General features: G+C 47.9%; 57 protein-coding genes and 1 riboswitch (2 of these 58 cut by a window edge). Of the genes, 36 read left to right on the top strand and 21 right to left on the bottom strand.

Annotation, left to right across the window (positions count from 1 at the left end):
* Together EKM92_RS06870 and EKM92_RS06865 are read left to right on the top strand one after the other, a co-directional pair.
* On the top strand, window positions 1–338 hold the end of the coding sequence (locus EKM92_RS06870; protein WP_125709193.1) for a KxYKxGKxW signal peptide domain-containing protein. The gene continues 7,411 nt to the left of window position 1, outside the view; the window shows 338 of its 7,749 coding nt (coding positions 7,412–7,749); its start codon lies off the left edge, out of view; its stop codon occupies window positions 336–338.
* Window positions 339–457: 119 nt separating this feature from the next.
* Window positions 458–724, top strand: a complete 267-nt coding sequence (locus EKM92_RS06865) for a hypothetical protein (RefSeq protein WP_125709191.1) — start codon at window positions 458–460, stop codon at window positions 722–724.
* A 42-nt stretch (window positions 725–766) separates the two neighbouring features.
* On the opposite strand, the gene EKM92_RS06860 is transcribed toward EKM92_RS06865, so the two are convergent.
* The 5 genes from EKM92_RS06860 to serC form a co-directional block, all read right to left on the bottom strand.
* Window positions 767–3,493 (bottom strand): YhgE/Pip domain-containing protein, encoded by a 2,727-nt coding sequence (locus EKM92_RS06860; RefSeq protein ID WP_125709189.1) that lies wholly within the window; start codon window positions 3,491–3,493, stop codon window positions 767–769.
* Between the two features lie 117 nt (window positions 3,494–3,610).
* The gene (locus EKM92_RS13590) at window positions 3,611–3,781 is read right to left on the bottom strand and encodes a hypothetical protein (protein ID WP_164509922.1); all 171 of its coding nucleotides are present in this window, start codon (window positions 3,779–3,781) and stop codon (window positions 3,611–3,613) included.
* 177 nt (window positions 3,782–3,958) lie between these two features.
* Window positions 3,959–4,150, bottom strand: a complete 192-nt coding sequence (locus tag EKM92_RS06855) for a hypothetical protein (protein ID WP_125709187.1) — start codon at window positions 4,148–4,150, stop codon at window positions 3,959–3,961.
* Between the two features lie 371 nt (window positions 4,151–4,521).
* Window positions 4,522–5,682 carry a phosphoglycerate dehydrogenase gene (locus EKM92_RS06850; RefSeq protein WP_125709185.1) on the bottom strand — a complete coding sequence of 387 codons (1,161 nt, stop codon included), beginning with the start codon at window positions 5,680–5,682 and terminating at the stop codon, window positions 4,522–4,524.
* Window positions 5,682–6,761 (bottom strand): 3-phosphoserine/phosphohydroxythreonine transaminase, encoded by a 1,080-nt coding sequence (gene serC, locus EKM92_RS06845; protein WP_125709183.1) that lies wholly within the window; start codon window positions 6,759–6,761, stop codon window positions 5,682–5,684. The genes EKM92_RS06850 and serC overlap by 1 nt, the downstream gene beginning before the upstream one ends.
* 274 nt (window positions 6,762–7,035) lie before the next feature.
* On the opposite strand from serC, the gene EKM92_RS06840 reads away from it, so the two are divergent.
* From EKM92_RS06840 to EKM92_RS06815, 6 genes are all read left to right on the top strand, one after another.
* Window positions 7,036–7,653 (top strand): histidine phosphatase family protein, encoded by a 618-nt coding sequence (locus EKM92_RS06840; RefSeq protein ID WP_125709181.1) that lies wholly within the window; start codon window positions 7,036–7,038, stop codon window positions 7,651–7,653.
* Window positions 7,654–8,179: 526 nt separating this feature from the next.
* Window positions 8,180–10,174: a transketolase gene (tkt, locus tag EKM92_RS06835; RefSeq protein ID WP_125709179.1), complete on the top strand. Its 1,995-nt coding sequence runs from the start codon at window positions 8,180–8,182 to the stop codon at window positions 10,172–10,174.
* Between the two features lie 199 nt (window positions 10,175–10,373).
* The gene (aroF, locus tag EKM92_RS06830; protein ID WP_125709177.1) at window positions 10,374–11,357 is read left to right on the top strand and encodes a 3-deoxy-7-phosphoheptulonate synthase; all 984 of its coding nucleotides are present in this window, start codon (window positions 10,374–10,376) and stop codon (window positions 11,355–11,357) included.
* Window positions 11,354–12,418, top strand: coding sequence for a 3-dehydroquinate synthase (gene aroB, locus EKM92_RS06825; RefSeq protein ID WP_125709175.1), 1,065 nt, complete (start codon window positions 11,354–11,356; stop codon window positions 12,416–12,418). Before aroF ends, aroB begins: the two co-directional genes overlap by 4 nt.
* Window positions 12,419–12,432: 14 nt before the next feature.
* On the top strand, window positions 12,433–13,179 hold the full coding sequence (gene aroD, locus EKM92_RS06820; RefSeq protein ID WP_164509921.1) for a type I 3-dehydroquinate dehydratase: 747 nt from the start codon (window positions 12,433–12,435) through the stop codon (window positions 13,177–13,179).
* Window positions 13,176–14,018: a shikimate dehydrogenase gene (locus EKM92_RS06815; RefSeq protein WP_125709171.1), complete on the top strand. Its 843-nt coding sequence runs from the start codon at window positions 13,176–13,178 to the stop codon at window positions 14,016–14,018. Before aroD ends, EKM92_RS06815 begins: the two co-directional genes overlap by 4 nt.
* 54 nt (window positions 14,019–14,072) lie before the next feature.
* Here EKM92_RS06815 and lepB read toward each other — a convergent pair whose 3' ends face one another.
* From lepB to EKM92_RS06800, 3 genes are read right to left on the bottom strand one after another with little or no spacing between them, the layout of a single operon-like run.
* Window positions 14,073–14,657, bottom strand: coding sequence for a signal peptidase I (gene lepB, locus EKM92_RS06810; protein ID WP_125709169.1), 585 nt, complete (start codon window positions 14,655–14,657; stop codon window positions 14,073–14,075).
* Window positions 14,657–15,022 (bottom strand): large-conductance mechanosensitive channel protein MscL, encoded by a 366-nt coding sequence (mscL, locus tag EKM92_RS06805; RefSeq protein ID WP_125709167.1) that lies wholly within the window; start codon window positions 15,020–15,022, stop codon window positions 14,657–14,659. The genes lepB and mscL overlap by 1 nt, the downstream gene beginning before the upstream one ends.
* A gap of 31 nt (window positions 15,023–15,053) precedes the next feature.
* A complete protein-coding gene (locus tag EKM92_RS06800; RefSeq protein ID WP_420812569.1) occupies window positions 15,054–16,094 on the bottom strand; it encodes a YdcF family protein in 1,041 nt (346 codons plus the stop codon).
* Window positions 16,095–16,176: 82 nt separating this feature from the next.
* On the opposite strand from EKM92_RS06800, the gene EKM92_RS06795 reads away from it, so the two are divergent.
* The gene (locus EKM92_RS06795; RefSeq protein ID WP_125709165.1) at window positions 16,177–16,626 is read left to right on the top strand and encodes an NUDIX hydrolase; all 450 of its coding nucleotides are present in this window, start codon (window positions 16,177–16,179) and stop codon (window positions 16,624–16,626) included.
* Window positions 16,627–17,214: 588 nt separating this feature from the next.
* Here EKM92_RS06795 and yidA read toward each other — a convergent pair.
* Together yidA and EKM92_RS06785 are read right to left on the bottom strand one after the other, a co-directional pair.
* A complete protein-coding gene (gene yidA, locus EKM92_RS06790) occupies window positions 17,215–18,024 on the bottom strand; it encodes a sugar-phosphatase (protein WP_125709163.1) in 810 nt (269 codons plus the stop codon).
* A 14-nt stretch (window positions 18,025–18,038) separates the two neighbouring features.
* On the bottom strand, window positions 18,039–19,349 hold the full coding sequence (locus EKM92_RS06785) for an HD domain-containing protein (protein WP_125709216.1): 1,311 nt from the start codon (window positions 19,347–19,349) through the stop codon (window positions 18,039–18,041).
* Between the two features lie 467 nt (window positions 19,350–19,816).
* On the opposite strand from EKM92_RS06785, the gene EKM92_RS06780 reads away from it, so the two are divergent.
* From EKM92_RS06780 to EKM92_RS06760, 5 genes are all read left to right on the top strand, one after another.
* Complete coding sequence (locus EKM92_RS06780; RefSeq protein ID WP_125709161.1) at window positions 19,817–20,263, top strand: YwiB family protein; 447 nt, start codon at window positions 19,817–19,819, stop codon at window positions 20,261–20,263.
* A gap of 43 nt (window positions 20,264–20,306) precedes the next feature.
* Complete coding sequence (gene rpoE, locus EKM92_RS06775) at window positions 20,307–20,897, top strand: DNA-directed RNA polymerase subunit delta (protein WP_125709159.1); 591 nt, start codon at window positions 20,307–20,309, stop codon at window positions 20,895–20,897.
* 261 nt (window positions 20,898–21,158) lie between these two features.
* On the top strand, window positions 21,159–22,760 hold the full coding sequence (locus tag EKM92_RS06770; protein ID WP_125709157.1) for a CTP synthase: 1,602 nt from the start codon (window positions 21,159–21,161) through the stop codon (window positions 22,758–22,760).
* Window positions 22,761–23,635: 875 nt separating this feature from the next.
* Window positions 23,636–24,925, top strand: a complete 1,290-nt coding sequence (locus EKM92_RS06765) for a UDP-N-acetylglucosamine 1-carboxyvinyltransferase (RefSeq protein ID WP_125709155.1) — start codon at window positions 23,636–23,638, stop codon at window positions 24,923–24,925.
* A gap of 103 nt (window positions 24,926–25,028) precedes the next feature.
* On the top strand, window positions 25,029–25,277 hold the full coding sequence (locus EKM92_RS06760; RefSeq protein ID WP_125709153.1) for a type B 50S ribosomal protein L31: 249 nt from the start codon (window positions 25,029–25,031) through the stop codon (window positions 25,275–25,277).
* A 60-nt stretch (window positions 25,278–25,337) separates the two neighbouring features.
* Here EKM92_RS06760 and EKM92_RS06755 read toward each other — a convergent pair whose 3' ends face one another.
* The 4 genes from EKM92_RS06755 to EKM92_RS06740 all read right to left on the bottom strand — a co-directional run bounded on the left by EKM92_RS06755 (window position 25,338) and on the right by EKM92_RS06740 (window position 29,107).
* Window positions 25,338–26,492: an MFS transporter gene (locus EKM92_RS06755; protein WP_125709151.1), complete on the bottom strand. Its 1,155-nt coding sequence runs from the start codon at window positions 26,490–26,492 to the stop codon at window positions 25,338–25,340.
* A 175-nt stretch (window positions 26,493–26,667) separates the two neighbouring features.
* Window positions 26,668–27,414, bottom strand: a complete 747-nt coding sequence (locus EKM92_RS06750; RefSeq protein ID WP_125709149.1) for an HAD hydrolase family protein — start codon at window positions 27,412–27,414, stop codon at window positions 26,668–26,670.
* 426 nt (window positions 27,415–27,840) lie between these two features.
* On the bottom strand, window positions 27,841–28,698 hold the full coding sequence (locus EKM92_RS06745) for a patatin-like phospholipase family protein (protein ID WP_125709147.1): 858 nt from the start codon (window positions 28,696–28,698) through the stop codon (window positions 27,841–27,843).
* Entirely contained in the window at window positions 28,688–29,107 is a 420-nt protein-coding gene (locus tag EKM92_RS06740) for a winged helix-turn-helix transcriptional regulator (protein WP_125709145.1), read from the bottom strand. The genes EKM92_RS06745 and EKM92_RS06740 overlap by 11 nt, the downstream gene beginning before the upstream one ends.
* A 95-nt stretch (window positions 29,108–29,202) precedes the next feature.
* Between EKM92_RS06740 and EKM92_RS06735 the strand changes: the two genes are divergently transcribed.
* The 4 genes from EKM92_RS06735 to EKM92_RS06720 all read left to right on the top strand — a co-directional run bounded on the left by EKM92_RS06735 (window position 29,203) and on the right by EKM92_RS06720 (window position 33,171).
* A complete protein-coding gene (locus EKM92_RS06735; protein WP_125709143.1) occupies window positions 29,203–30,180 on the top strand; it encodes an aldo/keto reductase in 978 nt (325 codons plus the stop codon).
* A 153-nt stretch (window positions 30,181–30,333) separates the two neighbouring features.
* A complete protein-coding gene (locus EKM92_RS06730) occupies window positions 30,334–31,221 on the top strand; it encodes a phosphate ABC transporter substrate-binding protein (RefSeq protein ID WP_125709141.1) in 888 nt (295 codons plus the stop codon).
* Window positions 31,222–31,438: 217 nt separating this feature from the next.
* Complete coding sequence (locus EKM92_RS06725) at window positions 31,439–31,897, top strand: universal stress protein (protein ID WP_125709139.1); 459 nt, start codon at window positions 31,439–31,441, stop codon at window positions 31,895–31,897.
* Between the two features lie 620 nt (window positions 31,898–32,517).
* The gene (locus tag EKM92_RS06720) at window positions 32,518–33,171 is read left to right on the top strand and encodes a DUF2238 domain-containing protein (RefSeq protein ID WP_125709137.1); all 654 of its coding nucleotides are present in this window, start codon (window positions 32,518–32,520) and stop codon (window positions 33,169–33,171) included.
* A 28-nt stretch (window positions 33,172–33,199) separates the two neighbouring features.
* Here EKM92_RS06720 and EKM92_RS06715 read toward each other — a convergent pair whose 3' ends face one another.
* Window positions 33,200–33,805, bottom strand: coding sequence for an SMI1/KNR4 family protein (locus tag EKM92_RS06715; protein WP_125709135.1), 606 nt, complete (start codon window positions 33,803–33,805; stop codon window positions 33,200–33,202).
* A gap of 112 nt (window positions 33,806–33,917) precedes the next feature.
* On the opposite strand from EKM92_RS06715, the gene EKM92_RS06710 reads away from it, so the two are divergent.
* The 10 genes from EKM92_RS06710 to EKM92_RS06665 all read left to right on the top strand — a co-directional run bounded on the left by EKM92_RS06710 (window position 33,918) and on the right by EKM92_RS06665 (window position 42,988).
* Window positions 33,918–34,658, top strand: a complete 741-nt coding sequence (locus EKM92_RS06710; protein ID WP_125709134.1) for a hypothetical protein — start codon at window positions 33,918–33,920, stop codon at window positions 34,656–34,658.
* Between the two features lie 95 nt (window positions 34,659–34,753).
* Complete coding sequence (locus EKM92_RS06705) at window positions 34,754–36,142, top strand: UDP-N-acetylmuramoyl-tripeptide--D-alanyl-D-alanine ligase (RefSeq protein WP_125709132.1); 1,389 nt, start codon at window positions 34,754–34,756, stop codon at window positions 36,140–36,142.
* A 635-nt stretch (window positions 36,143–36,777) separates the two neighbouring features.
* Window positions 36,778–38,316 (top strand): degradosome RNA helicase CshA, encoded by a 1,539-nt coding sequence (gene cshA, locus EKM92_RS06700; RefSeq protein WP_125709130.1) that lies wholly within the window; start codon window positions 36,778–36,780, stop codon window positions 38,314–38,316.
* 153 nt (window positions 38,317–38,469) lie between these two features.
* On the top strand, window positions 38,470–39,045 hold the full coding sequence (locus EKM92_RS06695) for a hypothetical protein (RefSeq protein WP_125709128.1): 576 nt from the start codon (window positions 38,470–38,472) through the stop codon (window positions 39,043–39,045).
* Window positions 39,045–39,332 (top strand): hypothetical protein, encoded by a 288-nt coding sequence (locus EKM92_RS06690; protein ID WP_125709126.1) that lies wholly within the window; start codon window positions 39,045–39,047, stop codon window positions 39,330–39,332. The genes EKM92_RS06695 and EKM92_RS06690 overlap by 1 nt, the downstream gene beginning before the upstream one ends.
* Window positions 39,333–39,487: 155 nt before the next feature.
* The gene (acpS, locus tag EKM92_RS06685; protein WP_125709124.1) at window positions 39,488–39,844 is read left to right on the top strand and encodes a holo-ACP synthase; all 357 of its coding nucleotides are present in this window, start codon (window positions 39,488–39,490) and stop codon (window positions 39,842–39,844) included.
* A 2-nt stretch (window positions 39,845–39,846) separates the two neighbouring features.
* Window positions 39,847–40,968, top strand: coding sequence for an alanine racemase (gene alr / locus EKM92_RS06680; protein ID WP_125709214.1), 1,122 nt, complete (start codon window positions 39,847–39,849; stop codon window positions 40,966–40,968).
* 81 nt (window positions 40,969–41,049) lie between these two features.
* Complete coding sequence (locus tag EKM92_RS06675; protein ID WP_125709123.1) at window positions 41,050–41,298, top strand: hypothetical protein; 249 nt, start codon at window positions 41,050–41,052, stop codon at window positions 41,296–41,298.
* Window positions 41,299–41,318: 20 nt separating this feature from the next.
* On the top strand, window positions 41,319–41,681 hold the full coding sequence (locus EKM92_RS06670; protein ID WP_125709121.1) for a type II toxin-antitoxin system PemK/MazF family toxin: 363 nt from the start codon (window positions 41,319–41,321) through the stop codon (window positions 41,679–41,681).
* A 739-nt stretch (window positions 41,682–42,420) separates the two neighbouring features.
* Window positions 42,421–42,466, top strand: a riboswitch (PreQ1 riboswitch).
* Window positions 42,467–42,472: 6 nt separating this feature from the next.
* Window positions 42,473–42,988 (top strand): QueT transporter family protein, encoded by a 516-nt coding sequence (locus EKM92_RS06665; RefSeq protein WP_125709119.1) that lies wholly within the window; start codon window positions 42,473–42,475, stop codon window positions 42,986–42,988.
* A gap of 41 nt (window positions 42,989–43,029) precedes the next feature.
* Here the strand turns inward: EKM92_RS06665 and EKM92_RS06660 are convergent, their stop codons facing one another.
* Window positions 43,030–43,884 (bottom strand): alpha/beta hydrolase, encoded by an 855-nt coding sequence (locus EKM92_RS06660; RefSeq protein ID WP_125709117.1) that lies wholly within the window; start codon window positions 43,882–43,884, stop codon window positions 43,030–43,032.
* Window positions 43,877–44,962 (bottom strand): PTS sugar transporter subunit IIC, encoded by a 1,086-nt coding sequence (locus tag EKM92_RS06655; RefSeq protein WP_164509919.1) that lies wholly within the window; start codon window positions 44,960–44,962, stop codon window positions 43,877–43,879. The genes EKM92_RS06660 and EKM92_RS06655 overlap by 8 nt, the downstream gene beginning before the upstream one ends.
* 166 nt (window positions 44,963–45,128) lie before the next feature.
* Here EKM92_RS06655 and EKM92_RS06650 point away from each other — a divergent pair, with 166 nt between their 5' ends.
* Complete coding sequence (locus EKM92_RS06650; RefSeq protein ID WP_125709113.1) at window positions 45,129–46,028, top strand: aldo/keto reductase; 900 nt, start codon at window positions 45,129–45,131, stop codon at window positions 46,026–46,028.
* 45 nt (window positions 46,029–46,073) lie between these two features.
* A complete protein-coding gene (locus EKM92_RS06645) occupies window positions 46,074–46,451 on the top strand; it encodes a nucleotide pyrophosphohydrolase (protein ID WP_225420734.1) in 378 nt (125 codons plus the stop codon).
* Window positions 46,452–46,488: 37 nt separating this feature from the next.
* On the opposite strand, the gene EKM92_RS06640 is transcribed toward EKM92_RS06645, so the two are convergent.
* Window positions 46,489–47,658, bottom strand: coding sequence for a hypothetical protein (locus tag EKM92_RS06640; protein WP_125709111.1), 1,170 nt, complete (start codon window positions 47,656–47,658; stop codon window positions 46,489–46,491).
* Window positions 47,659–47,893: 235 nt separating this feature from the next.
* On the opposite strand from EKM92_RS06640, the gene EKM92_RS06635 reads away from it, so the two are divergent.
* Entirely contained in the window at window positions 47,894–48,316 is a 423-nt protein-coding gene (locus EKM92_RS06635; RefSeq protein ID WP_125709109.1) for a hypothetical protein, read from the top strand.
* Between the two features lie 13 nt (window positions 48,317–48,329).
* Window positions 48,330–48,896: a hypothetical protein gene (locus EKM92_RS06630; protein WP_125709107.1), complete on the top strand. Its 567-nt coding sequence runs from the start codon at window positions 48,330–48,332 to the stop codon at window positions 48,894–48,896.
* Window positions 48,897–48,958: 62 nt separating this feature from the next.
* Here the strand turns inward: EKM92_RS06630 and fba are convergent, their stop codons facing one another.
* A complete protein-coding gene (gene fba / locus EKM92_RS06625; RefSeq protein WP_125709105.1) occupies window positions 48,959–49,840 on the bottom strand; it encodes a class II fructose-1,6-bisphosphate aldolase in 882 nt (293 codons plus the stop codon).
* Between the two features lie 219 nt (window positions 49,841–50,059).
* On the opposite strand from fba, the gene EKM92_RS06620 reads away from it, so the two are divergent.
* The gene (locus EKM92_RS06620; protein WP_125709103.1) at window positions 50,060–50,497 is read left to right on the top strand and encodes a CopY/TcrY family copper transport repressor; all 438 of its coding nucleotides are present in this window, start codon (window positions 50,060–50,062) and stop codon (window positions 50,495–50,497) included.
* Window positions 50,498–51,070: 573 nt separating this feature from the next.
* Here EKM92_RS06620 and EKM92_RS06615 read toward each other — a convergent pair.
* Entirely contained in the window at window positions 51,071–51,889 is an 819-nt protein-coding gene (locus EKM92_RS06615; RefSeq protein ID WP_125709101.1) for an alpha/beta hydrolase, read from the bottom strand.
* Window positions 51,890–52,440: 551 nt separating this feature from the next.
* On the opposite strand from EKM92_RS06615, the gene metE reads away from it, so the two are divergent.
* The gene (gene metE, locus EKM92_RS06610) at window positions 52,441–54,723 is read left to right on the top strand and encodes a 5-methyltetrahydropteroyltriglutamate--homocysteine S-methyltransferase (protein ID WP_125709099.1); all 2,283 of its coding nucleotides are present in this window, start codon (window positions 52,441–52,443) and stop codon (window positions 54,721–54,723) included.
* Complete coding sequence (gene metF, locus EKM92_RS06605; protein ID WP_125709096.1) at window positions 54,698–55,573, top strand: methylenetetrahydrofolate reductase [NAD(P)H]; 876 nt, start codon at window positions 54,698–54,700, stop codon at window positions 55,571–55,573. Before metE ends, metF begins: the two co-directional genes overlap by 26 nt.
* Before the next feature lie 562 nt (window positions 55,574–56,135).
* On the opposite strand, the gene EKM92_RS06600 is transcribed toward metF, so the two are convergent.
* Window positions 56,136–56,921: an alpha/beta hydrolase gene (locus EKM92_RS06600; RefSeq protein ID WP_125709094.1), complete on the bottom strand. Its 786-nt coding sequence runs from the start codon at window positions 56,919–56,921 to the stop codon at window positions 56,136–56,138.
* 108 nt (window positions 56,922–57,029) lie between these two features.
* Here EKM92_RS06600 and EKM92_RS06595 point away from each other — a divergent pair, with 108 nt between their 5' ends.
* Window positions 57,030–57,671: the 5' portion of a metallophosphoesterase family protein gene (locus tag EKM92_RS06595; protein WP_125709092.1), read on the top strand. The gene runs 198 nt beyond the window's last position; the window shows 642 of its 840 coding nt (coding positions 1–642); its start codon is at window positions 57,030–57,032; its stop codon lies beyond the right edge, outside the window.

The following is a 57,671-nucleotide window of genomic DNA, read 5'->3' as shown; positions in this document are numbered from 1 at the left end:
CCACGATCAAGAACAACGAACCTGATGGTGATGTGGTGTTGACGCATATCGGCACTGATGGTGGTGAGATCGCCACTATCGCGCCAAACGGTGAGGTGACGAGAGCGTTATTGCCAGATACCAACGGCGATGATGTTGCGACTGAAGATGATGCAGCCAATGCCATCGCGTCGACCGCGTTACCGCAAACTAGTGCGCGCACCGACGTTCCTAGCAAAAAGAGTGAATCACTGCCGCAAACTGGCGATAAGCAAAGTCCTTTAGGCTTGCTGGGCGCGATTTTGTTAGGGAGCTTCGCATTGTTAGGCAAACGCCGCCGTCGCGATGACGGCGACTAGTTGAAAGAAGTACCGCTTAGTTGGGCGGTACTTTTTAGTGGCGAAACCACTTTCATTTTAAGCGAATTAGGCTTATGGTGGTGAAGGTAAAACTTGTTGCGGAAAAAATGGAGGACGGTATGTTTCAATTTTTGACCTACCCGATGTTTGTTTCAGAAGATCCTGACGACGATCGGCATCGCTTCACCTTCACCAGTCCTGACTTTGCGGACTTTGAAGTGGTCGGCGAAACGATTGCCAGCACCACCCACTTGGCAGGCGCGACGATCGCGCGGATGATCGATGCCGGGGTGAAAGCACCAAAGCCAAGTACCGCCGACATGGTGCATGACCGCGGCCAACGCGTAGTGTATGTTTCCGTGGACCGGCGCGTGAATCACGACTAACTAAAAAACATCACCCAATTGAAAAATCGGGTGATGTTTTTTCTATTCCATAATCTGACTCTTTTTGGTGATGGTGTGCATTTTATCGATCAACGGGCGGATCGGCCCTTTCAGCAACAAACCGAATAAGAAGAAGCCGATGCCGAATGCTGCCAGATGCCATAGATCAGACCATAAGTTCGGCCAGTAGATCCCGCCGACAGGTTCGCGCAAGGCGTTGACGGCGTAGGTGAAAGGCAGCCAGGGATTGATCATTTGGAAGAATTTCCCTGATAACACCACTGGGAAGTTCCCGCCGGCACCAGAGATCGACAAAACTAAAATGATGATCCCCATGCCTTTGCCGATATTCCCAAATAATGCGATCAGCGAATAAAGAATCGACACGAACACTGCTGACAGCCCCATGGCAATGACGATGTATAGCGGTTTGTCCACGACGTAAGTGCCGATCAACACAATGTTGCCGACTGCGGCGATCAATGCTTGCATCATGCCTAGTCCCACGAAGGTCAACCACCGGGCGACGAATTGTTGTTTCACTGTGGTATGTTGAAGTTCTTCAGGTAAATGATATTCGGTGATCAAGATCGCCCCAAGCAACAAGGCACCGACCCAAATACATAATGCTAAGTAAAATGGTGCCGATTGCGAACCATAAGTCGGGATCGCGTAAAGGTCGGTTTCATTCAAGGTGACAGGGTTTGCTAAGAAGTTGGCTTCTTTGCCAGCGTCGCGGCGCAATAGTTTCATCAACGCCGACAAATCGACGTTTTGTTCGCCTTTTTTGATCGCGGCGGCGCCTTTTTGAATCGCGACTTTCAATGTCGGCCAATCTGATTGAATCAGGTCATGTGCTTGGTCGAGTCCAGCAACTAATACCGGCATTTTAGTATTGGCGAGGTTTAGCGCTTGGGTGAGTTCAGCTTCCATGCCAGGCAAGTCGTTTTGGACGAAAGCTGTTGCCGTGGCAAGCTTTGTTTTTAGGGTCGGGAAGTCGTTTTGATAAAGTTCAGCGACGGTGTTGATGCCGCCGGTGATTTGACTCATGTGACCATTCAACAAAGTATTAGCATCGGCGACTTCTTGTTTAACTGCAGGGAGTTGCGTTTGGACCTTTTTCAAAACGCTTTGGGCTTGTTGCAACAAATCTTTGGTGTTGGCCAACATGCTAGGCAGTTGCGGCAAAACTTGTTGGTTGATGTCTGCAAGGGTGGTGTCGGCGCTGGTTAATACTGATTTGAATTGGGTGATCAGCTGCGTCACGCTGGCATCAAGGCCTAAGTTTTGCAACGTGGTCGAAGCTTGCGTGAACGTAACCGCGGTGCTTTGCAGTTGCTTGAGTTGTGCTTGCAATTCAGCAGTCGTCGCAGTCGGAGCCGCGTCAGCTAATTGTTGGGCTTGCGTCGCAAGTTTAGTGGCGATGGTACTAGTCGCTTGTAGTTGCGCAATGGCTTGATTCAAAGTCGTTGAATCGGCACCATTGTTTAACGCATTGTAGCTTGCTTGCAATTGTTGAAGACTCGCAGCCAGTTTCGTCGCAACGCTGGCGGTATTTTGTTGCCGTTGGGCGATGCCTGACGCTAACGTCGCAATCGCTTGTTTGGCATCAGTATCACTGTCTAAGTCTGAGAGTTGTTGATCCAGCGTCGTTAAATCTTGACTCAAGCGGGTGTTAGCTGTGGCAATCAACGTTAAGCCTGCAGTCGCGGCGTTATGCACCACCGTTAAGCCAGATTCGATTTGTGGCAAGACTTGATCTTTGGTGGTAGCGACTGCCGCTTGGGCAGATTTCCCGAATTGAGTGATCGAAGGCAAGGCACCGTTGACACTGTTGATCACTGACAGGCCTTGTTGCGTAACCGTGACGGCTTTGCCAACGCTTGCGGTCAACGTGTCGAAGTTGTCGTTGACTTGTTGGAGCTGTGAACCCGCAGCTTTAACTTCTGGGAGTTTCGATTGGACTTGCAAAGCAAGTTGCCCGCCTTGATCGACTAACGGTAAATATTGTTGTGCCTTGACTAGCTTGTTGGCCATTTGGTTGACTTCAGGCAAGTAAGCGGCCATTTCATTGGCAGTTTTAAGTTTTTGTTGGAGCTCAGGGACTTGCGAACGAACGGTTTCCACTTCTTTGAGGTAACTTTCAATGGTCGGCAGTTGTTTGTTGGTGCTCGTCACCAAGCTAGCAAAACGCCGGATCATCGGCAAGTTGTCATCGAGTTGAATGCCTGCTTTGTTGAATTCCGTCATCAAGGTTTTGGCGACAGTGTCAACGAATTGTGTGGAAATCGTCGATTGCAAAGTCGATGCGCCACTAGCCGTGATCTTTGGGGCGATGGCGTTGATCTTCTCATTGACGTAATAATCGAGTTGCGGTTTTTTGACCTTGCCTTGGACGATGGTCAACAAGTCTTTGGAAAATGACTTCGGCACCACGATCCCAGCGTAGTACTTCCCAGATTTCACGCCTTCAGTCACCGCGTGTTTGGAATTGACGAAGCGCCAGCCGAGCTTTTTGTTTTGGTGAAGTTGATCGACGAGCTCTGAGCCGATGGCGATTTTTTTGTCGTTGAAGGTCGTTGCTTGATCTTGCGAGTACACTGCCACCGTCAACGCTTGGGTGTTGCTGTAAGGATCCCACAGCGCCCAAACGTTGAACCAGCAATAGAGACTGGGGATGACGACTAACGCCAGCACCAATAAAAAGGCTGGCGGGCTTTTGACTAAGCGTCGCCAGTCCAATGTAAACAATTTCCCAATATTTTTCATACTCACCCTCCGATATCTTAATAAATATATCATGAAAAATGAGCATAAAACAGCTGAATATCAATGAATTGATGATTGTAACATTCATAGTCGAGAATATACTTTAAGAAAGTGAATTTACAGCTCGTGATCCGTTTGAATCGCAACTTTCACTTTGCGGCACCAGCGTTTAAAGCGGATATAGGCGTTGACAGTACCATTCGCACCGTCAGCAATGAGACCTAGTCCTAACCGTAATAATGTGATCATCAGAAACGTCGTGGCAGTTGCTTTCAAGAATTCAATCATGGTAGTCCTCCAAGTGGTGGGGTTGTCTAGTCGGGGTCGATTTGTTATACTGAAGCCATAGAAAAAGACGTGGTGCGGCCAACACCACGCCGGGCCTAGACCCTAGCAGTCATCGTTTTAAACGGTGGCCAAGTAAATCTCACGCAATATCAACCGTGCAGACTTCTCGCAAAAGCGTCAGCGCGGTTTTTTTGTCCACTTGGCCCAGTAGTACTGGGTCGTCGTCACCGCTTTGTCGAGGATCGCTAACATTAAGATGTATTTCTTCACAAGTTTCTTGAATTTTGGCATCTTGAAGCGAGTCAACATGAGGACGAGGGTAAACGCAGGCGCATTCAACAACAAATGCACCAAATCGTTCACAGACATCAGGCACCTCCTTCCTACTAAGTGCGTGATGTTACGGGAATATCCCATAGCGCATCAGTCCCTTCGTTAGGTGTACCACCGCTCTTAACTTTTCCTGCGTGATGTTATTTTAACACAGTAAAATAAAAGTCGCGACAATCATGGCGTGACATTAATGGAAATGCCACAATATTTCTATCAGGTGCTTGTCGAACTCGCTAACATCAGTGCATCATCTGTGGTGTCACACGATTGCGCGAGCGAGAAACTTCGGCCAGAATGATAACGCGTATCGTTGGCTACTTATCTCAGTAGAACTCACAAGAAAAATAACGTTTATTTCATCGAGACCTCAATGAAATAAACGTTATTTTTATGGCGCAATATTAAATTTATTTCTTCAACAACCGCACGCGATACACCGCGTCGATGGCTTCAAGCTTCGCGACCACTTCATCAAAATCAAATTCGTTGTTGGTGTCGATGATCGAGTAAGCGACTTTATCGCGCGCCGCGTTGGACATTGATTCGATGTTGACGTTGGCCGTCGCCAGCAAGGTCGCGATCTGCCCGACCATGTTGGGGATATTTTGGTGCATGATCGTCAAGCGATACTTCCCGACAAAAGGCACCTCGATGCTGGGCAAGTTCACCGAATGCATCACATTCCCAGTTTCCAAAAAGGTCATGATGGTGTCAGCGCCTTGCACCGCGCCGTTCGCTTCTGCTTGCAGCGTCGAGCCGCCGATGTGAGGAGTGACTAACACATCTTTGCGATTGAGGATCTCAGGTTCCCCGAAGTCGGTCATGTAGCGTTTCAAGTGACCAGCATCTAACGCTTCAACAACAGCGTGATTGTCGACGATGCCACCGCGCGCAAAGTTTAACAAAACAGTCCCTTTAGGCATCAAGGCAATTTCTTTGGTCGAGATCATATTCGTCGTGTCAGCGTTCTTCGGCACATGCACCGACACGTAATCAGCATTCACCAAGGCTTCTTCCAAAGTCGCCGCACGCTTAGTGGTTGTGGGAATGTGCCAGGCGTCGTTGGCCGACAAGTAAGGATCATAGCCGATGACATGCATGCCTAATGCACCAGCGGCAGTGGCAACGCGGGCCCCAACATGTCCCACACCAATGACCGCAAGGGTCTTGCCAGTCAGCTCAGTGCCGTTGAATTGCGTTTTCTCCCGTTCTGTCCGGGTCGAAATGTCGGCGCCAGAGTTTTTAGCGGCATAGCGCGCAGCGGAGAACAAGTTGCGGCTAGCGATGATCAACATGGCGACCACCAGTTCTTTGACGGCATTGGCGTTAGAGCCTGGAGTGTTGAACACTGCGGTCCCGTTTTCTGTGGCAACATCCAGCGGAATGTTATTAAATCCGGCACCGCAGCGAACAATTGCTTTCAAATTTTCAGGGAAGTTGTAGCCGTGAAGATCCACCGACCGGATCAAAAAGGCATCAGCGTCATCGGTTTGGTTAAGTTGGTAGTTGTCGTGGAATTCATCAAGGCCTTGTTGGGCGATGGCATTAAAAGTTTTAACGTTGTACATCAGTTATGCTCCTTTTCAAATTGGGCGAGAAAATCGATCAACGCGTCGACGCCAGCAAGTGGCATCGCGTTATATAAGCTGGCACGCAAGCCGCCGACTGAGCGGTGACCTTTGAGGTTCATTAAACCGTGAGCTGCTGCAGCATCGACGACTTGTTGGTCGAGGTCAGCGTCGCCAGTGTTGAATACCACGTTAGTCAGAGAACGATCGGCTGGTGCGACATGATTGTGGAACATATTTGATTGATCTAAGAAGGCGTATAGCTTGCTAGATTTTTCAATGTTTCGTTGTTGCATCGCATCGATGCCGCCGAGGTCCTCCAACCAACCAAGCGTTAAGTTCAACGCGTAAATCGCAAACACAGGTGGGGTGTTGTACAACGAGTTTTTCTTGTCAAACAGCGTGTAATCCAATGCGCTCGGAACCGCTTCAACATCGCTTAACAATGACCGTTTGACGATCACCACTGTCACGCCGGCAGGGCCCAGGTTCTTCTGCGCTCCAGCAAAAATCATTCCGAAATCTGCGACGTTGTAGCGTTGAGCGCAAATGTTAGACGACATATCTGCGATCAATGGGGTGTCGCCGTGTTCAGGAAGCGTCGTGTAAGCTGTACCTTCAACGGTGTTATTTAAACACAAATGCAAGTAGTCGTAAGTGTTCACAGCTAACGCCTCAGGCAATTCAGGCAAATGGCGATAATGATCAGACTTAGTCGTCGCCAACACATCAGCATCGATGCCTAAGCGCTTGGCTTCTGCGGCGGCACGCGAGGCCCATTGTCCGGAATCTAGCACTGCGATGCGATGATGCTTGGTGGCAAGATTCAATGGTGCTGCAGCAAATTGTCCAGTGCCGCCGCCTTGCATGAACAATACCGCGTAATCATCAGGGATCGTCATCAAGTGCCGCAACCGCGCGTCGGCTTGTTGAATGATCGCATCAAATGCTGGTGAACGATGGGAGATCTCCATAATGCTCATGCCAGAGCCGTTAAGGGAAGGCAATTCTTGTTGAATGTGTTGGATCACAGGCTTTGGCATCACTGCCGGCCCAGCTGCGAAATTATAGACGACCATTATTTTCCTCCTAGAATAAAAAACACGCCTGACAGAATGATATTCTGTCAGGCGTGAATGATGTTTCATCACGGTCTCACAGAATATCTGCGAGACCACTTGGCGAAAAGCAAAAGTTGGTCTACACAGATAAGGTAGTAGACCAGGATGATGATTTGCGAATGTCGTTGAATTTTGTCATTGCAATTCTCCTTTGCTTCGTTGTTTACTAAGATAGCACGCACCGAATATTCCGTCAAGATTAAAAAACGATGAAAAGGAGATTTTCTTGATTATGACCACTTTTTATTTTGTTCGCCATGGCCAAACCACTGCGAATGCCACCGGCTTAAAACAAGGGACCATCAACGATGATCGCACCCATCTCACCGCACTTGGCCACGCCCAAGCGACGCATTTAGCTGATCAATTCGATGTATCCAACATGGATGCGTTATTTGTCAGTCCCTTAGATCGCACCCAAGAAACTGCTGCACATTTGCATACTGACCTTCAACCACAACTCGACAAACGGTTATTAGAAATTTCATACGGCAGTTGGGACGGTCAACAAAACGCCGACCTACAAGCCAAATACCCTGAAGTTTTCGATCAAACCCTTAACGATGTGTTGCCAACTTACACGACCGTCGCATCCGACGGTGAATCATTCGACCAAGTTCAAGCCCGCATCGCTGACTTCATGGCTGACGTCGAAACCCGCTATCCCAACGGTAACGTGGTGTGCGTGACCCACGGCTTCACCGTGAAGTCCGCGGCATTGGTTGCCTTGCAACCGCAAGATCCGATGAGTTTACCAGAACCTGACAATACCTCAGTTACCAAGATCGCTAAGTCAGGCGACCATTATTATTTGTGGTATTACAACCGCTTTGATGCACAAACTTATTAATCGACGCGGTTTAACTGCATCAATAATTAATGCCTGAATAAGTGGCGTAGGCGTGAATTGTGGTCGGGACGGAGGTTGGTCGGTGCTGCGTGGTGAGAGGACCCTCTCCACGCAGCGCCGACCAGCCGGAGTCTCGACCACAATTCACCCGAATCAGCCCTAGTTACTCACGCACAATTTTCATTGTGTTTTAAAGCTTTCTCACCAAATTTCAATTTAACTGTTGACAAGTCACATTTGCGGCGGTAAGCTCAATGCAACAAATTCAGAAAGGATTTCGATGATATGACTAACAACGTCTTTTATGCCTGGTATGCGTATTTTCTCTAGCGAGTAAGAGCACTCGAATGTGTCCTTACTCGCGAGGGATACATTCGTCTGCATACCAGGAATCATCGAATCACACGGTAAGCACACGGATGAAGCAATTTCAGCCGTGTGCTTTTATTTTTCCACCGGGAAAATGAACGCTATCGGCTGACCGATAGCGTTTTTTCGTGCCTTGCCCCCACATAGGAGGATAAAAATGAAATTTGATGCGATAGATCAACAAGCAGTCAATACGATCCGGATGCTCAGCGTAGCTCAAATCGAAAAAGCGAATTCTGGCCACCCAGGTTTGCCACTAGGCGCGTCACCGATGGCCTACGTCTTATACCGCAACCACTTGACGGTGACTCCGAAAGATTCCCATTGGTTCAACCGCGATCGCTTCATTTTGTCAGCAGGGCATGGTTCTGCAATGTTATACAGCTTGCAACACCTCGCCGGCTTTAACGTCACCCAAGACGACTTGAAGCACTTTCGGCAATTCGGCAGCCGCACGCCGGGACATCCAGAATACGGTGTCGTCGATGGGGTTGAAGCGACAACTGGGCCGCTGGGACAAGGCCTTGGGATGGCAGTCGGCATGGCGATGGCAGAACGTCACATGGCGGCGCGTTTTCCGAAAATGGTCGATCACTTCACTTATGTTTTATGCGGCGATGGCGATTTGATGGAAGGCATTTCCCATGAAGCAATGGGGTTGGCGGGGCATCAAGCACTCGGCAAGTTGATTGTGTTGTTTGATTCTAACGATGTGTCGCTAGATGGCAACAAATCTCGTGCTTTCGGTGAAAACATGCAACAACGCGCCGAAGCAGAAGGTTGGACTTACCAACGGGTCGAAGATGGCAATGATCTCAATGCCATCGACGTTGCCATCACCAAAGCTAAAGCTGACGTTGATCATCCGTCAATGATCGAAGTCCGCACCGTGATCGGCTTTGGGGCTAACGGTGCTGGCACCAACGCCGTGCATGGCAAGCCGCTAGCTAAAGAAGATTTCGCTGCGTTGAAAGTGACCTTAGGCTGGCATTTACCAGATTTTGAAGTCCCAAATGCCGTGCGTCAACGTTTTGCTGAAACTATTGGTCGCCGCGGCAACACTGCCCATGCCGCTTGGGTGGCGCAAACGCAAAGCTTACGGCCTGCAGAATCAGCGGCATTAGCCCGTGCGGCAGCGAACTTGTTGCCACAACTGCCGGAACAGCCTAACACCTTGATCCCAGAAATGTGTTCTGGTCGCGACGCTGGGAAAATCGCCATGAATGCTTTTGCCAAAGTCGCACCAGAAATGTGGGGCGGCGCCGCAGACTTAGCTTCTTCGACGAAAACAGTGATCGATAACTCCCCATTGTTCACACCAGAACATCCAGAAGGTCGCAACATTGCCTTTGGCGTTCGGGAATTTGCGATGGGGGCGGCGTTGAATGGTATGGCGTTACACGGCGGCTCCCGGGTCTTTGGCAGTACCTTCTTAGTGTTCTCTGACTACTTGAAGCCGGCGATTCGCTTAGCCGCGATGCAACATTTGCCAGTGACTTTCGTGTTCACCCATGATTCGATCGCCGTTGGTGAAGATGGTCCGACCCATGAACCGATCGAACAACTCACGATGTTGCGGTCGATCCCAAACACCGTGGTATTGCGGCCAGCAGATGGTCAAGAAACGGCAGCTGCTTGGCGTGTGGCCCTCACCCGTCAAAATGGCCCGACTGTGATCGTGTTGACGCGCCAAGATCTTCCGCAACTTTCCGTGAAAGTCCCACCAGTCAACCGCGGCGCGTACGTGGTATCTGCTGTTCCTGATGGCAAACGCCAAGACGGCATTTTAATGGCGAGTGGTTCAGAAGTGCATTTAGCGATGCAAGCTCAAACCGAATTAGCAAAATCTGGTCGCTTCGTTTCAGTGGTGTCCATGCCATCATTTGAATTATTCGCCCAACAATCGCGTTCTTACCAAGAAATGGTGTTACCGCGGGCAGTGACGCATCGTGTCGCAATTGAAATGGCGAGTCCTCTGAGCTGGGGCCGCTTCGTCGGCTTAGATGGCACCGTCGTCGGGATGGAGACGTTTGGTGCTTCTGGTGATCCTGATCGCGTGATGACGCATTTTGGCTTCACCCCACAACATGTGGCCGACATTTACTTGCAACTGGATTCAACTGTGCTTAAGCGCGTGGCATCACAGTTTTAACGTACGGCCTGCGATTTGAAATCGGGACTCCATGGCCTTCGCTACGTGGAGAGGGTCCTCGGTGGAACTAGTCTGGATGTTTCGCTACGCTCACCACGCAGCAGCGGTCAGCTTCCGTCCCAATTTCAAATCGCTGGGATACATAATCGTTTCAGTTCACGAATAAACAACTCACTCAACTTAAAGGAGAACACCTATTATGATCATTCAATTCAAAGAAAACTCACCACTCATTCAACAAGTCGCTGATAAGCTTCATGCCATTCCTGCTCATGTCGAAGTTGTCGGTACGCATTTAGCAGCCATCGGCGTCAAAGAATACACCCCAACGCCTGAAGAAGCGGCGGTGATCGATAGCATTACCACCAACGACAAATCTTTTGTTTTAGGTTCTTTAGAATTCCAACCAGAACCCACGATCGTTAAGTTGCCACACACCACTATCGGCGCTGGACATTTTGTGATGATGGCAGGGCCTTGTTCCGTTGAATCAGAAGATCATGTCCGTCGCATGGCCAAAGTCGCAAAACAAGGCGGCGCGACAGTCTTGCGTGGCGGGGCCTTCAAGCCGCGCACCGTGCCTTACTCATTCCAAGGCCTTGAAGAAGACGGTTTGCGCTTCTTGCGAGAAGCCGCTGACGCAGAAGGCATGGATGTGATCACGGAAGTCATGGATGTGCCGCATGTGGAAATGGTCGGCAAATACACCGACATTTTCCAAATTGGCGCCCGTAACATGCAGAACTTCTCGTTGTTAAAAGCCGTCGGGAAAACCAAAATTGCAGTCGGTTTGAAGCGTGGAATGTCAGCGACGATCGATGACTTGTTGAACGCTGCAGAATACATTCGCGCTAACGGTAACCCCAATGTTTTCTTGATCGAACGTGGGATCCGGACGTTTGACAACAAATACACCCGCAACACTTTCGACTTGGCGGCGATCCCAGTGTTGAAGAAGTTGACCCACTACCCAATTATCGCAGACCCAAGTCACGCAGTCGGCGTCACTGATCTGGTAACCCCAATGGCAGTCGCTGCCGCTGCGGCTGGTTGTGATGGTGAAATTGTCGAAATTCACGATGACCCAGCCCATGCCTTTTCTGATGGGCCACAAGCATTGACCCCAGACTTGTACTTGAACATGACGCAAAAGGTCAACGCTGTGCGGAAGGCCTTGCAATGAGTACGGTACATGTGGGACTAGCGGCACATCCTTATGACATTTTGATCGAAGCAGGTAGTGCCAAACGCTTAGGGACGTTGGTTGCCGACGTGTGGTCACCGCGGAAGATCATGGTGGTGTCTGATACGAACGTTGCGCCGTTATATTTAAACGACACTTGCGCCGCGCTTGAATCAGCAGGTTTCGCCACCGCAACGACAGTGATCAAAGCTGGTGAAACCAGCAAATCGTTAACTGGTGCCCAGCAAGTTTACACTGCGTTGATCGATGCCGGATTTTCACGTTCTGATGGGGTGTTGGCGTTAGGCGGCGGTGTGGTCGGCGACTTGGCGGGGTTTGTGGCGTCGACGTTTATGCGCGGCATCGCGTATATTCAAGTGCCGACGAGTTTGTTGTCGCAAGTCGATTCATCTGTCGGCGGCAAAACTGCCGTAGACTTTGGTTCTGGGAAGAATTTGATCGGGACCTTCTACCAACCAGACTTAGTAGTGATCGATCCTGAACATTTAACAACGTTATCGCGTCGCAACTTAGTCGAAGGTTATGGCGAAGTCGTGAAAATGGCAGCGATGTCTGAAATTCCTGAATTTTGGCAATTGATCAAAACTATCAACGCACCAGAAGATTTGTTATCACATGCAGCTAAGCTTTCCCAATTTGCGATTTCTGCAAAAGCGGCTTTAGTTGTCGATGATGAACGCGATACTGGGGCGCGGCGGTTGTTGAACTTCGGTCACACCTTAGGCCATGCGGTTGAATTGTTGCGGCCAGACACCTTACATGGGGAAGCCGTGGCCATGGGGATGATCGCGATCACTGAGTTATGTGAACGCCACGGTTTGACAGAGCCAGGCACTGCAGAGGCGATCCGCGACCGCCTTGAAGCTGTCGGTTTACCAACGACATTCCCAGATTATTCAATTGATCAGCTGGTTACCCAGATCCGCATGGATAAAAAAGTCAAAAACGACACAGTGGTGCTGGTCACCTTACCAAAACTAGGTGAAACTCGCCTTTATCCTGTGGCGTTAGCTGATCTACCAGCATTTTTAGCCAAGTGAAAGGAACGGATGTCGTGAAATTTGTTCAAGCATTGCAACAACCACAACCAGCCATCGCTGTGCCGATTTCTGCAAGCAATAGTGCTGGGCTTTTACAACAAGTTGATGCATTGTGTCAAAATGCGGCAGTACAAATTGCAGAGTGGCGCGTGGACACCACTGGTGATATTTCAGATGCCGTGATACAACAAGTGGCCGCGCGATTGCATCAAGCAGGCAAGTTATTGCTCGTGACCATACGCACGCAAGCAGAAGGCGGGACGTTTGATGGGGATGCGACCGCTTATCAAGCAGCATATACGCGGTTGTTAGACTTGATCACACCAGAGGCTTTAGATGTTGAAGCAAGGCTGCCGCAATCAGTCCGTGAGGCTTGCGTGCAACTCGCCCATATTCGCAATATCGCAGTCGTCGCCAGTGCGCATGACTTTCACCAAACCCCAAGTTTTGCTGACGCGCAGGCGCAACTGCAACAACAAAGTACATGGGCGGATGTCGTGAAGCTCGCCTGCATGCCGCAAGCTCCACAAGATACGCTGAACTTACTCGCGTTGTTAGCATGGGCGCGACAAACGTTGAAACAGCCGGCGATCGTCATCGGCATGGGGGCTTTGGGACAATTGACGCGCGTTGCCAGCGGTGATTTTGCCCCAGGGTTGACCTTTGCCACGTTAGGTCAAGCTTCAGAGTTAGGTCAAGCTTCAGCACCAGGGCAACTTAGCGTCCACATGATTCAAGCACTTCAGGAGGAATTTTCATGATCGATGGTCACACCCAACTTTTTGGCCTTTTAGCACATCCCGCAGCTCACTCATTGTCGCCGGCAATGCACAATCTTGCTTTTGATCACAACCAGATCAACGCGCGCTACCTCGCGTTTGACGTCACACCTGACACTTTGCCAACTGCCGTCAACGCGATCCGCGATTTACATCTCGGTGGCGTCAACTTGTCGATGCCATTGAAAAAAGCCGTGATCCCGCTACTTGATCATGTGTCTGATTTTGCCCAAAAAGCGCAGTCCGTCAACACCATCGTCAATCGCGACGGTGAGTTATATGGCTATTCAACCGATGGCGTCGGCGTCGTGCAAGCCTTGCAGCAACATGTTGATTTATCAAAAGCGCACGTGTTGTTGTTTGGTGCCGGCGGGGCCGCAGAGTCTGCGGCGTTAGCGTTAAGCGACGGTGGGGTCGGGCAATTGACCATTGCCAACCGCCATGTCGAAAAAGCCCAGAACTTAGCTGACCGGTTGACAGCGCCGACTCAGGTGATCGCCTTAGATGAAGAAGCGGCAGTGTGCGACGCTGTGCAACAAGCCATGGTGTTGATCAATGCGACGAGCTTAGGGATGCAACAGCAACGTGAATTATCACCGTTGCCTGCAAGTACACAGTTACGTACCGATCAAGTGGTATTAGATATGGTGTATGATCCGCTCGTCACGACGTTTTTGACCCAAGCCCAACAAGCAGGCGTTAAAACTTGTCTGAATGGGTTATCGCTGTTAGTTGCACAAGGGGCAGCGAGCTTTGAATTATGGACCCAAACACAAATGCCAGTTGCGCAAGTCGAACAACATTTAGCAACGTTACTATAAACAAAGAACTGCTGGGTCGGCACTTAATGTCGACCCAGCAGTTCTTTGTTTGATTTAGTAAGTTTTCATTTGGTTCAATGGCCAATACCGCCATACCACCACGGATTGAATCGAGGATTTCTTGATAAAACCAAAGGCCCGACCATCATGAGACACGAAGCGATTATCACCCATCACGAAGTACTCGCCTTTAGGCACGCGTGCTGAATGGGTCGCTTTGTTGGTTTTCAAGTTAAAGTCTGGGGTGAATTGAACGCCAGTGGTGTCCTTGCTGTAAGCTTTGCCCCAAGCAGTGATCTCGCTAGCCATAAAGCTTGATTTCAAGTAAGGTTGCGGGGTGTATTTGCCGTTGACATAAAGCTTTTCATTTTTGACAGCGACTGTGTCACCAGGCATGCCGATGACCCGTTTGATGTATAACTCGCCGGCAACATCAGGCGCATCAAGCACGACAATGTCATTGCGTTTGATGCTGTGGTGACGCACAGAGATCAAACGGTTTTTATCATTTAACGTCGGCTGCATCGAATCGCCGGAGACGGTATCGTTGGATAACACTTGTGTCATTAACAAGCGCGCGCCGGCAAAAGCCACCACCATGATCAATAACAGTTGGACGAACCACGGAATTTTTTTCATTACTTGTCCTTCAATAAGTCGCGGATCTCAGTCAACAACGCTTCTTCTTTCGTTGGACCGGCAGGCGCGGCGTCTTTTTTTGGTAACAGCTTATTGGCGCCTTTCACCATTAGAAATACTACGAACGCCACGATCAAGAAGTTGATCACATCATTCAAAAAGGCCCCATAAGTAAACTTAGCGCCGATCACGGTAAAACTCAAGCCTTCAAGGTTAGTGCTACGAGTAAATAAGGCGATGATCGGGTTGATCAAGTTTTTAGTCAAGCTGGTCACCAGGCCAGTGAAGGCACTGCCGATGATGACCCCAACGGCTAGGTCTAAGACGTTGCCACGCATGATGAATTGACGAAATTCTTTCCACATAAGTTGTTGACCCCCTTTTACAAATAGTATATCACAGCAACTGCACACCCATCGTGCTTAATGCCGCCAATGCGATCAAGGCAAACACGATCATATGCCGGCGTTTGTGCAACATCACCATCGCCAAATATTCGCGGATCACCGCATTAGGCAAAAAGTAAAAACTCGTTGCTGCCCCTTTACCATTTGCGTTGAGTCCAGCGGCTTTGGCATAGATCCCAGCACGAAACAGGTGATAGTTATTGGTGAAGAAAGCCACAGTGCCACCGCCTTGTTGATCGATCAAGATTTTGGAGAATTTCATATTCTCTAAAGTCGTGGTGGAGCGGTCTTCTACTAAGGTGTCTTCGACAGGCACCCCTTGCGACAAGGCGTATTGTTGCATGGCCAAACCTTCAGGAAGCTTCTCATCGCCACCTTGACCACCTGAAAAGATTAGCTTTGGATGCAAGCCTTTCGCTTTTTCTTTGCGATAGAATTTGATCCCAGCATTGATCCGCGCAGCTAGCAAGGGACTGACAGTGTCACCATTGATCAAACCAGCACCGAGGACGATCAAGAAGTCTTTGTCCCGGCGTAATGGTCGCAAGTTGTATAACACCAATACCGTTAAGAAGTTGTACAACGACACCAACACATAGCCGATGCTTAAGGTGAACAACACAGCCAGCCCGTTATATAGCGGATCTGGAAGAAATTGTCGACCAAAGCTGGCGCCGATCTCCAACAACAATAAGAAAACGGCAAGTAACAACGTCAACATATTCCCGAGGCTGTGACCTTCGCGTCGCCACACGACGATCGCATTCCACACTAACCACAATAAGTGGAGTGCAAAAATTGCTAAGATCACCAACAAGAAGATCACAAATAGCGTCGCAAAAACCGCGATCAATAATCGGTTGTTGGAACCGAGGATCAATAACGCGGCAGTCGCCGCGGCAAGGATCAACCAAATATTAAATAATAAGCCATTGAACAAGCGCCGTGGCTCGATGGTGAAGCTCGCGGCAAAAATCGCAGTCATGATGATCAACGGCAGTGATACAGAGATGAGGGCAGTGGTTTCCAAACAAGCACTTCCTTACTTGAATTGCATTTTTATTAGGGTATAATGAGAAAAAATCAAAGTTTTAACTTGGGGGAAAACAAAAATGGCACATGATCCAGTCTTTGGTACGAAAGATCCAACGCTTGATTATCACAAGCGCGTTGGCGTTTATGCCGTGATCCCAGACGCAAGTGGCAAACGGCTGTTGATCCTCGGTGCGCCGAACCACGCGTTGTTTTTGCCAGGCGGTGAAGTCGAACCTGGTGAAACCGATGAAGAAACCATCAACCGCGAATTACTTGAAGAGTTCGGCGTCACGGTCACCATCGGCGAAAAGCTCGGCACTGCTTCTGAATACTTCTATTCACACCACCGCAAAACTGCTTATTACCATCCGGCAACGTTTTACGCTTGCAGCAACTTGAAGAAAGTTGCCGAGCCTTTGGAAGACTTCAACACCTTGATGTTGATGCCGATCTCCGAAGCCGCCGCCCAACTCAAGCGCCCGACCCATCGCTTCGGTGTGGCGCAGTGGTTGAAGTTGCAACAATAGCGGGTTGCGGTGATATTGAGGTCTCCAGCAGTCCGCCGCGCCATAGTGAGGGTCCAAGGGATTGTCTAGCCTGGATGTCTCGCTACGCTCGTCACCAGCCGGATCTTTCCCTGCGGTTTTGCCTAAGCGATAAATCGCTAAGGCAAATCTCACTATGGCGCGACGGCCTGCTTCCGACCTCAATATCACCACACTGCGCGAACGTAACATACAATCATACGAGATAGTCAGGAGGGGTCCTGACTATTTTTGTGGCGTCGTTCAGTCGCTGTCGCCAACGGTACGTCTAGCAAGTCGCCTGCATGTTGCCCAGAAAAATTGTGAATGGAGGAGGTGAGGTATTGCGGAGGTGAATGGGACAATTTCCTGTGGGAGTGAAATCAAGTGAGACGCCGTTTTTTGGCGGCTCGCGCAGATTTCACCGGCAAATATTGAAACAAAGTGGTTTTCTTTGGTTCAATATTTAGGCGCAAGAACATCGGCGTACTTTGCCGATTTCTGAAGCCGGCCGCACGGAAACTTGTCCCATTCACCGGAGTGATGCCTCGCCTCCGGAATTCGCGATTTTTCGGCCCGCAAGGCAAAACCTTAAAACGCGTATTGTTGAATCGCTTTGGCGACGCCGTTTTCAGCGTTAGTGGCAGTGATCACTTGCGCATGTTTTTTGACTTCGTCGATGGCATTGCCCATGGCGACGCCGCAACCTGCAGCTTTGATCATTGGCAAGTCGTTGGCTTGATCACCAATGGCCATCACGTCATCCATGCTGTAACCGAGCTTTTGTGCGAGGTCAGTGACTGCATTGCCTTTTGACGCATTTTTGTTCAAAGCTTCTAAGAAAAAAGGTTCGGAGTTGACGAAGTAGTAGCGCTCAAAATAATCCGCTGGGATCTTCGCGGTCGCCGCTGCTAAAACGTCTGGTTCGTCGATAAACATCACCTTGGCAAATTGTTTGTCATGCGGGAATTGATCAGGTAAGCGGTAAAACATCGGCATGTTGACTAAGTAGGATTCGCGCACCGAGTATTTGGAAATGTCAGCGTTTGGGGTGTACATATAATCTGCATCTTCAGCGTGAGAATGGACGTTGAGGCGATCAGCCAAGGCAGTGAGATCAACGAAATCGTCATAGCTTAATGAATGTTGCAACAACACTTCTTTGGTGTCGGCGTGTTGGACCATCGCCCCGTTATAAGTGATGGCATAGTCGCCGGGGTCCACTAAGCCGAGGGGTTCGAAGAATTGTTCCAAACCAGTTAATGGTCGACCGGAGCATAACACGATTTTAATGCCGTGAGTTTTGGCTTCTTTAACCGTTTTGATCGTTTCTTCGGTGAGTTGTTGATTGGGATCTAACAACGTGCCATCCATGTCGATGGCGATCATTTTAATTGACATAAGTATCCTTTCATTTAGCGCAAGTTAATTAAAGCACCATTGAGCAAGTAGTGTTGAAATTGTTGATAAGCTGAGGAAGCGTCGTCGCTTACCAGCTGTAACATGGTTTTCGGGAAGTAAAAACGTTTATCCCCAGTCATGCGGCCTGAGATCGCCGCCACTAGCGGCGACAAAGTCGACAATTCTTCTAAAGACCCATCCAGCTGCATGATCTCAATTTGCGTTTTCGGATTGGCACTTGAAGGGTCATATGCATCGTAAGGCAAGTCGAAGGAATCATTTTCTGCAGTGTAATATTCTGGGTCAAAGCCAGCTTTTGCGACTAAGGCTTTCAAATCAGGTAACAAATGCTCAGTGTCACTGGTGAAGGTGACTGATTTCAATGGTCGGCGTGATAAGAAACGGTCAGAGAAGTCTTTTAAAATCACATCTGGATAATCCAGCCAGTAAGTGAAGTAAGTGTTGAGCACGCCGTCGTCAAGTTTCAAATAATCTTTCAGCGTCCAAGTCCCTTCAAAAAATGGGATCAATAACCGCGGATTATATGCCGCATCAAAGCGTCCAGCTTCATATAAAGTCTTCGCTCGCGCTAGCAAGTGCATCAACACCACTTCCATACCGCGAGACACTGGGTGAAAATAGATCTGTTGATACATTTGGAAGCGACTGACGATATAATCTTCCACCGCATGCATCCCGTTAGCGTCAAAAGCGATGCCATCAGGATAAGGCCGCATCACCCGCAATATCCGCGTTAAGTCGAACAACCCGTAGTTGGTGCCGGTGTTATAAGCATCGCGCAACAAGTAATCCATGCGATCGGCGTCAATTTGACTGGAGATCATTTGGACGACTTGAGGGTTGGGATAAGTATGGTCGATGACGCTGGCGACTTTTTGGGGGAAGTCAGGTGCGACTTCTCGTAAAATGCGATTGATGTTCGTCGACTCGTCACACAAGATCCGTCGAGTGATGGCTTCATGATCGGTGTGAAAAATATGTTCAAAAGTATGCGAATATGGCCCGTGGCCGACGTCATGGAGTAACGCCGCACACAAGGCGACTAATCGTTCTGAGTCATCCCATTGATCTGGGTAATTGGTTTGAAAAGAATCACAGATCTGGCGGGTGATTTCATAAACGCCGAGTGAGTGCGTAAAGCGGGAATGTTCAGCGCCTTGAAACACGGTGTTGGCCACCCCAAGTTGCTTGATCCGGCGTAAACGCTGGAACTCAGGTGTATTGATCAAGTCCAAAATCACTTGATGACGCACATGAATGTAGTTATGCACCGGATCGCGAAAAACTTTTTCTCTTGGTAACATCGTGTTCAAGGCATTTTCCCCCTAATGTTTTTGGTTTGCGTTGTGGTGATTTGGCAGTGGGACTCCGGCTGGCCACCAGTGCGTAGAGAGGGTCCTCGGCGGAACTAGTCTGGATGCCTCGCTACGCTCGTCACTAGCCGGATTTCCACCTGCGGGTTGCTGTAGACGGTAAACCGTCAACAGCAATCTCACTACGCACTGGTGGCCAGCCTCCGTCCCACTGCCAAATCGCTACGCTGATGTCGACCATCGATTTCAAGATATTCAAGAGTCTGATTGAGACAGCATTCATCGATGTTCCCGTGACACTGATAACGTGTCATCTTGTTGTTTCAGTGACGCTATCGCCGTCGGAGCCCGGAGGCTTTCAGTTGGCAAACCAGTTTTATGACTCCATTATACAATAGAGTGTGAAGTTTTTGGTTGAGCGTTATAATAGGTTGAAAACAATTGAAAGGAAGGATCGCATGGACTTATCACGCGGGATCCCAGTTTCGATCCACTTAGAAACTTACGTCACCCAAGAAGGGGACACCGAAGAACATGTCTTCAACGAGCCTGGCACCATCGTCGAGCTTAACGACACACTTTACATTCGCTATCGTGAGATCAACGAAGAAGAACACACTGACTATCCTGTGACGTTGAAACTCCGCGGCGACGGGGATGTGCAACTCAGCCGCGGCGGCAGCAATGACGAGATGCAATTGAAACTGCATTTTGCCAATGAAAAGCGGATCTTGACGCAATATCGCACCCCTTATGGCATGATCCCGGTAGAAACGATCACCCCACGATTAGATGTGCGGATCACTGACGAACCGCTCGCCGGGGAAATTTATATCGAGTATCAATTATTTGCTAATGGTGAAGCCTTAGGAAATTATCGAATGCGATTGCTTTTTCATGCTTAAACGGGTATGATTTGGAATAGACTGTGGAAAGGGCGTGTACCGGTTGAAACTAGACGAAGTATTTGCCGACGCGATTAAATCAGAATTGTCCATGATCGAGGTGGCGCACGCCATTCTCGACGAAAAAGGCGAAACGATGGCTTTTGTGGACATCGTTAACGAGATCCAAACCTACTTGGGTAAAACCGACGAGGAGATCCGTGATCGTTTGCCGCAATTTTATACGGATCTAAACGAAAACGGATCATTCATTTCTTTAGGCGATAACGTTTGGGGCCTGCGCGCTTGGTACCCATACGAATCTGTCGACGAAGAAGTTAACCAACATGACGATGAAGAAGACGCACCGCGCCGCAAGAAGCGTAAGAAGGTCAATGCCTTCTTAGCTGATGCTGGTGACGATGATGATGTCATCGACTACAACGACGACGATCCAGAAGATGATGACTTTGAAGACGACGCTGATGATGATGCCGCTGACGACTTCGATGATGACGAAGATGCCAACGCAGACGGCGACGACGAAGAAGACAGCTTACCTGATGGGATCGAAGGCCAATTGGCTGAATTCTCTGACGACGATGACGATGAAGAAGACGACGACACGGATTCTGATTCTGACGACGAAAACTAAATCAACGATATTTTGAGATCAAGCCGCAGTTCAGGCTTGATCTTTTTTTGTGCGCAGGAAATTTGACTGCTATCATGAAAATCACTAAAGAACTTTGCACTCATTTTCAATATCGCTTGACGTAAGTAGGGATTTTAGTTATTATACTGCTTGGGCGCTTTACGATTCGTCGTAAAGCCAAAACGGTTACAAGCTCCCTGTCGTACGATGGGGAGCTTGTTTTTGTTTTTTCCCGTCAATTAAAATAAAAGGAGTTATCACATGACCAAGTATATTTTTGTTACCGGTGGCGTTGTGTCTTCACTTGGCAAAGGGATCGTCGCAGCTAGTCTTGGACGGCTGTTGAAGAACCGCGGCTTGAAGGTAACGATCCAGAAATTTGATCCTTACATCAACGTCGATCCAGGCACGATGAACCCATACCAACACGGGGAAGTCTTCGTTACCGACGATGGTGCGGAAACGGATCTTGACCTTGGCCACTATGAACGCTTCATCGACATTAACTTGAACAAGTACTCCAATGTCACGACTGGGAAAATCTACTCCGAAGTTTTGGAAAAAGAACGCAAAGGTGAATACCTCGGCGCTACTGTGCAAGTGATCCCGCATATCACCAACATGCTTAAAGAAAAGATCATGCGCGCAGCCAAAACCACGGACTCTGACATCATCATCACCGAAATCGGTGGGACGGTTGGTGATATCGAATCACAACCATTCTTGGAAGCCATTCGCCAAATGAAAAATGATGTTGGTGCAGAAAACACCTACTACATTCACGCCACTTTGATCCCATACTTGCGTGCTGCTGGTGAAATGAAGACCAAGCCAACGCAACACTCTGTTAAGGAATTGCGTAACATTGGGATCCAGCCTAACATGTTGATCTTGCGGACGGAAAAGCCTGTCACTGAAGGCATGAAGAAGAAGATCGCCTTGTTCACTGACGTTAAAGAAGATTCCATCATCGAATCTCGCGACGCCAAGTCCTTGTACTCCATTCCTTTGGCCATGCAAGCCCAAGGCATGGACCAACGTGTCATCGAACATTTCGGCTTAGATGTTCCAACTGCCGATATGACTGAATGGACCAACTTGTTGGATAAAGTTCAAAACCTTGACCACAAAGTTAAAATTGCTTTGGTCGGCAAGTATGTCGCTTTAAAGGATGCTTACATTTCAGTTTCTGAAGCCTTGAAGCATGCCGGTTACTACTGGGATTCCGATGTTGAAATCGCCACTTTCCAAGCTGAAGATGTTAACGATGACAACGTTCAAGAATTATTAGGCGATGCTGATGGGATCCTGGTACCTGGTGGTTTCGGTGATCGTGGTCTTGAAGGTAAGATCGCAGCGATCCGTTACGCCCGTGAAAACAACGTGCCATTCTTAGGCATTTGCTTAGGGATGCAAATGGCTTCCATCGAATTTGCTCGCAACGTGCTGGGCATCAAAGATGCAGCCACTGCTGAAGTCGATCCAGATTCTAAGAACCCAGTGATCTGGTTGATGCCTGATCAAGTTGATGTCACTAACCTTGGTGGGACTTTACGTTTGGGCTTGTATCCTTGCGAACTCAAGGAAGGTTCTGTTGCCGCAACGGCTTACGACAACGTACCAGAAGTTCAAAAGCGTCACCGTCACCGTTACGAATTCAACACGAAGTACCGCGAAGCTATGGAACAACACGGTATGGTATTCTCCGGTGTTTCCCCTGACAACCGTTTGATGGAAATCATCGAATTGCCAAAGAACAAGTTCTTCGTTGCCGCGCAATACCATCCAGAATTCCAATCTCGTCCAACTAAGCCAGAAGGTCTCTTCAAGTCCTTCATCCAAGCTGCTGGCGATTTCAAATAATCAATAACCCGACCGAGGCCTCGTGCCTCGGTTTTTTTGTCTCCAGAGCTTTGAGCAGCGGGCTTAGTCGGCCAGATAGCCTAGCGTCATGAATTGAACCGGGCTTTGGTTTGATTCATGACGCGTAGCTATCTGTGTCGACGTTGCTGCTCAAAACTCGACGTTCCAGCAAAATACCAGCAGCTCCAGTCATTGAGCGGCACAAAGTGAGGGTCCTCGGCTGAACTAACTTGGACGCCTCGCTACGCTCGTCGCCAAGTGGATTTCAGCCTGCGGATTCATCTAGGTGGTAAACCGCCAAGATGAATCTCACCATGTGCCGCTCAATGACCTCCGCTGCTGGTATTTTGCTTCCACAATCGCAGTGATAGGCGACGAACATGGTCAAGGGAAGAAATTTGAAAACTCAGACAGCGATTCATGAATAATGATGGATTTTCAAAATAATCACCTGATACAAATTGTAATGTTTTATGATCACCGCTATGGTTGATCGTTAAATTTTTCAGTTTTCCCAGTTTTCACCACGAAATCTGAGCGTGAGTCAGAAAATCGATCCACCGGCTTGCTGGAATCCCAGAGGTGGATCGATTTTCTGCCCCAGCTCGTCAAAGTTTCCTGTGGTATTGCTGTGGGAAGGCGAAAGATTTTCTAATATAACAAGGCAACGGCAGGAATTCGCGAAACACGGGTTGTTTTTTGGGTGAGATTTCATTAGAATTAAACGATGAATGTGTTTTAATTGTCGGCGGATAAATTTCTTTGTGCCGACGCCTACCAGTGAACGATATCAGCGTAAAAAGTACGTTATGAAGCTTAAATGTGGTCAGCTTCAGCCAGTTTGTTAGTGAACGCGTGAGTGAGGAATAAATGACATGAAAAAAATGCTGATTCACGGGGGCAAAAAGCTCTCGGGCTCGGTGGTTATCGGCGGGGCGAAAAACAGTACAGTCGCTTTGATCCCAGCGGCGATTTTGTCGCGCACCCCTGTGACCCTTGATTCGGTACCTCAGATCCAAGATGTGTATAACTTGATGGACATTCTCGAAGCGATGAATGTCCATTCAACGTTTAAAGATTGCGTGCTCCACATTGATCCAACTCAAATTAAAGAAGTCCCATTACCTGAAGGCAAAATTAAATCTTTGCGGGCATCTTATTATTTCATGGGCGCACTGTTAGGCCGTTTTGGCAGTGCCAACGTCGCCTTACCTGGTGGCGATGACATCGGTCCCCGTCCCATCGATCAACATATCAAAGGGTTTGAAGCCCTCGGTGCCACCGTTACCAATGAACATGGGGCGATGGTGCTCCATGCGCCTAAAGAAGGGCTCCATGGCGCTCGCATATACTTAGATATGGTTTCCGTTGGTGCGACCATCAATATTATTTTGGCAGCGGTCACGGCCAAAGGCCAAACCATTTTAGAAAATGCCGCCAAAGAACCAGAAATCATCGACTTGGCGACTTATTTAAATAACATGGGTGCGACCATTCGTGGTGCTGGGACTGATGTCATCCGCATCGAAGGCACCCCTGAATTACACGCCCAAAACACTCATACCATTATTCCCGATCGCATCGAAGCCGGGACTTATTTGTCGATGGCTGCGGCAATGGGCGATGGCGTCAACGTTAAAAACATCATTTCGGAACACTTGGATTCTTTCTTAGCGAAACTCGAAGAAATGGGTGTGGTAATGGATGTTGGCGAAGATAGTATTTTCGTCTACCCATCAGGGGACTTGCGGATGGTGCAGATCAAAACCATGCCATATCCAGGTTTTGCCACTGACTTGCAACAACCGATCACACCACTGATGCTTAAAGCCCAAGGCGAAGGCATCATTGTTGATACGCTTTATCCTAAGCGCGTCCGTCATGTTCCAGAGCTGATCCGCATGGGTGCAGACATCACCGTTGAAAATGATGTGATCATTTTACATCATGCCGATAAACTGCAAGGCACAGAAGTCGCTGCCACAGAAATTCGTGGTGGGGCCTGTTTGATGATCGCCGGCTTAATGGCAGAAGGCGACACCACGATCACGCATGTGGGGCACATTTTGCGCGGCTATGATCGCGTCGTGCAGAAATTGCATGGTTTAGGCGCAGATGTGGAGATCATCGATGACGTCGACGCTGATGAACCAATGAACGTTTGATTTGGTTGCAAATGCTGTTGTGGCATGCTATAATTTTGCGGTTGACTATAAACAAATATCTCTCTAGGTCAGGCAATGGCTTAGGGCAAAGGAGAAAAACACTATGAAGCAAGGTATCCATCCAGATTATCACGAAGTTGTATTCATGGATTCTTCAACTGGGTTCAAGTTCTTGTCTCGCTCAACTGTTTCTTCCGCAGAAACTGTTGAATGGGAAGACGGTAACACTTACCCATTGATCCGTGTTGAAACGACTTCCGATTCCCACCCATTCTACACCGGTAAGCAAAAGTTCAACAAAGCCGACGGTCGTGTGGATCGATTCAACAAGAAATACGGTCTCAACAAGTAATCAAACAAAACAGCACCAGTCATGTGATTTCTCACGTGACTGGTGCTATTTTTTATGAAGTTATCCACGAGCGTTGCGCTTGGTCAAGATCAAGGTCCCGACACCGATGACGGTTAAACTTAACGCGATCCACAACAACACATTTTCAACTAAAGTTCCTGCTCCGAATTTTCCAAGCCAATTCCACACCACTGGGGCAAAGAAAGCGCTGATGATCGTGGCGATGGTGAGGGTGCTACTGACGAAGTCGATCAAGTGGTCGCTGAGATTTAAGCTGCTGCGCCAAACAAGATAAGGCCCAGTATAAGAATAAATGTAGTTGAAGAAAATCGCGGCACCGATGGCAACGGCAGGTTGTTGGCTGAACAACATGACTAATACTGATAATGCTGCACCGAGATAACCTAAAGTCAACGTATTGCTGCTAAGTTTGCGATGCACACGACCAAAGGTTAAACCGGCAAGCAACCTACCGAGATTCATTGCTGAAAGCGTCCAATTGGTGAGTTGACTGTTGCCAATGCGATGTTGGGCAAATAAAACCGGTAACTTTAACTGGACGCCCCAAATGATTAAATAGGTGACAAACGCTAATACACAAAGAGTGATTTGTAAATACGGCAATTTCGTCGCTTTCAGGTGAGGAACGCTTGAAGTGGTAGTGGTTGATGGAATCACACGATAAGCAAGGACCGCTAGTGGCAACAATAGGAGATAAAGTCCAAACACTGCTTGCCAACTCAACGCGATGAGGATCCCAGCAATCGCCATTAAAACAGCGTTACCTAAGGCTGAGATCCCAGTTTGGTAGCCCATTAAGCGGGTTTTGAAGTCACCGTGATAGACGTGAGCGATCAAACTGATGGCATGCGGGGAAAATAGACCGATTCCAAGACCTAACAATCCACGACAACTCATCAACCAAATAAAATTGAGGTTGATGATCGGCAAAGTGCCGAAGATCCCGCTGATCAATAACCCACTGACAACGACGCGCCGGACACCGAACTTTTGCGTCAGCATCGGATTGATCATTAAGGTGATCAACGCACTTAAGTTGGCCAAAGTCACCGACCATTCAATCAAGGTGGTGGGAATCGTTGGAAATGAGTGCTGAAGTTGTGGAGTGATCCCAGTGATCAACGTGGACACACCGCTGACTGCAGATAAACTTAAAATGCTAGTCAGGGTGAGTCTTGGTTGTGCGTTTGACATGTCATCGCCACCTTTTATCGTTATTGGGTGTACTTTAACATGCGATCGAACTATCAGTAGGTCAGGATTGAAACCAATGGCGGTCAATCTTGGTCGTGACCTGTATCTGCAAATAGCGTCGGTGTCTTCTCGAAATAAAAATCGCCGCGATCACAGTGATTGCGGCGGTAAGACATTAGGCACTCAACAAGTCATTTAGCGTTTTGACACTCGCCTGTAGATCATCAACATTCAAAGCGCAAGTCGCGTGGCGCAACGCCAGTGGACTACCATGTTGTAAACCAACAGCTTGTGTCGCTTGGGCGAACATTGGGATCACTGAGAACCCATCACCAAGTACAGTCAACGCGTCGTGATCAGGAAGTTGCGCCATGATCGCATTTAAGGCTACTGCTTTATCATTTAACACCGGTTTTACCGCAAATGCACCGTCAGCGATGCGGATCAAATAACTTGAATCGCCTAATGATTGATTCAACGCTGCACAACTGGTGTTTAACGTGAGCGGGGCACCAGTGATCACCGCAGATACGACGGCCTTTGAATCGAAATCGGGATTCAATGGCTCACCAAGGCGTTGGATCTGGTCATGGCGATCATATAAAATCGTTTCTAAATCAAAAGTTGCAGCAAACTCGCCGACTTGTTGGTAATAAGTCTGCGGCAAGGTGTGATTGAACACCAGATCCCCACCGACAGTTTCAACGGTTTGACCGCCGTTGGTGATCACAAACGCTGAGTCTGGTAAGCCCAGTCGCATTAAATAGTGACGACTGGTTGATAAACTGTGATCAGTGCAAACCACAACGTTTAATCCAGCCTGCATTTTAGCCTGCAGCAAAGTGATGACCGTTGGTTGATGGGAGAGTTTTTGAGCGATATGGGTACTATCCAAATCGATCACACAGACGGATTTTGTCATGGGATGACCACCTTTCAAAAATGTTTTTGTAAGCCCTTACAATGATTTTATCACGGTCAGTGCCAGATGAGAAGAAATCCGTCGCCGGAAATCGATGAGTGTCGCTTGGCCCTGTGATATCAACATTTCTAGCATGTGTGATTGAATGATTGACGCTGAAATTGCACAAATGTGTGCGTGAGCAACCGCGTTTTTTTAACGTACATCTCCATTCAAAATTGCCAAATCGAAGGTTCCAAGTTATCCTACCTGTGCGTTCACACAAGGGGGGATCGCGATGTTATCTTGGGTGATGCTGATCGTGTTGAGTGTGTTAGTGATCGGGATACTTGGGGTGATTGCATTGGTCATTTATGAAGTGCGGAAGCAAGATCGTTAGTGAACGCAAAAAGGCCGGCTGGAAGGTGATTCCAGTCGGTCTTTTAGTTAAGCATTGAGATAAGCTTGCATCGTAGCCAATTGTGCTTTAGCATCAGCCAAGCCTGTCGCATGCAAGGCTTCTAATTTATCGGTATCGCGTTCCAAGCGACCAACAGTGACGGGTTGCGCTGGCGCGATCACGAAAGTTTTGCCTGCTGCTTCAAGTTGTTGCAGTTGTTCGGCTTGGCGGTTGTACATTTCTGGTCTGCCGATCGCCGTTTCCACAAATGCTGGATAATTGCTGAAGGCTTGTTGATAAGCACGACGCAACACGGCGCTGGTAGCGTTTTTGCGGTAGGTGCGTTCGCGAGTGCGGATCACCACGATTTTGTCATAACCGTTGGCTTGGGCATATTCGTAAGGGATCGAATCTGCGACGCCGCCATCTAAACATAAACCGTAGCCGGTATAGGCCGGGGCAGAAATAAACGGCATTGCTGAACTAGCTTTCAAGTTCGCGACCAAGTCTTGGCCTTGTGGCGAGTGGAAGTATACAGCGCGGCCTTTAACCATTGACGTTGCCACCACCACAAATTCCATTGGGCTGGTGCGATAAGTTAATTCGTCAAAATCTTCCCAATCGCCGCCATGGGATTCAAATAAATAATCCAAATTGATAATATCTTGGCGACGTAACGCCCGGCGCAAGGAAATATAATTGCGATCCATGCGGTGGTGAACATTGACCGCATTGGTGCGGCCTGGTTGATGAGAAATGTAATTTGTGCCGCTGAGGGCCCCAGCAGAAACGCCGATGACGGTTTTAAATTGAATGCCTTGTTGCATGAAAAAGTCTAACACGCCGGCGGTGTATTGTCCGCGCATGGCGCCGCCTTCAAGGACTAAGGCTGCATTATAAAGCATGGGACGCCTCCTTTGGCACAATGGTTTCATCAGCAGTAAATTTCGGTTCAACTTGGAGTTCTGCGATCCGCGCATCCCCCCATTTGCACATGGCATCGATGATCGGCATCAACGAATGCCCAAGCGGCGTGATCGCATAGCTGACTTTATTTTGACCGTCAGGGGCAACGTTGCGGGTGATCAAGCCATCTTGTTCGAGTTCGCGCAGTTGGTTGGTCAACACTTTATGGGTAATGGTAGGAAGCAAGCGTCGTAATTCATTAAAGCGATAAGCGCCGTGTTCATCTAAGTGACACAATAAGATCAGTTTCCATTTACCAGAAAACATGGCTAAAGTTAATTCTTTGGCACAAGAGAAATCACCATTTTCAAGGCGGGTGAGGGCGTCTTTGCGGACAATATCAGTCATCGTGAATCCTTTCAGGCACAAAATAGTGCGTGCTAGTATCTTTAGAGCCCCAAGTATAAAATAGATACCGTCAAGTTTCAAATTTGGAGGCTGTTATGAAATATCGCGAATTTGGTAAAACTGGTTTTAAGATCTCGGAAGTATCGCTTGGCACTTGGCAACTCGGCGGCAAGTGGGGCGCGCCATACAACTTAAAAGACGCGCAAGACACCTTACAAGCCGCTTATGATCACGGCGTCAACTTCTTTGATACCGCCGATGGCTATCAAGGTGGCGAAAGTGAAAAAGCGGTCGGCGCTTTCGTCCGTGAACATCCAGATGTGCACTTCACCACGAAAATCGGCCACAAAGAAACCCCTTATTCGATCGAACACTTCAATGCCGAACATTTGCGGAAATATGTTGATGACTCGTTGAAGAACATGCGGGTATCGGCCTTGGATTGTGTGTTGTTGCACTGTCCACCAACAGATGCTTATTATGATCCGTCGATTTTTGCGGCATTAGATGACTTAAAGCGCGAAGGCAAGATCTTAAATTACGGGGTATCGGTTCAACGAGTGGAAGAAGCCATCAAAGCGTTAGATTACGATATCTCGGCTGTGGAGATTATTTTCAATATGTTCCGCTTGCGTCCTGCTGAAGTGTTCTTTGATTTGGCCAAGCAACACCATGTCGGCATTTTAGCGCGCGTGCCATTAGCGTCAGGGCTGTTATCTGGTAAAATGACAGCTGACACCACCTTTGCACCAACGGATCAGCGCACCAATAATCGCAACGGCGAATTGTTTGATAAAGGGGAAACTTTCTCAGGCGTGGACTTTTTAACTGGAGTCCAAGCCGCGGATGAATTGAAACAACGCCTCGGCACTGAGAACTTAGCTGGGGATGCGCTACGGTATATTTTAATGTATGACGCTGTTTCTGCAGTGATCCCAGGTGCGTCTAATCCTAATCAAATCGAGCGCAACACCAGTGCATCAGATCTGCCGGCATTGACTGACGACCAAATGCAAATCGTCAAAGCCGTTTATGATGAAAAAATCAAAAATCCAGTGCATTATCTCTGGTAATTGCCAAACCCGTCGAAATCAACTGCAGCGGGTTTTGTATTGGGATTTACGCGATCGCGACAAAAGATTTACGACCTTGAGGGTTGATTTTTACAAAAACTCCTTATGCTGAAGGTGTTTTTGAAAGGAAAACCTCAAAGGAGTGAATGACTGATGAAACGAAAATCATGGTTAGGCGTGATATTACTACTGGTGGTCGGGGTCCTCGTCGCTTGTGGTAAAACGACTGCTTCGACAACCACCAGCTCCAGCACCACGGCGACGACTAAAGTGGTTGCCGTCGGGTCGACAGCGTTGCAACCATTAGTGGAACAAGCCGCCCAACTGTATACCACTGATCATCCAAGTGCGAAGATCACTGTGCAAGGCGGCGGTTCTGGCACTGGCTTGTCGCAAGTGGCGCAAGGGTCAGTGACGATCGGCAATTCCGATATTTTTGCTGAACAAGAAGCAGGCCTTGATGCCACGAAATTGAAGGACCATCAAGTTGCCGTCGTGGGGATGGCGCCAGTGGTAAATCAAGACGTTGGCGTCACCAATGTGTCGATGGCGCAATTACGCGACATTTTTACTGGGAAGATCACGAATTGGCAAACGCTCGGCGGCAAAAATGAGAAAATCACCGTGGTTAACCGCGCTGCAGGTTCTGGTACCCGCGCGACTTTTGAAGCGGCAGTGATGAACGGCCAAAAGGCAATGACCACCCAAGAACAAGATTCTAACGGCACCGTGCAAAAAATCGTTGCTGGCACGCCTGGTGCGATCAGCTATTTGGCGTTTTCATATGTGAAAGCTGACGTGCCGGCATTATCAGTCGATGGGGTAAAACCAACTGCTGCTAATGTTCAAACAGATAAATGGAAGATCTGGTCATATGAGCACATGTACACCAAAGGCACACCAGATGCTGGGACCAAAGCTTTCTTAGATTTCATGAATTCTAGTGCTGTACAGAAAAGCTTAGTCACCAAACTCGGCTATATTTCCATTCAGTCGATGAAAGTGACCAAAGATGCCAACAATAAAGTGTCGCCTTTGTAAGCTGGTGAGAGGATGGTAAAGTTGATCCTATTCGGCATCGCGGCACATTTGCTCACTTACTGGGCGATGAGCGATCGCGCAAGCCGACTGATTGCAGTGAAACATCACTAAGAAGATAAGCCTGCCAATTGGTGGGCTTTTTTAAAAGGTCAAATTGGTACCGCGCACTTGAACTTGTTATGATAAGAGTAGGAACACACCAAAGGAGGAATGCAAAATGTTTGATCGGATCTTAGTGCCGCTTGATGGTTCACACAACGCTTATGTCGCCTTATCGAAAGCTGAAGAACTCGCCAAATTGACCCATGCAGAAATCGTTTTGTTAAACGTGGTAGATTCAGATCACTATGCCACTTATGCCCGCGATGTGAATTACTATGATGTGTATCATCAACTGGCAGATGTGGCAACAGGGATGTTAGATCATGCCGCAGAAAAAGTGAAAGCCCAAGGCCTGAAGGTGCAAGTGGTGGTAATGGAAGGCAATCCCAAAGCCACGATCGCAAAAGCTGCCCCTAAAGATTATGGTTGTGATTTGATCGTGATCGGGAAATCTGGCACCAATGCGATCGAACGTTTCTTAACCGGTTCGACCACAGCATATGTGGTGCGCGAAAGCCCGGTCAATGTCTTGGTGATCAATGATGACCAAGATGTGGCTGTCGGGGGTTACTAAAAAGTATAGTTGTTATTGAAAAACGTGATGTAACCGTACAATTAATGGGTAAATAATGGGTACTACGCCTACTATAATGGCTAATTCCCAGTTCAAAACCAATAAAGGATTTTTATTAATCTTGGATAATTTTAGTTATATAACTGTTTATAATTAGAACCATAGTAAGGCAACGGTAGTCAGCCTTATGCTTACACATTAACTTACACTCCCAAAAAAGTTCCCCCAAACTTTTCCGTCAGCAATGGCGGTTTTTTTGTGCCCAGTGGTTTTCAGAACGGTTTTAGGCGACCAGGTAGCCTAGCTTAAGGCGTTGAGTCCGGTCTTGGCTCAATGTCTTAAGCGTAGCTATCTGTGTCGCCGTTGTTTTGAAAACCACGACGCTGCCCATGTCGCTATCCGTGATGACGTTGCTTTAAATACCTCGACGTCGTAGCTATCTGTGTCGCCGTTGCTTGAAAAAGCGCGACGCTGCCTAGCACTTGCTCAACCGTAGCTATTCGTAGATGCGTTGCTTTGAAGCACTCGACGTCATTTCATTGTTCATGCCTCTCAGTCTCCAGTCCCTTGCAACCTCAGTCGGGAGTCGTTAGACTTAACTCATATATGGAGGTGGACTGATGCAAAAGTTATATCGCGGGTTATTGGTTGTTAATGTGATCGGCGCGGTGATCTATTTGATCGTTTGCGGGATCGCATTGGCCATGGGGCATGCGATTTATCCTGGTCAAGCGATGTTATTAGGTCAAGTGGTGTTTGGGATCATCTTAGCGATCGCACCTGGCTTGATCGGCAATTGGCGTCACTTTAAGTTCCCGTTGCTGTTGTTAGTGATTTGGGAAGCTTTTATTTTAGGGGCCGTTTTGCTAGGAACCGGGATGCAATTTTATAACATTCCTTATTGGGATAAATTCTTGCATTTATTCTCTGCGTCGATGTTGGCAGGGTTAGGGTTGGCGATTTTTGGTGCGTTGACGCCAAAACAACAGCTCCAAACCACCAAACCGTTGCTTCTAGCGATCGTTGCGGTAGCCTTTGGGACCATGTGTGGTGTGTTGTGGGAATTTTACGAATTCACCGGCGATGGGTTGCTAGGGTTAAACATGCAGCGGACCATGGCTCACGGTGTTGGTTTGGTCGGCCGCTTGGCGTTAATGGATACCATGGGTGATCTGTTAGCGGATTTCTTAGGGTCGCTAGCGTTGGGGGTATGGTGCTACTTTGGTGTCAGCCGCGATCGCAAGTGGCTAGAAACCTTTATGTTCACCAAATAAAAAAGTCGCCTGCGATCGGCGACTTTTGTTATATCGTATTTAAGGTATGTTTTTGCAACGCAGATAATGGCAAAAAGTCTCGCGCAAAGTTGATTTCTTCACCAACCACCTCAGAAAATTTAGGCTTTAACGCCACTAACCATTGGGTGTAAAGGGACCAGTTGCCTTGTTCGCGTAGAATTTCAAATAGCGGCGGCAAGCTGTTGGCATCGGCAACTAACAAGGCATGTGCCAAGACTTGGGGACTGAATGGTGCGGTTAACAGTGGCTTTCGCCATTGCAACTTAGCTGCAAAGTCGTCCCAGCTGTTGCCGACTTGCAACTGTTGATCAACTTCTAAATCGCGATAATAAATCGCGCCGTCAGCTGCAACCGCAAAGATCTGGTCGCCATCTTGGGCGATCGGCCACCAAGAATCTGGCAATCCTACAAGCTTCACCTGAGGTCCTGGGGTCGCGATTGCATGGATCGCCACGCCATCGATCGCATCGCTAGTGGGTTCATCAGTATGAAGCCAGTATTCATGCGGCCAACGACCTGTTGCAACGGCTTGCCAATAAGATTCAGGCAGTGGGGCAGTGCGCGAGATCGTTAATCCAGCAGGTTCAGGCGAAGGTAATGGCCAAGCAATCATAAATTGTCCTTTCTATGGTAGAAAAAAATTTCTTTTGTTTCAGCATACCAAACTTTGAGCACAACGGCTCATTTTGAAGTATAATCGTGACTGTTAATATAGGAGGTCCATCGTGCGCAATTCTGTGATCTATGTCCATTACGAGCCGCTTGCTCATATGTTTTTGACTGCGGGCATTTCAGCGAGTGATGTGTTAAAGGCGACACCAAAGCCGATTCGGCATTTGTTGTTGTTGCCGCCCATTGACGAAGACGAGTTCATCGATCCGCACACCGGCTTTAACGAAATTTCCGGTGAGGAACAAGTGGCCACCTTCTTACGAGGCAAAGATGCGCGGAATCGTTCTTGGCTGGATTATCAACATGGCACTTATTTGCGCGAGTTGATGCCGACTGAAATTGCCGAGCTTTTATACTTAGGTCATGCCAAAACGCATATTCAACCACCATTTTATTACAAGTTGCAAAATAATCTGGTGTTTTTGCCACTGCGCAATGATATGGTCACCATGTATTGCCGCCAAGTGAGCTTTTTCTCCAATACGTTAGCAGAAGCATTGGTCAAACATTTGCGTTGGGCGGCGAATGATCAACCGTTTTGGTTAAGGTTGCGGCAACAGCATTTCAAGCCGGTACCAGAATCTGTTTTAAGCGACTTGCTGCCGAGTTTAGAAGATGGCGTGTTGTTTGATTTTTCTGGTGGCATCTTCAGTCGTGATTTCGTGCGGGTGCCATTGTGGCTATTAGCAGATCGCTTTGTTCCTGATCAACCAGCAGACCTTGAAGCGGCGACGCAAATCGGGGCGTTAGTGCTTGATCGCAAAGCCGACGCCTGGCGCTTGGAAATGAAATAATTGGCAACTAGGGATAGCTTGCGCTACAATAGTCACGCAATAGCGTTGCTCGCATCATTGGAGCAACGCGTTAATGTGTAAGGAGTTCATTCACAATGAAAATGAAGTTATCCGAAATCGCTCGCGTCGTTGGCGCAGATTGTCCATTGGCAGAAGGGGACTGCCCGACGATCACCGGCGTGGCTTTTGATAGCCGTCAGTTAAAACCAGGTGATTTATTTGTGCCCCTTGCCGGTGAGCGCGATGGTCATGATTTTTTGGCGTCGGCAGCTGAACATGGTGCCGCAGCGACGTTTATCGCTGACAGTAAAACCCCGATCACGACGACGATCCCACAGTTGGTGGTATCTGATCCGTTGAAAGCTTTGCAAAAACTCGCCAGCTATTATTTATTGATGAAGGTCAATCCTAAAGTCGTAGCCATCACTGGCTCTAATGGTAAAACCACGACGAAAGATATGACGGCAGCGATTTTAAGTACCCAATATCATGTGGTGAAAACCCCAGCCAACTTCAACAATGAAATCGGTGTGCCGTTTACTATTTTATCGATGGACACCAACACCGAAGTCTTAGTGGTGGAAATGGGGATGGATCGTCCTGGTCAATTGACGGCGTTAAGTGGTTTAGCAGAACCTGATGTCGCCGTGATCACCATGATCGGCGAAGCCCATATCGAATTCTTCAAGACTCGCGATAAAATCGCCGATGCCAAAATGGAAATTGTATCGGGGTTAAAAGAAGATGGCTTATTTATTTACAATGGCGACGAACCATTGTTGCGTGAACGCGCCGAAGCCGTCGAGCAACAAAGCAAAACCTTTGGCTTAGACCCAGATAACAATTTATACGCCCGCAACATTCAAGCTTTTGAAGATCACACCGAATTTGATTTATCCAAGTGGCCAGACTTGCACTTCACCATCCCAGTGATGGGGGAATACAATGTGTCTAACGCCTTGGCAGCGATCCTCGTCGGCCGACGTTTCCATGTGAAGCCTGAATCCATTCAATCCGCATTGAGTCACTTTGACATTACCGCCAACCGGACCCAATGGTTGAAAGGTGATGCTGGGGAATCAATTTTAAGTGATGTCTATAACGCTAATCCCACAGCGATGAAGGCCGTTTTGCACGACTTCTCTGATTTTCCTTGTGCTGGTCGCCGCATTGCGGTGTTAGGCGATATGTTGGAACTTGGCGAGGCTTCTGGTGACTTACATGCTTCAGTGGCACCAGCGCTTGACCCAGATAAAGTATCTGAAGTCTACTTATACGGGGATGAAATTGTCACCTTGCGTGATGCGTTGGCAAAACGCTACCCCGCCGGCGCGTTGCACTACTTCAAAAAAGGCGATCAACAAGCTTTGATCAATGCCTTGCAAGAAGATGTGTCTTACCAAGACATGGTGTTGTTAAAAGCCAGCCATGGTTTACATTTGGAAAATGTCCTCGCCGCGCTGCTTGATGGCGACCGCGGATAATTAAGAGAGATTCAGACAATTTTGTCTGGATCTTTTTTTACTGCTGTCTGGCATCGTCAGTGTTTCATGCCGCTATCAGGTGAGCTCCGTTACAGTGATTTGTAAGCTACCAAAACAACGTAGAAAATCTGTGAGCGGAGATGATCTGGCAGAACGGAGGTGAATTGGACAATTGCCTGTGGGAGTGAAATCAAGTGAAACGCCGGTTTGTGGCGGTTCGCGCAGATTTCACCGGCAAAAATTGAAACGGAGTGATCTTCTTCGGTTCAATTTTTAGTCGAAAGAGCATCAGCGGTTTGTGCTGATCTCTGCAGACGGCCGCACTGGCAACTTGTCCAATTCACTGCAGTGACGCCAAATCGTTGGAGCACACTGATTTTCGTGCCGCAAGGCAATTAGTATGGCTAATTTGAAAAGAAAATTAACGCTCACGCTGCCGGGAAACGTTTGACTGATAGAGCTTTTCAAGAGAAATCATAATAGAGTCGGCGCGGGTGGTTGTACTTTCTTTCAATTAGTGTTAGCATATTAAAGATGCTGTTTTCAGAAAAAACAGTCACGTGACCGAGATTTGCAAGGCAGACTCCAGGATTGCTCTGTAAATCAGGTGTTACACAATCCAAGGAGGAAACCATTTGAAGTTTAAAGAACTAGGTTTAGATCACGATTTACTTAAGGCCATCACCCGCGCAGGATTTGAAGAAGCAACGCCCATCCAAGCGGAAACGATTCCTTTAGCCTTAGCTGGTAAAGATGTGATCGGTCAAGCGCAAACTGGTACTGGTAAAACGGCTGCGTTTGGCTTACCTGTCTTGCAAGATATCGATTTTGCAGATCGCGCCGTCCAAACTTTGGTGATTTCACCAACGCGTGAACTCGCCATCCAGACGCAAGAAGAATTATATAAATTAGGCCGCGACAAAAAAGTCAAAGTTACTGCCGTATACGGTGGTGCTGACATCCGTCGCCAAATCCGTCAATTATCCGATCGTCCACAAATCGTGGTCGGCACCCCAGGCCGTTTGCTCGACCATATCAACCGCCACACCTTGAAGTTGGAAAACTTGAAGACGTTAGTGCTTGATGAAGCCGATGAAATGCTCGACATGGGCTTTATCGAAGATATCGAAAGCATTGTGAAAACTGCCCCTGACACGCGTCAGACCTTGCTGTTTTCTGCAACCATGCCAGCACCGATCATGCGCTTGACCAAGACGTTTATGCATGATCCGGTGACGGTTCAAATCAAGTCCAAAGAATTAACTGCTGACACAGTTGATCAATACTATGTCCGTGCCAAAGACTTTGAAAAATTTGACATCATGACTCGCTTGTTCGACGTTCAAGCCCCTGACTTGGCTTTGATCTTCGGTCGTACCAAGCGTCGTGTTGATGAATTGACTCGCGGCTTAAAAGCCCGTGGTTATAAAGCAGAAGGCATTCACGGTGATTTGACCCAACAAAAGCGCATGAGCGTTTTGCGTCAATTCAAAGCCGGCGAATTGGACTTCTTAGTGGCAACTGATGTGGCTGCGCGTGGGTTAGATATTCAAAACGTCACCCATGTTTACAACTACGACATTCCGCAAGATCCAGATTCATACGTTCACCGTATCGGCCGTACTGGCCGTGCCGGGAAGTCTGGTGTGTCAGTGACCTTTGTTGTGCCTAACGAAATCGGCTACTTGCGCACGATCGAAGACTTAACTAAGAAACGCATGATGCCATTAAAGCCACCAACAGCCCAAGAAGCATTCTTAGGTCAAATCTCCACTGGCTTGTCCACTGTGAAGGAACAAGTTGAAGCTGATGATTTTGACAAGTACGAACCAATGGCTGAAAGCTTATTGGAAGAATACACGCCATTACAACTGGTTTCTGCCTACTTGAAAGCCATCTCCCCAGATGATGCTTCCACAGTGCCAGTTAAGATCACCCCAGAACGCCCATTGCCTAACCGCGGTGGTCACCGTAATGGTGGCGGCGGTTACCGTGGCGGCTACAAAGGCCGTCGCTCTAACTCCAGCGATCATCGTGGTAACGGCGATCACCGTTCAAATGGTGGTTACCGTGGTCATCGCGATGGTGGCAACAAAGGCGGCTATGATCGCCAACGCCGTGAAGGTGGCAAAAGCCGCGACAACTCTTACAAACGTAGCTACAAAAAAGACTAATTTAATTTAACCAAAGTCCTGCAATTATTTCGATTGCAGGACTTTTTATATTGTCATCGAAAAATAAATATTTTTCAAAAGTATCGAGCGGGCTCCTTTTTGCGTATTTATTAAGTGTGGGGGAATTTGTCAGACGTCAAAGGAGTTGGTAAAATGAAACTAGTCATGACACTGATACAGTTAAACCGAGAAGCTTGGTGGACTGATCTCAAGGAAGTGCTAGGCGTGTTGGGCCCCTTGATTGCAGGCGTATCTTTAGTGATCGCAACGTTCACCTATCGACGCAATACTGATGTCCGGGCACAAGACGTTAAAGCTAACAAAATCAAACGGACGCATGAATTGATGATCAGTTATCCAGGCGTTGTGCGGGAGAAAGTGTTATTAGTCACCAAACAGTTGCAAGCGGGGACGGCGTTGATCGATGAGATGCGACGACGTGGAGTTGATGAAAGGCGAATAAGACGCTTTGCCATTGAATTGGTTATGAATGTTAAAGTTGTTGAATTATTGCATCTTTTAGATCCATTTGGTTTTCTATTGCGTTATCCCGACTATTTGTTTGTTGATGAAGCACTCAGTACATTTGCCTCGGAAGTTGAAAGAGTGTTGCTTGTCGCTCAGCCGCAAAGCGCGTTTAATGAGGTACTTGACCAGTCATCAATGAGAGGCATAGCACGACTGCAAAAGCAACTACGTGAACATCACGAGGAAGGTAAGGATAAATAATGACAGAAAAGTCTTGGGTCGACACACCAGAAAGCATGCGAGCGTATGCCTACAAACTCATTCAACATCCTTGGACTGATCGGGATAATCTTGATGCTATTAATGAATTACGTGCGTTGTCAGGGGACCGTCCATTAAGCATGGCACGATATTTGGAAAATGACGAGAATTTTAAGCATGGTATCTATTCATGGGATGATCCCGCACCAAAAGGATTTTTCAAACGCCTCCGATTGGCATGGCAACAAGGTAAGGCGTCGTTTCTCAACGTGATGAAGAAACGCTGAACCACTTAGGATCGATCAGTGATAACTGGTCGATTTTTAATTGGTTAAGGGCCCAAAGCGTCACGTCGGCATGATGAGGTTTCATGGTCTTCAGGCAATATTTTCGGTAAATCGGGGCTATAATGATACAATGTGATTAAACAGGAGGAAGCCTCATGATCTATGGCATTGGCGTCGACATCACAGAAATTTCCCGCATTCAAACAGCCCAAGCAAAGCGCACAGACTTTGCGACCAAAATTCTGACGCCAGCAGAACTGATGAAATTCAACAGTTTTGAAGGTAAACGCGCTGGCGAGTATTTAGCTGGTCGTTTTTCTGTGAAGGAAGCCTACGCTAAAGCATATGGCACTGGGTTAGGCGAAGTGGGCTTGCAAGATGTTGAATGCCTCGACAATGAGCGCGGCAAACCTGTAATCACCAAACATCCTTTTGACGGAATCGCACATGTGTCGATTTCACACACTGATACGTTAGTGATGACAGAAGTAATTTTGGAGGTAACCCAATGACCATGGTCACAGCAAACCTGCGCCCGACGAAGGTGCTGGTATCAAAACAAGCAATTACGCATAACATTCAACAAGCTTTATCGCGCTTAGATGACAAAACGCGGCTTTTTGCCGTGGTAAAAGCTGATGCATACGGACACGGCTTGTTGAATGTTGCCAAAGTTGCCCAAGACGCTGGGGCTAGTGGCTTTTGTGTCGCGGTATTAGAAGAAGGCTTAGCGTTGCGTGCCGCTCACTTCACCTTGCCGATCCTCGTGTTAGGCATCGTGCCTCCGGAAATGGCGCCGATCGCTGCCGTTCATGATATTGCCTTACCAGTAGGGGACCAAGCTTGGATGCAACAAGCAGATGCCGCTTTAGCAGATACGCCAGACGCCCCAGCTTTGAAGATTCATCTCGCAGTGGATTCTGGCATGGGACGGATCGGCTTCCGCGAACCACAAGTGATCAAACAAGCCGCTGAATTTGCTGACAATTGCGCTACGTTAGACGTTGAAGGCATCTTCACCCATTTTGCGACTGCTGATGAAGCAGATACCAGCTATTTTGATGAACAAAGCCAACACTTCAATGAAATGTTAGCAGCATTGCCGAAGCGTCCGCGTTATGTGCATGTGGCCAATTCTGCGACTAGTATGTGGCACACGGCGACACATTCAGATATGGTGCGCTTTGGGATCACGATGTATGGGCTGAATCCATCAGGTCGGGCGTTGACTTCGCCTTATGAATTGCAACCGGCGATGCAAGTGGTTTCCAAACTCAGCTTTAGTAAGTTGTTACCTCAAGGCGCCGCCATTTCTTATGGGGCGACTTATCACGCCAAGCAAGCTGAATGGATCGGTACTGTACCGATGGGTTACGCTGATGGTTGGCAACGCCGCTTGCAAGGCTTTCATGTGTTAGTCGATGGCCACGTGTGTGAAATCGTCGGTCGCGTTTGCATGGATCAATTTATGATCCGCTTGCCCCATGAGTATCCTGCCGGGACTGATGTTGTTTTAGTGGGTCACAGCGGCGATCAAGCAATTACGTTGCAAGATGTGGCTGACTATGCGCATACCATTCACTATGAGATCGCTTGCGGGTTAACTGAACGGGTACCGCGGGTCATGATCGACTAAAGCATTTTGTTATTTTCAGGTTGTTTTCTTGTGTGCCTGTGGTAGGATGAAGTTTGAAATATAGCCACGGGAGGGCGCAACATGGCAGACGCACAATTTCTACAAGTTAGTATGACAGAAGCGCTGCGAGCACGGCTCGACAGCTATTGCAAAACATGCGTAACGGATCCAAGCGAATTGATCGATAGCATTTTGACTGACTTTTTGTCACGCGAAGAACAAGTTGAAGCTGACTTGGCGACTGGCTATCAAGAAATGGCAGCATTGAATCAACAAATCTGCCACGAATTCACTGCTTGTGAAAACGAGGCTTATGCCCAGATCCGCTAGCTGTTGGATAGGGGCAGATTATGGACAGCAACGTTTTACGTGGGGACATTTTCTTCGCCGACCTTTCACCCGTGGTCGGTTCAGAACAAGGTGGGATGCGTCCAGTTTTGGTGATTCAAAACAATGTGGGCAATAAATATAGTCCCACAGTGATCGTCGCGGCGATCACCAGTCGCATCAATAAGCCCAAAATGCCGACCCACGTAGGCTTAAAAGCTGGCGTTGATGGCGTTGAGCGTGATTCAGTGGTGTTGCTCGAGCAGATCCGCACCATTGATAAGCAGCGTTTATCTGATAAGATCGCAGTCCTTGATCCAGTGAAAATGCGTGCAGTGGATACTGCTTTGGCAGTATCTATCGGGCTTAAACCAATTGGTAAATAATGTGAAAGTCGCTTATGCGGCTTTTTTATTTTGAAACTAATGTTGTCCGGCATCGTCAGTGTTTCATGCCGCCACCAGGTGACAGTGGACTAGCAACGTTTCAGTGATTTGAAATGGGGACTCCAGCTGGCTCGCCGCTACATAGTGAGGGTCCTCGGGAAAGCTAGTCTGGATGCCTCGCTGCGCTCGTCACCAGCCGGATCTTTCCCTGCGGCTTTCCGTAAGCGACAAGTCGCTAACGGAAATCTCACTATGTAGCGGCGGCCAGCTTCCGTCCCCATTTCAAATCACTTCCACTACGCTAGCTCACTGTCACCTGATGGCTACGAAACGCGTTGTGATTATGTGGTATCACGTTTAGTCATTGTGAATAAGGTCGTAACATCGGCGTAGTTGATTTGTAAGCCAGCGATATCAATGCAGGAAATCTGTGGGCGGAGATGATTTGGCAAAACGGAGGTGAATTGGACAATTGTCTGTGGGAGTGAAATCAAGTGAAACGCGGTTTTTGGCGGTTCGTGCAGATTTCACCGGCAGATTTTGAAACAAAGTGGTTTTCTTTGGTTCAAAATGCGGTGCAGACCCATAACATCGGCGCACTTTGCCGATTTCTGAAACCGGCCGCACGGCAACTTGTCCAATTCACCGCAGTGGCGCCAAATCGTCGGAGCCCACAGATTTTCGTGTCGGAAAGCGTTAGCGATTTTTTTGTACGATTGACCATTGTCTGCTATACTAGGACATCGTGGTTCGTGATCCATCCCACGTAAAAAAACTAGGAGGCTTTTTTCATGCAACAATCTCGTACCAAAACTTTGGTGGTCAGCGCCTTGATCGCCGCGTTATACGTGGTGTTATCTGTCGTTCCAGGCGTTTTCAACTTAGCTAGCGGCGCCATTCAATTCCGTATTTCTGAAGGACTGAACCATTTGGTGGTGTTCTCGAAAAAATATGTCTTCGGCGTTGTGCTTGGCGTCGTGATCTTCAACGCTTTGTTTAGTTCACTTGGCTGGATCGACGTGGTATTCGGCGGTGGGCAAAGCTTGATCGGGTTGGTGGCAGTCGCTTATCTTGCGCCACACTTCCTGAAGCTTTGGCAAAAAATGGTCCTCAATATTTGTGTGATGACGTTGACGATGTTTTTGATCGCCATTGAAATTGTGTGGACTGGGCATATGTCGATGAGCCATGCTTTCTTAGGCGTGTATGGCAGTTTGATGTTATCAGAAGCGGTGATCATGGCCATTACCGCACCGATCATGGCGGCGTTAGATCGTGTCTTACATTTTCAAAAATTAATGGCATAACCTCAGAACCTCTCGATCATCAAATGATCGAGAGGCTTTTTTTACTTGCTAATGTCAGCGTGCACGCCAGCTTGGTTGGGTTGCGTCAACATATACTGTTGAATGTAGCCTTCGATTTCTTGGTTTTGCGGCAAGTCGGAATGATTGGCCTGATCACCTGAAACTGTAATTTGCGTGTAGTGTTTAACTTGATGTTGAAAAATATATTTTCCGCATTCTACAGAAGCCAGTGGCACGATGCCATCGTCATCATAAGTTTGCGTCCCGGCAAGGGAATATACGGTGAGGCTTTTGGGGAGCTGGTTGCGCGCTTTGATCAGGTCGGTCAGCATTTGGGTGCGGTTGTGGGAATTGCTTTCTTCTAAGTTGTAAGGCGTGCCGATGGTCATCAGCTTGTTCATTGTCACTGCCGATTGTTTGGCGTACTTCGTCAAGAATAGCGTTAAGATCAACCCGCCATTGCTATGACCGATGGCGTTGAAGTGGTTAAAGTGATACTTGGCAGACAGTTCGTTGAAGGCTAGGCTGAACCACTTGGCTTGCTTTTTAATGTTGTTGTAGCCGTCTTGATTGTTTTCAAAGGCGATGACAATGTAGGGTTCAAAGTCTCGCGGCGCAATGTGGCCTTGTGTCGTTAAAGTACCATCGGTTTTGACCGTGACAAGGAGTTTGCTGTGACCTTGGGTGCGTTGATTCAACGTGGTCACTAAACTGTTGAAGCGATTTTGGGTGGCAGAACTTCCTGGGACTAAAATAATCGGTGCCATGCGAGAATCATGGATGCCTTGCGCGTTTTTAACTTGGCGGTGCATCCAAGTTGTCGCAGGGATAAAAATCGCCAGGCAGACGGCGAGCACTAATGTTGTGAAGCCGAGATAACGCGTCCATTTAATCAAGGCGTTCACCTCCAGATACCTTTTTGACAAAAGGCAAATAGATCAATACTGACACCACTAAGCATAAGATTGTGACAAGCAGCGCAGGCCAATTGCCATCAGTGCTCAGCCAAGCGATCATCACGCCAGGAGTGGTGGCAGGCACTTGGTACACAGCGGCACTCATGAAGTGCAATGCCAACGCACTCCAAGCAATTGCGCAACTCGCTAGTGGCGCGCAGACGAAAGGGATCAACATCAAAGGTTGCAGCAAAATGGGATAACCGAGTAGTAGCGGCAAATTCAAATTCACCAGACTCATCGGCAAACTCCACCAAGCTAAGCGGCGTTTGTTCACGCGCTGGTCAACCAGCAAAATCGCAATTAGTAACCCTAACGTCATCCCCACGCCACCAAACATGGCATAAGGGCGATAAATCGTCCCAATGGTCATGGGATTAGGCAGAGGGTGATGCGCTAGTGCGGCATTGAGATTGGCAGTGGCTTTGGTGCCTGTCAACATCGGCATCATCACATCGATCGGCGTCGGCAATCCTAACCAACCAAACAAGCTATTTAAAGGCAGCAACCATGAACCACGCGGCGCGTTAAAGGCGAGGACATGGGTGGCGGTCGCGTGATCCCAACTTAATCGGGTGACGATCGTGAGCAACAATGTGCTGACAGTGGCGAAAGCTTTTGGTAAATGATTAAACCACCAGCCGACCAAACTGCCGAAAAGCAACCCAAACAACAAGCCGCTGACACCGATATTAGGGCCAAAGTTAGTCATTCGGCTCGTATTTAAAATTAAATAGGCGATCCCAGCGATGATCGCAGCGTGTTGTGCCTCGCGATGAGTGATGGCGCGCGCTGCAAAAATTGCGGTTAGCAACCCTAACAACCCGATGGTGTAGGTGGTCAGTAAACCGAAGCCGTCGTGCAGCAGGCGAAAGCCTGGTAGCCATTTAGACAAGTTGAAGATTTCCGCAAAAAATCCAGTCGTGGAAAACACGCTAAATAGCATCGCTTGTGCCGCAGTACCGATCAGCACCACCGGCATTAACGGATGAAACGTTTGTTGCAGCCACTTTTGCATAAGCATCCCTCCACCGCTATCCTAACAGAAAACGATGATAATGAAAGCAAATGGCGGTGACAATCTACGGTGAAAGCGTTGCAACATGAAGAGGCTGTCACGTCTGTTCAAATTGGTGAATATAGCTTACAATATGTAGGTGAAATACGATCGGAGGAGGAGACACATGCCAACAGAAAAACTCAATTTGCCCAAGTTTGGGTTAGGGACCAATAAAGTCGGCGGTCATAACTTATTTGCCAACTTGAAAGATGCAGACGGTGAAGCAGTGGTCCGCCAAGCGTTGGATTCAGGCATCACGCTTTTAGATACGGCATTTATTTACGGGAAAGGCCGCTCAGAAGAGATCATCGGCAAGGTGCTTCAAGACTATGACCGCTCCAAAGTTTTGATCGCAACGAAAGCGGCACAAGATCCCACCAATGATTTCAAGCCGAACAACACCCCAAGCTTTTTGACCAAAGCTGTTGATGACGCGTTGACGCGGCTGCAAACCGATTATTTGGATATCTTTTATATTCATTTTCCAGATCGTGACACGCCGAAGAATTTAGCGGTTGCTGCTTTGCAAAAGCTCAAGCAAGCCGGTAAAATTCGCGCGATCGGCGTTTCGAACTTCTCATTAGATCAAGTCAAAGAAGCGAACCTTGACGGCTTTGTTGATGTGGTGGAAGACAACTACAGTTTGGTGCATCGTGAATTGGAAACGACGCTTTGGCCATACTTAAGTGAACACAATATCGACTTTGTGCCATACTTCCCGTTAGCGTCAGGCTTATTGACGGGCAAGTACACTGAAGCTGATGCCGACAAGTTCAAGCAATTTACCCCAGCACAATATCAACAGATCATGACCGCATTAACGCAGATCAAACATATGGCTGACTTACATCAAGCCGCCACGGCACAAATTATTTTGGCGTGGTATTTGCAAAATCCAGCCATTACCACAGTGATCCCAGGCGCCCGCGTTCCTGAACAAGTCCTAGCCAATGCCAAAGCGCAAGACGTGCATTTGTCAGCGGCAGAATATGGTCAGATCGCCACGCTGTTTGCGAACTTTTAACGTGGTAAACTAAAAGGCATTACCACAAGAAAGTTGGTCATGTCGATGAATGGCAAGATTCATAATTTAGATCCTCAGCATCACGGTCAAGCATTGTTGCTAGATGAAACTAGCGATCCCGCAATTGCCGCAATGATCGCGGCATTAGTCAAAGATCGCGACAGTCGCGGGTGGCATCATGACCTCAAGAATCTGGCGATGGCATTAAACGTTGAAGCCAGTGAAGTGATGGATATTTTCACTTGGAAAGATGTTGGGGAGCCATTGTCTGATGACGAAAAGGCGCACACTGCAGAAGAACTCGCTGATGTGTTGATCTATACGTTCGACATGTGTGCCAAGCTTGGGTTAGATCCACTGAAAGTGATGCAAGCTAAGCACCGCCTCAACATAACCCGACATCATGATGTCGACAACTCGTAACTATGTATCCTCAGGCTGATCGCCTGAGGATATTTTTTTACAACGCGCCGAACGCAAAACGCGCTTGTTGGAATTCATCGAGAATATTTTTTTCGCCGACTGCTTGCAGTAATTCACGGTCCATCGCATGTCCGAAGGTGAAATCCCCGTCGACGTTAGGTTGGTGATGGACGCGTGGGTATTGATCCACTGCGCCATAAAGTTGATGACCTAGTGGATATGGGGTGTGAAACGAGAAGCTGAAGTCTGCGTTTTTAACTTGGGTGAAGTACAAGGCGTAATAATCTTGGGTGACGGTCACTTGGCACATCGGGCACGCGTCAATGGCGGCGCGGTGTTCTTGATAGTACCAATACACGGGGATGCCGTAGTCGGTTTCCAATTGATAATCAGAAAAATGCTCTGCACACAGTGACACGTAATAGCGATCCGCTTGTTTCGGGCGGTAAAAGCCATGTTTGATGTGGGCGTCGTCGCTTTCCAAGAATTCTGCGATCGCTAAGCCTTTGAGGTGATAGTAATCGGCTAAACCGTGACTTTTATCAGTGGTGTGCAGTTGCCAATATTTTTGGACTTGGTTGATCTGTTGCGTCCAAAAGGCTAATGCAAACAACGGTTGTTCCGCTGGCGGGAGCTTTTGACGCAACGCTTCAACACTTTGCCAAAAAGCACTGCGTAAATTCTCACGTTGTTTGCGGTGCAAGAGCTGTTGTTGTTTGCGTTGAGCTTGCGCTTCTTGGTACGCCGGCAATAATTTGGCTTCTTGGCGCGCTTTGGCAAGCAAAGCTTTGCGACCATCTGTGCCAAGCAGTTGCAGCCGCAGCACTTCTAGGACTGAATATGCAGGCACTAATACATCATTGCCATACAAATGGGCTTTGCGCGTTGAGGCGACTGGCAAGTGATCGGTTGCGGTGAGCAAATGCCGTTGGTCATAACTCATCGAAAAAGGCCAACGGTTGGCTTCAAGCTCGGGGATAGTTTCCGGTTCTGCGTCGAAAAATGCCAGTAAGTGCGCCGGCTTTGCTTGCACTAAACTTAACGCTACTTCAGCAAACAAGGCACGTTTCGCTTTGGTGGGTGGTGGTTGAAATTCAGGATCGACTTGTAGTTGATACCAGTGGAGAAAGTCTTTCAACGTGACCACTGGTAACAAGTCGATCAAATCGGTGGCATAAGCTGCAACCACATCGGTGAGATCTGACATGTTTACTCCTCCTTTTTTGCGTTCATTATATATATACGCAAAAAAGAGGGCGTTTGATACTTGCGGTCGAGAAAAAATACAATTTTTTTGAGAGTGAATTAACCTTCCTTATCAAAAAAAGAATATTATTTAAGCGTTAAGGATAGGTTAACCGATAATTAGTATGAATGGACGCTGATTTTATTGTATGATAAGGTTATTCTGCATCAAAAAATATCATAAGGAGATTTTCCCCTTGAAAAAGCTATCAATTATCTTGACAACTTTCGTATTAGTTTCGCTTTTATTTGGCTGTTCCGCAATCGATAAAGAAACAGAAGGACTTACGATTAAAAACATTTCTGATATTGATTGGAATTTATTCAGCGCCTCTTCTTCAAGCTTTGATCATGAAGGAGATGCAAGAAATGGTGATAAATTTCAATTTGCGTCAACCAGTAATGACGGAATTGTTAAGCGTCATGGCGAGATGATCGCTGCGTTTAAATATGAGATCGATACAACAAATCATTCAATCGATTTGAATTTTACAGAAGATCCTTCATCTCCAGCCCAATACCAAGAGGAATATTCTGGAAACTATGACTCTGAAAATCTGACTGACCTTCAACTACGCACGGATATAGGTAATCGCTCAATTTGGTTATCCGTCAGTTAGGGGGAGAAAAAATATGGGAGCAGCCGTGGCGTTAGTGATGTTGATCTTTGGTGGCCTTTGTGTTTGGACGTGGATCAAAATTACTGAAGAGGAAAGTGCAATTGAAGAATTGGAACGAGCGCGAGGAACCGTGGGATCTTATCGTATATTGACTTTTGAAGTTGACGGGGTAGATTTACCAAAGTTGGGTAATTTTCAGGCAACGTCAACGCCAGTTCAATTAAAACTTACATTCAGCAACAATCAGCGGACTTTTCATGTCACCAAGGCTAATGATTCGCCAGAAATTGCCATTGTTGGCATCGAATTTATGCCACAATACGATATCGAAACAACAGTCCACTCGTCTGGTAAAGCTGGCGCTGCATTATTAGGGACGGTTGTTGCGGGGCCTGTAGGTGCGATTGTCGGAAGTTCCGTAGTAAAAAGTAAAGTGACGAGTGAAGAACACGAGCGAATGAGTTGGGCGCTGGTGACAATTCAGTGGCTTTACAATTCGAATGCACGGTATCGTGTACGATTCAAGTTGAATACTGAAAGCTACCAGCAACTTGCACGAGATTATTTGTTAGATTACTAAATATGCGCAAAAAAACACCGGCCAGCTTACGCTGATCGGTGTTTTCATTTGCACTGGTTAAATTAGATTTCTTCAGGAACCAACTTAACAGGCTTAGTGCCCATCCAGCCACAGATTTCTTCGAAAGTATCTGTGATAGCTTGAGTACCAGGTGCAAGAAGCTTACGAGGATCGTAGCCCTTACCTTGTTGATCTTTGCCAGCTTCGATGTATTCACGAGTAGCTTTAGCAAAGGCCAATTGGCATTCAGTGTTGATGTTGAGCTTGGAGATACCCATGTGGATAGCCTTTTCAACTTGGTCTTGAGGGATGCCGGAGCCACCGTGCAAGACAAGAGGTAAGTCAACAGCGTCAGCAATTTCTTGGAGACGGTCGAAGTGCAGGCCCTTCCAGTTAGCAGGATATTGGCCGTGGATGTTACCGATACCAGCAGCTAAGAAGTCGATGCCAGTTGCAGCTAAAGTCTTAGCTTCTTCAACAGATGCTAATTCGCCTTCGCCGACAACACCGTCTTCTTCACCACCGATAGAACCAACTTCAGCTTCGACGGAAATGCCTTTAGCATGTGCTAAAGCAACGATTTCCTTAGTCTTAGCAACGTTTTCTTCGAAAGGCAAGTCGTGGCCATCGAACATAACGGAGTTGTAGCCAGCAGCAATAGCTTCCTTGGCAGCTTCGTAGTCACCATGGTCAAGGTGAATAACAACTGGGACAGTGATCGCCATGGACTTAACCGTTGCTTCGATCAGTTGCTTGCAAAGTTCGTAGCCGCCCATGTACTTAGCAGCGCCCATGGAAGTTTGGATAAGAACTGGAACGTTCAGTTCTTGTGCGCCTTTAAGAATGGCACGGGTCCATTCAAGGTTGTTGGTGTTGAACGCACCGATAGCGTAGTGACCCTTGCGAGCAGCTTGAAACAATTCAGTGCCGTGTACTAATGGCATGTATAGTTCCTCCTAAAGAATGAAAACTTATTTTTTTTACCCTTTTATTCTAACATAGTTTATTCATTTGTGGCAGGAGATTTTGCAGTTTACTGTTGACACTGCTAGGCTTGGGTGATACCGCTTACTTATGTAAAAACTTTTGAAAAAAGAAAACTCAGCACACTGCGTTTTAACATGGTAAAATATTCTCGTACCAATTGGTATAGGAGGAGAAACATGACACCAAGGATCAACGACATTACCCCAGCAGAATGGGATCTGATGCGCATTGTGTGGACTAAAGGGGACGTCCACAGCCGTGATTTGATCACTTTACTCCAACAAAAACGTGATTGGTCTGAATCCACGATCAAAACGTTGCTAGGCCGCTTAGTCAAAAAAGGCCTACTGGATGTGACCAAAGATGGGCATCGCTACTCGTATTCTGCCACTGTAGATGAGCGCACGGCAATGGACGAAACTGTTCAAGAATTATTTGCTCATTTATGCGCGATGAAAAAAGGCCAAACATTGGTCAACTTAGTGCAAGCCACCACGATGACGCAAGGCGATCTTGAAAGCTTGCAACAAGTCGTTTCAACGAAACTCGCCAATGCACCAAGTATGGTCACTTGCGACTGTCTGCCACCGGGTAATGACGACAGTTGCTGCTAAACTTATCAAATTAACCGACGAGACCAGCGATGGTCTCGTTTTTATATCCGATACAAAACATTTACAAAAAGTTCTCGGCAATAGTACTTGACTTAGTTTGATGAAGGCGCTATCATGGTCTCGAATTCTATGAGGAGTGGGTGGCTGAGCGCAGGTCACTCGTATCACTTCGCGACGGGTGGAAGTGCCCGCTAAACTCTCGGAGACCATCCCGTAGCATCTGGGCTTAACTGTCGAGCGCTGCTAGATCTCCAGTTCCAAAGTGCCGGTACTGAAGGGTCCCAGTCGTGGACTCAAACCAGTTACAGCCGGGAGTAGTGCCCTCACGGTGACGTGAGACGCAAGGCGACGTCTGTTTGCCAAAGGCAGTGCAAAGCCGATTAGCAACGAACGTGGTTGAGGTCTAATAAGCCAAGGCCCGCAGCAACGTCCTTGAAATTGTGTGATACCGCAGACACGTAATTGAATCGGCTAGAAGCCGCGGATCCACGAAGCAGAATACTGTTTCGTGGATTTGGTGTGCCAACGATGCAAAAGTCGCCTCGCAATCATATTGCGAGGCGACTTTGACGTTTATGGCCATAAGAAATTATCGACAGCTGCGGCGACTCGGGGATTATCCCGCAACTTCGTATGTTGCGCGTCAGGTCCGGTGAATCGTAATTCTTGATAACTGCCGGAGTGGTTGGTTAATAAATAGCCTAGGGCTCGGCTAGAGGCATTAAGAATTTTGCCATCAGAGTGCGAGCCGTCCTCTAGATCTCCGTAAATATTCAACACTGCTAATCGCGGGAATTGATCGCGGCGCAACATGGCCATGCGGTAATCTGGTGCCATTAAATGTGGTTGTCCATCAGGATCGAGATGATTGTGCATCGGTTGCATGTGCATCCGAGGAATGCTGTCGAAAGGCCCAGCAATGGCGGCCCACTTCTTAACATGTGGCAACTTTGGATCTTGCCCCCAACGCAGTAAATACCATTCCACCGCAGTATTACCAAGAGAATGCGCGACAAAGTTGACCGCGCGCACATGATAGCGAGCCTTCAAACCGAAGACGACATTATGTAAATACATCCGCAAACGGTGAAAATCAACTGTGCGCTTGTCGTCAAACACCACTTGCACCATCGGATGGTGCATTCGCGCAGTCAAACGGCCAAGATAAGAAACTTCGCCATCAGGTTTAACGGTGGCGATCAAAGCTGGTGTCGCATTGGCATCACGTTGCGCCGCTAACATCAACGGTCGCATCGAGCGGATCGTGCCATGATGACCGTGAACATAAAGGGTGACAGGTTGGGTGATAGTGCTGGCGTGCGCGAAATGAGTGGGCGCCACGCCAAGCAGGAAAACCGTCAAACTGATGATGAAAATATTGCGTCGATGCATGTGCCCACCTCCAAAATAAACCGTCGATACTTTATTTTACAGCAACCGCGGCAGTGAAAATCGTTATCAAACGAAGCTTAAACTTTTCAATGCAACTGGTTATAGTTTTTAACTATACACGATGATAGGAAAAGACGATGCCTAATTCGTTGACACGTTATGCCGATGTGGTTATGATGAGTTCAACATAAAGAAGCGATGAGAAGATGAGTAACCGAACTGTTGCGTTTTAACAGAGAGCCGCCATTTGGTGCAAGGCGGCAAACGCATGTCGGTGAAGATGGTCTTTGAAAATCGCTGACATTCGAGCTCGGGTAAGAGTGTCATGGGTGCGCCCATTATCGCGTCGGAGTCTGATCGGACTTCATGAGGTGCAGCGTGCGAGCGGTGCATGAATCAAGGTGGTACCACAGCATCGCTGTCCTTGACGTCAATTGTTTGGCGTCGAGTGCGGCGCTTTTTTTTACCAGTGATTTTTGAAACGCCTTGAGGTGACCAGGTCATCGTTGTTTCAAAAATCACGACGAGCATTCATTTAGGAGGAGTCCATCATGACCAAAACTATCATCGGCTATCCACGTATCGGGGAACATCGCGAATTAAAATTTGCCACCCAAAAATATTTCAAACATCAAATTACGCAAGACGAACTGCAAACCACTGCCAAACAACTTCGCGCGAAGAATTGGCACACCATTCAACAAGCAGGCATCGATCAGATCCCGACTGGCGATTTTTCTTTCTTTGATACCACATTAGATACTGCCAAGCTGCTTAACATCGTCCCTAAGCGTTATCAAGAGCTGCATTTGAATGACTTAGATGAATACTTCGCGTTGGCGCGTGGGTATCAAGGTGAAACTGGCGACGTTAAAGCCTTACCAATGAAAAAGTGGTTCAACACCAACTATCATTATTTAACCCCTGAATTTGACGCTGACACCCAAATCAAAGTCGGCGATTGGCAATTGTTCGATCAATTCAAAGAAGCCAAAGCCCAAGGTATCAACGCGCGACCGACTTTAGTTGGACCGTACACCTTGTTGCGGTTGAGTCGCTTCTTAGATGGCAAACAACCCACAGACTTTGTCAGCGATTTGATCAATGCCTATCGTTCGATCTTAAACAAACTTGCTGACCTTGGGGCGTCATGGGTGCAAATCGATGAACCGGCGTTAGTTTATGATCAAACGCCTGATGATTTGGCGTTGTTCAAGCAATTGTATCAACCCATTTTGTCAGCAAAAGGTGACTTAAAAGTCCTAGTCCAAACTTATTTTGGTGATGTGCGCGATTCCTACACAACCTTGTTGGCCTTAGCTTTTGACGGCATCGGCTTGGACTTCAATGAAGGCTACGACGCTAACTTGAACGTGTTGAGTGAATTCGGCTTCCCGGCAAATAAGACCTTGTTTGCCGGCGTGATCAATGGGAAAAACATTTGGCGCACCAACTACAAACAAGTCCTCGATTTGTTACAACAACTCCCAGAAAACGCCGTGTTAAGTACCTCAACGTCATTGCTCCATGTGCCATACACCACGCAAAATGAAACCAAGATCGCGCCGCAAGAATTGAAGTATTTGGCCTTTGCGCAAGAAAAACTCCAAGAACTCGCTGACCTTGATGCCATTCGCGTTGCCGGCGTTGACTCTCCAGCTTATCAAAAAAACCAAGCCTTGTTTGCAACACCACGATATGAAGAAAATGCCGCATTAAATGCCAAAATCGCGGCCTTAAAACCCGAAGATTACACCCGCTTGCCTAAGCGCGCTGAACGTTTAGCCCAACAAGCTAAAGTCTTGAACTTGCCACCATTGCCGCTGACCACCATCGGGAGTTTTCCTCAAACTGCCGCTGTCCGCAAGAATCGTGCGCAATTGCGGAAAGGGGAGATCACCGAACAACAATACACCGACTTTAATCACGCTGAAGTGCGCCGTTGGTTGAAGATCCAAGAAGACTTGGGATTAGATGTGTTAGTGCATGGTGAATTCGAACGCAATGACATGGTCGAATACTTCGGGGAGAACTTCGCCGGTTTCCGTTTCACGGAAAATGGTTGGGTCCAATCCTACGGCACCCGCGGCGTGAAGCCACCCATTATTTGGGGTGATGTGTCACGTACACATCCGATCACAGTTGCTGAAACCGTTTATGCACAGTCGCAAACCGATCATGTGGTCAAAGGCATGTTGACGGGACCTGTGACGATTTTGAACTGGTCGTTCCCACGGGCTGATGTCCCAGCGAAGTTGTCGACAGAACAAATTGCCTTGGCGTTAGCTGATGAAGTCTTAGATCTCGAAAAACATGGCATCAAAGTCATTCAAATCGACGAACCAGCATTGCGTGAGAACTTGCCATTGCGGAAAAAAGATTGGTATTCGAAATATTTGGATTGGGCCGTCCCAGCTTTCCGCTTAACCGCTGCTAAAGTGCAACCGACGACGCAGATCCACACCCATATGTGCTATTCCGAATTCCAAGACATCATCGGCGCCATTGATGCGTTGGATGCTGACGTGATCTCGTTTGAAGCGTCACGTGCGGACTTGACGTTGTTAGATGTCTTGCATGATACCCATTTTGAAACCCATGTTGGCCCTGGGGTTTATGATATTCACTCACCACGGGTGCCTTCTGTTGATGAAATCGTCTCAACGATCCACAAGATCTTAGCTCGCATTCCAGAAGATCATGTTTGGATCAACCCAGATTGCGGCTTGAAGACGCGCGAAGAACCAGAAACCATCGCCAGCTTGAAGAACATGGCTGAAGCGACGCGCCTGGTACGAAAGGAACGCCATGAAAGTCAATCAACTGTTCAATAAACACCAAGTGATCTCGTTTGAAGTGTTCCCACCGCGTCAAAAATCCCCATCGATCGATTTTTCCCGGATCTACGGTACTATGGATGCCTTGAGTCAACTCGATCCTGACTTTGTGTCGGTGACTTTTGGGGCAGGCGGCTCCAAGCGCCAAGCAGGAACACTTGAAATTGCCAGCTTAATCAAAAGCGAATATGGCATTGAACCCGTCGCCCATCTCCCAGCAAGTCAACTGACTGGGGTTGAAGTCGATGAGTTGCTCGATCAATTTGCCACTCATGGCATTCAAAATATTTTGGCGTTGCGCGGCGACATTCCCAAAAGCGGACGCGTCGCCAATGACTTTGAACATGCCAATGATTTGGTTGCCCATATTTGCGCATCAGGTCATGATTTCAATGTGATCGGGGCGTGTTATCCAGAGTGTCATCCAGAAGCGACAGATTTAAATGCAGACATTGCGCATTTGAAGTTAAAAGTCGATGCTGGTGCTAACCAATTGATCTCACAATTATTTTTCGACAATCAAGTCTTCTATGATTTTGTTGCCAAATGTCGCGCCGCTGGGATCACCGTGCCGATCGAAGCCGGGATCATGCCAGTGCTCAATCAACACCAGATCCAGCGGATGGCCCAAATGAGTGGCGTCAGCTTACCAGAGAAGTTCACCGCGATGATGGCACGTTATGAAGGCAATCCCATTGCCATGCGGGATGCTGGCATCGCCTATGCGATCGATCAAATTGTCGATCTTTTGGTACACGGCGTTGACGGCATTCACATTTATACCATGGATAATCCCACGGTGGCTGCACGCATTGTGCAAGCAACGCGCTCGCTAGTACGCGCATAAGTAGGAAAGAGGTTGAGGCATCATTCGTCTCAACCTCTTTTTTGATGATGATGTCTGGTAGCGTAAGTGTTTCATGCCGCCATCGGGCGCCAGTGGGCTAGCTCCGTTTCGGAACTGAAATCATCTCTCGTGGCCGGCCGGCTCCAGAGATCGGCAAAGTGCGCCGATGCTACGTTTTTACACCGCATTTCAAGCCAAGAAAATCGCTTGTCTTGAAATTTACCTGAAATATTAGCTAAGCCAGAAAACCACTGTCTTAGCTAATATTTCTGCCACGTTCGATGATTTCAGTTCCTCCACTACGCTAGCCCACTGTCACCCGATGACTACGAACCACGTGATGTCTACGGTGATATTACCTTTAGTCTTGTGAATGACGTCGTATCGTCGGCGTATTTGATTTGTAAACTAGCAACACCAACGAAGAAAATCTGTGGGCGGAGATGATTTGGCAAAACGCCTTCGTGACGCCAAATCGTCGGAGCCCACAGATTTTCGTGCCGGACATTATTTGCACCAGAAGTGCCAAGAATCATTTATGTCTCGAGCTTTTTTTCGTGGCTTATAACAAATGCAAACTACGATTCAAAAACAAAGTTGTCGATTCAAACACTTGATCTAAATACCCTTCGCCGTGGGCTGTGCCGGCTAACAAACGGGTGGCATGGGGGATGCCAGCTTCTCCTAAAGCCTCAGACAATCGCGCCACGCCGCTGGTTGGAACAAATTCATTCAGTGAGTTGGCCAAATACATTGGCCCAGTGGTATCTGTCACGTGATAGGCAGGAGTGGCAGCGACATAGTCTTTAGGATGTGGGAGATATTGGGTGATGAACCATTTATAAAAGCTGTCATTAACACCATCTTGATTGATGGTCCGCGACGCAGCAGTGGCAAAATTTTGCGTGTCGCCTTGCACCGCCACCACATCAGTGTGTGCACTCAACCAATCGGCAATATCTAAAATGCCACTTAAGCTAACTGCTGGGATCCCATATTTGATCGCCATTTCCACGGCCATGTTACCGCCAGCACTGCCGCCGACGACGGCAAGGTTGCGTTTGTTAAAAGGTAAATCGCGTTTTTGGATCCAAGTCCACAAGCGGTCCATATCGTTTAGCGGTGCCGGCCAGTGGCCTGCAGTATTTTCACGGTAGTTTGGCGCAATGATGTAAAATCCGCGTTCGACTAGGCGGCTAGCCCAGTCTGCTTCTTTGCGTTTATCACCGCGAAACCACCCGCCACCATGGATCATGATAATCCCAGCTTTAGCGGCACCGCGCGGGGAATATAGATCTAAAGCGAGTTGATGGGCATCGTCGTAGTAGATATTTAATTGTTGTGCCATAAGCGACCTCCATGGAAATTTAGTCAACATCATCGTCAATATAACACCGATCATAAATTTGGCAAATTTGAAGCATCGCAGGTACAATATAGGCGTGAGGTGAACACAATGAAGCAAACTATTGCCTTATTAGCAGATATTCACGGCAACGTGTCAGCACTGGACGCGGTGATTCAAGATGCGCAAAAACATCACGCCACAACGTTTTGGTTTTTAGGCGATTTATTCTTGCCAGGGCCAGGGACAAAAGATTTGTGGCAAAAACTTGCTGATCTCGATCCTCAAGTGTGGTTGCGCGGCAACTGGGAAGATGCGATTTTAGCGATGTTATCCGGACATTTTGAACTAGATGATCCAGGGGCGATTTATTTAGCGGCGTTGAGTGCTTATTTGAAAGATCATGTCTCAGATACCATCATGACCCAAATGGCCGCTCACCCGATCAGCATGGTCCAAACCGTCAACGGTGTAAAAATTCAAGCCAGTCACAACTTACCTGATCAAGATATGGGAAGAAGTTTATATCCGGCCCAACCGCAACAAAACTTCGATGAGATGATGACGGCGGATTTAGATATTGCGGTATATGGGCACACCCATCAGCAAGTGATGCGGACCACTAGTCGCGGGCAGTTGGTGATCAATCCTGGGGCTGTGGGGCAACCTTACAGCTTGTGGCCTCGCTTTTTTGCGGATCAACGGGCACATTATGCGTTGCTTGTTGTCGATGACTTCGGTCGCGTCGAGGTG

This window comes from Lacticaseibacillus porcinae (assembly GCF_003946305.1).
GTDB lineage: Bacteria > Bacillota > Bacilli > Lactobacillales > Lactobacillaceae > Lacticaseibacillus > Lacticaseibacillus porcinae.
Note: the sequence above shows the minus strand (reverse complement) of the source record. Positions and strands in the feature narration are given on the sequence as shown.

Bases quoted from the DNA above. Each gene is read 5' to 3' on its own strand.
- metF (WP_125709096.1), top strand. From the start codon at position 54,698: ATGAAAGTCAATCAACTGTTCAATAAACACCAAGTGATCTCGTTTGAA.
- EKM92_RS06740 (WP_125709145.1), bottom strand. From the start codon at position 29,107: ATGACTGATATTGTCCGCAAAGACGCCCTCACCCGCCTTGAAAATGGT.
- EKM92_RS06745 (WP_125709147.1), bottom strand. From the start codon at position 28,698: ATGCTTTATAATGCAGCCTTAGTCCTTGAAGGCGGCGCCATGCGCGGA.
- EKM92_RS06840 (WP_125709181.1), top strand. From the start codon at position 7,036: ATGACCACTTTTTATTTTGTTCGCCATGGCCAAACCACTGCGAATGCC.
- EKM92_RS06855 (WP_125709187.1), bottom strand. From the start codon at position 4,150: ATGTCTGTGAACGATTTGGTGCATTTGTTGTTGAATGCGCCTGCGTTT.
- alr (WP_125709214.1), top strand. From the start codon at position 39,847: ATGGTCACAGCAAACCTGCGCCCGACGAAGGTGCTGGTATCAAAACAA.
- EKM92_RS06735 (WP_125709143.1), top strand. From the start codon at position 29,203: ATGAAATATCGCGAATTTGGTAAAACTGGTTTTAAGATCTCGGAAGTA.
- yidA (WP_125709163.1), bottom strand. From the start codon at position 18,024: ATGTCAATTAAAATGATCGCCATCGACATGGATGGCACGTTGTTAGAT.
- EKM92_RS13590 (WP_164509922.1), bottom strand. From the start codon at position 3,781: ATGATTGAATTCTTGAAAGCAACTGCCACGACGTTTCTGATGATCACA.
- aroB (WP_125709175.1), top strand. From the start codon at position 11,354: ATGAGTACGGTACATGTGGGACTAGCGGCACATCCTTATGACATTTTG.
- EKM92_RS06780 (WP_125709161.1), top strand. From the start codon at position 19,817: ATGGACTTATCACGCGGGATCCCAGTTTCGATCCACTTAGAAACTTAC.
- metE (WP_125709099.1), top strand. From the start codon at position 52,441: ATGACCAAAACTATCATCGGCTATCCACGTATCGGGGAACATCGCGAA.
- EKM92_RS06655 (WP_164509919.1), bottom strand. From the start codon at position 44,962: ATGCAAAAGTGGCTGCAACAAACGTTTCATCCGTTAATGCCGGTGGTG.
- EKM92_RS06750 (WP_125709149.1), bottom strand. From the start codon at position 27,414: ATGACAAAATCCGTCTGTGTGATCGATTTGGATAGTACCCATATCGCT.
- EKM92_RS06795 (WP_125709165.1), top strand. From the start codon at position 16,177: ATGGCACATGATCCAGTCTTTGGTACGAAAGATCCAACGCTTGATTAT.
- EKM92_RS06695 (WP_125709128.1), top strand. From the start codon at position 38,470: ATGAAACTAGTCATGACACTGATACAGTTAAACCGAGAAGCTTGGTGG.
- EKM92_RS06755 (WP_125709151.1), bottom strand. From the start codon at position 26,492: ATGTCAAACGCACAACCAAGACTCACCCTGACTAGCATTTTAAGTTTA.
- EKM92_RS06645 (WP_225420734.1), top strand. From the start codon at position 46,074: ATGAATGGCAAGATTCATAATTTAGATCCTCAGCATCACGGTCAAGCA.
- EKM92_RS06600 (WP_125709094.1), bottom strand. From the start codon at position 56,921: ATGGCACAACAATTAAATATCTACTACGACGATGCCCATCAACTCGCT.
- EKM92_RS06850 (WP_125709185.1), bottom strand. From the start codon at position 5,682: ATGTACAACGTTAAAACTTTTAATGCCATCGCCCAACAAGGCCTTGAT.
- lepB (WP_125709169.1), bottom strand. From the start codon at position 14,657: ATGAAAAAAATTCCGTGGTTCGTCCAACTGTTATTGATCATGGTGGTG.
- EKM92_RS06785 (WP_125709216.1), bottom strand. From the start codon at position 19,349: ATGTTACCAAGAGAAAAAGTTTTTCGCGATCCGGTGCATAACTACATT.
- acpS (WP_125709124.1), top strand. From the start codon at position 39,488: ATGATCTATGGCATTGGCGTCGACATCACAGAAATTTCCCGCATTCAA.
- EKM92_RS06620 (WP_125709103.1), top strand. From the start codon at position 50,060: ATGACACCAAGGATCAACGACATTACCCCAGCAGAATGGGATCTGATG.
- EKM92_RS06815 (WP_125709171.1), top strand. From the start codon at position 13,176: ATGATCGATGGTCACACCCAACTTTTTGGCCTTTTAGCACATCCCGCA.
- EKM92_RS06675 (WP_125709123.1), top strand. From the start codon at position 41,050: ATGGCAGACGCACAATTTCTACAAGTTAGTATGACAGAAGCGCTGCGA.
- aroF (WP_125709177.1), top strand. From the start codon at position 10,374: ATGATCATTCAATTCAAAGAAAACTCACCACTCATTCAACAAGTCGCT.
- serC (WP_125709183.1), bottom strand. From the start codon at position 6,761: ATGGTCGTCTATAATTTCGCAGCTGGGCCGGCAGTGATGCCAAAGCCT.
- EKM92_RS06760 (WP_125709153.1), top strand. From the start codon at position 25,029: ATGAAGCAAGGTATCCATCCAGATTATCACGAAGTTGTATTCATGGAT.
- EKM92_RS06690 (WP_125709126.1), top strand. From the start codon at position 39,045: ATGACAGAAAAGTCTTGGGTCGACACACCAGAAAGCATGCGAGCGTAT.
- EKM92_RS06640 (WP_125709111.1), bottom strand. From the start codon at position 47,658: ATGTCAGATCTCACCGATGTGGTTGCAGCTTATGCCACCGATTTGATC.
- EKM92_RS06615 (WP_125709101.1), bottom strand. From the start codon at position 51,889: ATGCATCGACGCAATATTTTCATCATCAGTTTGACGGTTTTCCTGCTT.
- EKM92_RS06665 (WP_125709119.1), top strand. From the start codon at position 42,473: ATGCAACAATCTCGTACCAAAACTTTGGTGGTCAGCGCCTTGATCGCC.
- mscL (WP_125709167.1), bottom strand. From the start codon at position 15,022: ATGTGGAAAGAATTTCGTCAATTCATCATGCGTGGCAACGTCTTAGAC.
- EKM92_RS06765 (WP_125709155.1), top strand. From the start codon at position 23,636: ATGAAAAAAATGCTGATTCACGGGGGCAAAAAGCTCTCGGGCTCGGTG.
- EKM92_RS06670 (WP_125709121.1), top strand. From the start codon at position 41,319: ATGGACAGCAACGTTTTACGTGGGGACATTTTCTTCGCCGACCTTTCA.
- EKM92_RS06770 (WP_125709157.1), top strand. From the start codon at position 21,159: ATGACCAAGTATATTTTTGTTACCGGTGGCGTTGTGTCTTCACTTGGC.
- EKM92_RS06630 (WP_125709107.1), top strand. From the start codon at position 48,330: ATGGGAGCAGCCGTGGCGTTAGTGATGTTGATCTTTGGTGGCCTTTGT.
- fba (WP_125709105.1), bottom strand. From the start codon at position 49,840: ATGCCATTAGTACACGGCACTGAATTGTTTCAAGCTGCTCGCAAGGGT.
- EKM92_RS06650 (WP_125709113.1), top strand. From the start codon at position 45,129: ATGCCAACAGAAAAACTCAATTTGCCCAAGTTTGGGTTAGGGACCAAT.
- EKM92_RS06725 (WP_125709139.1), top strand. From the start codon at position 31,439: ATGTTTGATCGGATCTTAGTGCCGCTTGATGGTTCACACAACGCTTAT.
- EKM92_RS06705 (WP_125709132.1), top strand. From the start codon at position 34,754: ATGAAAATGAAGTTATCCGAAATCGCTCGCGTCGTTGGCGCAGATTGT.
- EKM92_RS06715 (WP_125709135.1), bottom strand. From the start codon at position 33,805: ATGATTGCTTGGCCATTACCTTCGCCTGAACCTGCTGGATTAACGATC.
- tkt (WP_125709179.1), top strand. From the start codon at position 8,180: ATGAAATTTGATGCGATAGATCAACAAGCAGTCAATACGATCCGGATG.
- EKM92_RS06730 (WP_125709141.1), top strand. From the start codon at position 30,334: ATGAAACGAAAATCATGGTTAGGCGTGATATTACTACTGGTGGTCGGG.
- EKM92_RS06860 (WP_125709189.1), bottom strand. From the start codon at position 3,493: ATGAAAAATATTGGGAAATTGTTTACATTGGACTGGCGACGCTTAGTC.
- EKM92_RS06720 (WP_125709137.1), top strand. From the start codon at position 32,518: ATGCAAAAGTTATATCGCGGGTTATTGGTTGTTAATGTGATCGGCGCG.
- EKM92_RS06865 (WP_125709191.1), top strand. From the start codon at position 458: ATGTTTCAATTTTTGACCTACCCGATGTTTGTTTCAGAAGATCCTGAC.